Below are 57671 nucleotides of genomic sequence, written 5' to 3'. Positions count from 1 at the left end.
AGTTAAATTTAGTTTAACATTAGTATGTTCAGCTGTATTAGCAGCGTGTTCATCTGGTGGCGGTAGCAGCGATAACTCTGCTGCAAAACAACAGCAAGCAGCTGCACAACAAGCGGCAGCGGCGAAAGCAGCAGCGGATAAAGCGGCGGCAGAAGCAGCAGCGAAAACTGCAGCAGAAAAAGCAGCGGCTGAAAAAGCGGCAGCAGCTGCAGCAGCTAAAGAAGCTCAAGTAAAAGCGGTTGAAGAAGTTGGTCATAAATTCGTTCAAAAAAATGCATCAAACTTGAGTGTAAGTGCTAAAGGTAACATCAAAAACAATCACCAATCATCAAAAGTAGCAGCAATGGAAGTTCAACTTGATCCAAGCCTTGACACTGTTGTTGTAGCTATCCCTGTTGATGCAAAAGGTCAGTATATCACTGGTCAAAAACAAGCCTATGTTGAAGACTACGATTTCCGTGGTAACACTTCAAACAAAACTGGTACTTACACCTTAGCTCACATCTATAAAGATGAGAAAGGAACTAAGAACGGCGATGTTCGTGCACCTCGCACCCCAGCTGGTCAAGATACTAAAATGGCTGATATGGGTAAAAAAGAAGGTTTAGCGTACGTTTATCAAGACGGTCGTAGAAACTATACCCCTTATGCAGGTAAAAGTGCTGTTGAAGAAGAAGCTCAATTCAGCAGACGCACTGATGCTGTGTTAGCAGGTAAAAACGAAAAAGGCGAAGCGAGTGTAACCGAAGTTTACGGTCATAGAACTTTCGTTGCTGGTAACTCAGAAACTGGTGCAGGCGATAAAACTGGTAATGTCGCAATCAACAACGCACCATTTACTACTTTAAAAGATACTAAACAAAATACGCGTGCTTATGAAGATGGACAACTTACTCGCGTTCAATACGGTCGTGTAACTACTAACTTAGATGGCGTAACTAAAAACGCATTAGAAAATGGTTACAAAGATGGTAAAGATCTTGTAAACGGTACTAAAGTTGTTGATTACGGTAGCTATGGTAAAGCTGGTACAGAAAACCACTACTTCTATCGTGGTGTTGATGATACCAAATACCGTGAAAACTTAGCTTCTGAGCTTGCAAATGTGTATGCAACTGGTGGTGCGAACAAAACTCCAGCGGGTAGTTTACAATATCAAGGTCACGCCGTTACTTATGGTTTAAACCACGAGTTTAACAGCGGTGCAGGTATCCCGAATGCGATTGGTTACAGCCAAGCTCTTGTTTCTGGTACACACGTTGCTGCAAACATCGATCTTAAAACCAAAGACGTAACTGGTAACCTTTACGATGTATGGAACACAGGTGTTTCTACTGGTAAAACTTTAAAAACTAACCAGTTAGCAACATTTGCTGGTAAGTTAGAAAACGATGGTAGCATTAAAGGTGATGCAACCCGTACTGACTTAGGTGCAAACAACGTAAATAAAGATGGTACACTTGATGCGAACCTCTTTGGTAACAAAGCTCAAGAGTTAGGTGGTGCGTTAAAAGGTAAAAATAACGAAGCTCAAACTTGGGGTGCGGTATTTGGTGCTAAAGTACAAAACGCGGAATATAACTACGTTGCTCCAAAACCAGTAGCACCAGCAGTTACTCCAGCTACTCCAGCAGCTAAACCTGCTGCACCAAAACCAGTTGAACCAGGTCTTGGCGAAAGTACTGACCAACTTGATACTAACTCTGCAATCAAAAACTAATTTAATTCTTTGATTGAATGTTTTTAATTTAACAGTCCACCTCTGGTGGACTGTTTTATTAGGAATCAATAAAAATCCCTATTAGACAAATTATTCTATGAAAAAATCCCTGTTATCCTTATTTATTTTTTCTTATTTTGCTTCCTATGCAGGGGCAAATGAAAATAATAATGTGGGGCGAGATCCCTCACAAACGGATGTAAACACTTCTTCATTGGTTACCGAAAAAGAAGTGCAAGAACATTCATTAAGAACGCAAACAATGTCTGTTGAAAAGAGCGAGGCAGATCAGCCCCAAGTGGCTCGTTTTACTGGCAAAGAATTGCGTGAAAATCCAGAAATTCTGGAAAAATTATTTGTTCAATCTCTTATTTCGCCGAATAAAAACGTTTTACCCACCTATATTCAACTTTATCAACAAGTGCCAACTGCCGATTTATCTTTAATTGAATGGGGCGAAGCGATTTTATTAAGAGAGAAGAATTTAAATGAATCTGTGGCAGCTTATCGTACATTAAGTTCCAAATTCCCGAATAACGATTATATTCGTTTCCAACTTGCTGAAACCCTATTCTATAACCAAGAATTTGAAGCCGCCAAAGGGCAGTTTGAGCGTTTAAGAGCTTCAAATGGGGTGAGTGAGGGCGATGTGAAAGTGTTTGATAACTTTATTGAGGCAATCGATCGTAAAGAAGATTGGAATTTCTCATTTGGTTCAACTTTCTTAAATGATAAAAACCTCGCCAACTCAGCCAAACAAGGCACAACAGCTACCTTGCCAAATGGGGCAACGGTAACCTACAACACCCCGCGTCAATCAGGGCAGGGAATCTCTGCTTGGGTGGGGGCGGATAAGCGTTGGGGCTTATCTGGCGGTAAATATCTTAACTTTGAAACAAGCCTTTCCAGTAAATACTATTGGGATAACAAAAGCTACAATGATGTGAATGCTCATTTAGGTTTGGGCTTGGGTTATTCTGATGCTCGCAAAAACATTCAATTTACCCCTTATGTGCAAAAACGTTGGTATGCGGGCGGTTTGAATGCAAGCAAGGCACTCAAACAGTATAACGATACTTACGGGGCGAGTTTATCGGCGAATTATTGGCTTACGCAAGGGGTAAGATATTCGTTCTACTATAACTTTGGCTTTGATAAATATAATCGTGCGGTTAATAAACAGTATGAGGGTATCAGCCACGCTTTGACGAATTCGATAATGTATTTCCCAAGCAGCACCCAGTATTGGTCGTTGGCGTTAGATCTTTCTACTAAAAATGCGAAAGATAAAACCAATGCTTATGATCGTGTTGGCACACGTTTAACTTGGGGGCAAGAATGGCCGTTAGGGCTTTCAACGTCCACCACCTTGGGCGTGGCAAAACGTAACTACAAAGAAGCCTCTTTCTTTGGTAAAAAGCAGAAAAATACCGAATACTCGGCATCACTTTCGCTGTGGCATAAAGAGTTACATTTCGCTGGTTTTACCCCGAAAATTACGTTTAGTTATTCTAAGGTAGATAGCAACATTCCAATCTACTCTTACGATAAGAACCAAATTTTCTTTGATGTCAGCAAATCATTCTAAATATAAGGCGACCAAATGGTCGCCTTTGTTTTTGCCTGTGATTAAGCGTAATACATCTCAAATTCCACTGGGTGTGGGGTCATATTGAGGCGTTCGACTTCTTTGCGTTTGATGCCGATGTAAGCGTCAATGAACTCTTTGCTGAATACGCCACCTTTGGTGAGGAAGTCGTAATCGGCTTCGAGGGCATCGAGGGCTTCGCCGAGCGAGCTTGCCACCGCTGGAATATCTTTCAACTCTTCTGGCGGTAGGTCGTAGAGGTTTTTATCCATTGCATCGCCAGGGTGGATTTTATTGATCACGCCGTCTAAGCCCGCCATTAACAGGGCGGCAAATGCGAGGTATGGGTTCGCCAATGGATCTGGGAAACGCGCTTCAACACGGGTCGCTTTCGGGCTGGTTACCGCAGGGATACGGATTGATGCCGAGCGGTTACTTGCCGAGTAAGCGAGTAATACTGGGGCTTCAAACCCAGGTACTAAGCGTTTGTATGAGTTGGTGCTTGGGTTGGTGAACGCATTGAGGGCTTTGGCGTGTTTGATGATACCGCCGATATAGTAGAGGGCGGTTTCCGACAAGCCTGCGTATTTGTCGCCCATAAACACGTTTTTGCCGTCTTTGCTTAACGACATATTACAGTGCATTCCCGAGCCGTTGTCGCCTGCGAATGGTTTTGGCATAAAGCAGGCGGTTTTGCCGTGTTCGACCGCCACATTTTGCACCACATATTTGTAGATTTGGGTTTCATCCGCTTTCAAAGTTAAGGTGTTGAAACGGGTCGCGATTTCGTTTTGCCCTGCGGTCGCTACTTCGTGGTGGTGGGCTTCGATCACTAAGCCCATTTCTTCCAAAATTAAGCACATTTCAGAACGAATATCGTGGGCGGAATCCAACGGGGCTACCGCACAGTAACCGCCTTTTTTAAGTGGACGGTAAGCGTTATTGCCGTCTTCATATTTGCGGTTGGTGTTCCAAGCGGCTTCTTGATCGTCAATTTTGTACGACACATTGTTCATTTCGGTGCTGAAACGCACATCGTCAAATAAGAAAAATTCTGGCTCTGGCCCGAATAGCACGCTGTCGGCAATGCCTGTGGATTTGAGGTAATTTTCCGCACGAATGGCGATTGAGCGAGGATCACGGTCGTAGCTTTGCATTGTGTTTGGATCATAGATGCTACAACGAAGGGTCAGGGTAGGAATACGAGCGAAGGGATCAACGGCGGCGGTTTCAGGGATTGGCATTAACAACATATCGGCTTTGTTAATCGCACGCCAGCCCTCAACAGACGAGCCGTCAAACATCTTGCCCTCTTCAAAAAGATCTTCCAAATCATCTTCAATCAGGCTCACAGGCAACGACACGCCGTGCTCTTTGCCCTTGATGTCGGTAAATTTCAACATCACAAATTTAATTTCGTTTTCACGAATGAGTTCAGCTACTCTTTTGATCGCCATTTTTAAATCCTTATGGGTAAATAGAAGTGGAAAGCGGTTGGATTTTCACAAATTTTGCGAAAGCAGAAAGATACTAAAATTTCCCCGATTTTGAAAGTGGCGAGGGGGATAATTTGCATAAATTTTCAGAAGTGATCCCCCGCCATTTTACGTTAAGGGTTTCGTCAATTTCACGTTACAGGACGCCAGCGAGGGTCCCTACGCAAGGACACGATTTTCGCGTCCCAAAACAAGCGGTCAGATTATCAAAAATTTTCGCCAATCCCACCGCTTGTAAATTGTTATTTCAAACTCCCCACCATATCCTCTGGGCGTACCCATTCATCGAATTGCTCGGCGGTGAGTAAGCCGAGGTTGATTGCTTCTTCTTTAAGGGTTGTGCCGTTTTTGTGGGCGGTTTTGGCGATTTTGGCGGCGTTGTCGTAGCCGATGTGGGTGTTTAATGCAGTAACCAACATTAACGACTGATCGAGCTGTTGCTTGATGCGTGGGAAGTTTGGTTCGATACCCACCGCACAATGCTCGTCAAAGGATACGCACGCATCGCCTAATAATTGTGCGGATTGCAAGAAGTTCGCCGCCATTACAGGCTTGAACACGTTGAGTTGGAAATGTCCCTGCGTGCCAGCGAAAGAAATAGTGGTGTCGTTGCCTAGCACTTGGGCACACACCATCGTTAAGGCTTCGCATTGGGTTGGGTTCACTTTGCCTGGCATAATGGACGAACCTGGTTCGTTTTCAGGGATTAAAATCTCGCCGATGCCTGAACGAGGACCAGAGGCTAATAGGCGAATATCATTGGCGATTTTGTAGAGCGACACCGCAAGCTGTTTCAACGCCCCGTGGGTTTCCACAATCGCATCGTGGGTGGCTAACGCCTCAAATTTGTTTTGGGCGGTAACGAACGGCAAGCCCGTGAATTTGGCGATGTAATCCGCCACTTTCACATCGTAGCCTTTTGGCGTGTTCAAGCCTGTTCCCACCGCCGTGCCACCTAGGGCAAGTTCCGCAAGGTGCGGTAAGGTGTTTTCAAGGGCTTTGATCCCGAATGAAAGTTGAGCCGCATAGGCGGAAAACTCTTGTCCGAGCGTGAGCGGGGTTGCGTCCATTAAGTGCGTACGCCCGATTTTCACCACATCAGTAAAGGCGGCAGCTTTGTCCGCTAAGGTTTTTTGCAAACGCTTCACGCACGGCAGGGTGTGTTCCACCACTTTTTTGTATGCCGCGATGTGCATTGCGGTTGGGTAAGTGTCGTTGGAAGATTGGGATTTATTCACATCATCATTCGGGTGGATAATGCTTTTCTCGCCCAATTTTCCGCCGTTGAGAACGTGCGCACGGTTTGAAATCACTTCGTTCAGGTTCATATTCGATTGCGTTCCCGAACCCGTCTGCCAAATCACAAGCGGAAATTCATCGTCTAATTTGTGGTCAAGAATTTCATCGCAGGCTTGGGCGATCAAATCTCTTTTTTCCGCAGGCAGCACGCCTAAATCGTGGTTGGCGTATGCCGCCGCTTTTTTCAGATAGGCAAAAGCCTCAATGATTTCCGCTGGCATTGAGGCTTCTGGACCGATTTTAAAATTGTTGCGTGAGCGTTCCGTTTGTGCCGCCCAATAACGGTTTGCTGGCACTTGCACTTCGCCCATTGTGTCTTTTTCGATACGATATTCCATAGTGTGTTCCTTCTATTTTCGGGTGGAAAGATAGGCGTTAGCATAGCGAGAATTGCCCCGTTCGGCTACGCCAAAATTTCGATTTTATGATATGGATCACAAAAAATCCCCTTTGAGAAAAATCATCAAAGGGGATCGTTTTTATAGCACGTCTAATAATTCAACTTCAAAAATCAAGGTGGCAAATGGTGGGATTGACGCACCTGCACCACGCTCGCCGTAAGCTAAATTGTGTGGAATGGTCAAACGCCATTTTGAGCCGACTGGCATCATTGTGAGGGCTTCCGTCCAGCCTGCGATCACACCGCTCACTGGAAATTCCGCTGGCGTGCCACGTTTCACTGAGCTGTCGAATACCGTGCCGTCAATCAATGAACCCGTGTAATGCACACGCACTTTGTCTTGTTTGGTTGGAATTTTGCCGTTGCCTTCGCTTAGAATTTCATATTGCAAACCGCTTGCGGTTTCTTTCACGCTGGCGTGTTTTTTGTTTTCCGCTAAGAACGCTTTGCCTTCTTCTTCTAACGCTTTAAAGGCTTCCATTTGAGCCGCTTCGGCACGTTGTTGTAATTCTTGTAATGCTTTTGACACGAGGTTAATGTCGATTGCAGGTGGGTTTTGGTTTAACACGTCCACGATACCGCGTGCCACTGCTTCTGGCTCAACGTCCATTCCGCTTGCTAAAAGTTGCTGACCGATTTGTAAACCGATGCCGTAACCGCCTTGTGCTTCTACGCTTTCGAGGGCGACTGCGTTGAAATCTAATGCCATTTGATCTTCCTTCTAAATCATTGAGTAAAAAATTGAGTACCTATAATGGGGGCGAAATTCCCCAACGCAAGGGGAATATACAAACAAGCGGTGGGATTGTTGAAAATTTAACGCAATCCCACCGCTTGTTGCTTAGAATGTGATGTAAGGGGCGATTTTTTCAGCGGTTGCTTTGCCGATTCCTTTCACGTTTGAAAGTTCTTCTGCACTTTTGATTGTGCCAACTTTTTTACGATATTTGATGATCGCTTTCGCTTTTGCCGCACCGATGCCGTCTAGGGCTTTTAACTCTTTGGCGTTCGCCGTGTTGATATTGATTTTGCCGTTTACATTTGCTTTTTCAGCCGATTTTTTCGCAGTGTCAGTCGCTTTTTGTTCAGCGGCTTTGTTGAGAATTTCTTTGGCGGTTGGGGCAGCAACTGGGGCGGTTTGAGCCGCTTGGGTGGCTGGGGCAACTTGTTTCGCCACTTCGGTTTTGGCTTTTTCTACGGTTGCTACGGCGGTGTTCGCCACATCTGTTACCGATTGCGTTTCCGCCAACGCTACGCCAGAGATTGCCATTGTGATTGCAAGGGTGAGAGATTTTAATGCTTTCATTTTTGATCCTCTTATTGAGTAAAGTTAAACAGCACAACGGTTTGCTTTCCGTTGAAATTGATTTTGAGAACGATTTTAACAGAATTAGTTCATTTTTCCTTGCAAAATAATCAACGGGCGTTTGTGAATGGGGCTATTCTTCGGTACAATCCGAACACATTTTTAACAAAGGATTTCCTATGAAAAAGCACATTCTCTTACTTTTAATTGCCACCCTTGGTTTAACTGCGTGCGGCGTGAAAGGACCTCTCTACTTCCCTGAAAAAGCCCCGCAAAATCAACAGCAACAATAACATTCCCTCCCCCGTTTACGGGGGAGGGCGAGGGAGGGGGGAAATCAATCGTAGCCCCCCTCCTAACCTCCCCCCGCAAGCGGGGGGAGAGATTTTATTACAAGCGGTCAGATTTTTAAAAATTTCACAAACACAACAGGTTTAAAATGGATCATTTTCACTATCAAAATCAAAAACTTATGGCGGAAGATGTGGCGATTGCCGACATCATCGCCGAACACGGCACGCCAGCTTATATTTACTCACGAGCCACCCTCGAACGCCATTGGCACGCCTTCGACAACGCCTTTGGCTCGCACCCTCACTTAATCTGCTTTGCGGTCAAATCCAACTCAAACATTGCCTTGCTCAACCTAATGGCGAGATTGGGATCGGGCTTCGACATCGTCTCACAAGGCGAGTTGGAACGCGTTTTAGCCGCAGGGGGCGAGGCGAGCAAAGTGGTCTTTTCGGGCGTAGCGAAATCCCACACCGAAATTGCCCGAGCGTTGGAAGTGGGCGTGCGTTGCTTTAATGTGGAATCGATCCCCGAACTGCACCGCATTAACCAAGTGGCAGGCGAAATGGGCAAAATCGCCCCAATCTCGTTGCGTGTCAATCCAGACGTGGACGCCAAAACCCACCCTTACATTTCCACGGGCTTGAAAGAGAACAAATTCGGCGTGAGCGTTAATCAAGCGAGGGAAGTTTACCGCCTCGCCCAAACCTTGCCGAACGTGAAAATCACAGGAATGGATTGCCACATCGGCTCGCAACTGACTGAATTACAACCCTTTTTGGACGCCACCGAGCGTGTCCTCGTGCTAATGGAACAGCTCAAACAAGACGGCATTGAGCTGCACCACCTCGACCTCGGCGGCGGCTTGGGCGTGCCTTACAACGGCGAAACCCCACCGCACCCAACGGAATATGTGCAAGCCTTGATCGACAAGCTCAAAGCCTATCCAAATCTCGAAATCATTTTAGAGCCAGGGCGTGCGATCACCGCCAACGCAGGGATTTTGGTAACCAAAGTGGAATATCTGAAACAGAACGAAGATCGCCGTTTTGCGATTGTCGATACGGGAATGAACGATATGATCCGCCCTGCCTTGTATCAAGCCTATATGCAAATTATCGAGGTAGATCAATCACTTAACCGAGAAAAAGCGGTTTATGATGTGGTCGGGCCGATCTGCGAAACGTCCGATTTCCTCGGTAAACAGCGTGAACTGGCGATTGCCGAGGGCGATTTAATCGCAATGCGTTCCGCAGGGGCTTACGGGGCGACAATGGCGTCCACCTACAACTCACGCCCTCGTGCGGTTGAAATTATGGTGGACGGCAACCAAGCCCACCTGATCAAAGCCCGCGAAACCTTCGCCGATTTGTGGCGGTTAGAGAGGGTTTTGCCATAATAATATGGGATACAAGGGGTGAGATAACCGAAATTTTCGGGAATCTTACCCCTTGTTTTAAACTAAGCTCGTTCAATCCCAAACGCCATCACTTCTTCAATCCGCTCTGCATTAAGGGCTATCATTAGTAGGCGATCCACGCCTAAGGCGACGCCAGAGCAGTTGGGTATGCCTGCGTTGAGGGCGGCGAGGAAGCGGGTGTCGAGGGGTTGGGGCGGTAAGCCGAGGGCTTCTCGTTGCACATTGTCTTGTTCGAAACGGCGGATTTGCTCTTTGGCGTCGCTCAATTCGTGGAAGCCATTGGCGAGTTCTAAGCCTTTATAATAGAACTCAAATCGTTCCGCCACCCGATGATCTTCCGAGCTGATTTGTGCCAATGCTGCTTGGGTCGCTGGGAAGTGATAGACGGCGGTCGGGCGTTCTTTGCCGATTTCCCGTTCCACCACTTCGCTAAACAAAAATTGTAGCAGGGTGTCTCGATTTTCCTCATCATCACATTGCAAACCGTGCTTGCGAGCCTTTTCGACCAACTGGGCTTTGGTCGCCGAGAGCGGATCAAGCCCCACATAGGTTTGGAACACATATTGATAGCTGAACGATTCCGCAGGTTCACATTCCAAAATTTGCTGTAACAAGTCGTCCACCTCGTTGATGAGGCGATACATATCAAAATGGGGGCGATACCATTCCAACATTGTAAATTCAGGGTTGTGGCGACTGCCTGCCTCTTCGTTGCGGAACACTTTGCAGAGCTGAAAAATCGCCCCACTGCCCGCCGCCAGTAGCCGTTTCATATGATATTCAGGGCTGGTCATCAAATGTAGCCGTTTGGCTTGGTTGGCGAACGGCGACAAAAATTCGGTGTGAAACGTGGAAAGATGAATATCCGTTACGGAAAACTCGCTCAATACGGGCGTTTCCACCTCTAACACGCCACGATCGGTGAAAAATTGGCGAATATCCGCCATTATCGCCGCACGTTCAAGTAAAGTTTGAATCGAAGCGGTTGGTTGCCATTCGATATTTTCTAGGGGTAAATTTTGCATAGGATCTGTCCGCTTGTAAGGGAAATGGGCGGTATTGTAGCGAGATAGCCTTATTTAAGAAATAAAAAATAGATTGGCAAGCGGTCAGAACCTGCCAAATTTTTTCAAAAAATGAAGAAAATCTGACCGCTTGTTTGTTGGGTGAAATTCGTTAGTTTTTCATTTCATTGCGTAACTTTTCTGTAACATTTTTCAACATCGATCACCTTTCATTTTCATTTGTTTTATTCAAATAAGAGTTATTCTCACTAAGTAAAATCGGGTTTGAACCGTTTTTTGAGGTAGATCACAAATTTAAAATTTTTATGTTAATAAAATGTAAAATGGGGTTACCTTTTGAGCGGTTTAGTGGCAGAATACGCTCACATTTGAATGAATCCTTAATATGTTGGAGTGCATTATGCAAACGGTTAATTTTGATGTTGCCATTATTGGGGCAGGTGGTGGCGGTCTGCGTGCGGCGATTGCAGCGGCAGAGGCGAACCCGAATTTAAAAATTGCGTTGATCTCGAAAGTGTATCCGATGCGTAGCCATACGGTGGCGGCAGAGGGTGGTTCGGCAGCGGTGATTAAAGATACAGACTCTTTCGATAACCACTTTAACGACACCGTGGGCGGTGGCGACTGGCTTTGTGAGCAAGATGTGGTGGAGTATTTCGTTGAGAAATCGCCTGTTGAGATGACCCAACTTGAACGTTGGGGCTGTCCGTGGAGTCGCCGTGAAGATGGCGAAGTGAACGTTCGCCGTTTCGGTGGGATGAAAATTGAGCGGACTTGGTTCGCTGCCGATAAAACAGGTTTCCACATTTTACATACCCTGTTCCAAACTTCGATTAAATACCCAAATATCGTCCGTTTTGACGAGCATTTTGTGCTTGATATTTTAACCGACAACGGCGAAGCTCGCGGTTGTGTGGCGATGAATATGATGGAAGGCACGTTGGTGCAAATCAATGCCAATGCGGTGGTTATCGCTACGGGCGGTGGTTGTCGTACTTATCGTTTCAACACCAATGGCGGTATTGTAACGGGTGACGGTTTATCAATGGCGTATCGCCACGGCGTTGCGTTGCGTGATATGGAATTTGTGCAATACCACCCAACAGGCTTGCCGAATACAGGGATTTTGATGACCGAAGGTTGTCGTGGCGAGGGTGGTATCCTCGTGAATAAAGACGGCTATCGTTACTTGCAAGATTACGGCTTAGGGCCAGAAACCCCAATCGGTAAACCAGAAAACAAATATATGGAACTTGGCCCTCGCGACAAAGTTTCCCAAGCATTCTGGCAAGAGTGGCGTAAAGGCAACACCCTCAAAACCGCCAAAGGCGTGGACGTGGTTCACTTAGATTTACGTCATTTAGGCGAAAAATACTTGCTCGAACGTTTGCCGTTCATCTGTGAATTGGCGAAAGCCTACGAGGGCGTTGATCCAGCCAAAGAGCCGATCCCAGTGCGTCCTGTGGTTCACTACACAATGGGTGGTATTGAAGTGGATATTAACGCAGAAACCTCAATCAAAGGCTTATTTGCGGTGGGTGAATGTGCTTCATCAGGCTTGCACGGTGCGAACCGTTTAGGTTCTAACTCACTCGCGGAATTAGTGGTATTCGGTAAAGTGGCGGGCGAAAATGCGGCAAAACGTGCCTCAGAAGCGACCGCTCGCAACCAAGCGGCGATTGACGCCCAAGCCAAAGATGTAGTGGATCGTTTATACGCATTAGCTCGCCAAGAGGGCGAAGAATCTTGGTCTGAAATTCGTAACCAAATGGGCGACTCAATGGAAGAAGGCTGTGGTATCTACCGTACCCAAGAGAGTATGGAGAAAAACGTGGCGAAAATTGAGGAACTCAAAGAGCGTTACAAACGTATCAAAGTGAAAGATACATCAAGCGTGTTCAACACCGATTTACTCTACAAAATCGAGCTTGGCTTTATCCTTGATGTGGCACAATCTATCGCTTGCTCGGCGGTGGAACGTAAAGAATCTCGTGGAGCTCACCAACGCTTAGACTACACCGAGCGTGATGATGTGAACTACTTGAAACACACCCAAGCGTTCTACAATCCAAACGGCACACCAACCATCAAATATAGCGATGTGAAGATCACCAAATCACAACCTGCGAAACGTGTGTATGGTGCGGAAGGTGCAGCCCAAGATAAAGCGAAAAAGGAGCAATAAGATGTCAAATTTAACCAAAATGACGATTGAAGTGCTACGCTACAACCCAGAGCAAGATAGCGAGCCACATTTAGATAAATATGAAGTGCCTTACGACAGCCAAACCTCGCTACTTGACGCACTCGGCTACATCAAAGACGAATTAGAGCCAGAACTCTCTTACCGTTGGTCGTGCCGTATGGCGATCTGCGGTTCGTGCGGTATGATGGTAAACGGCAAGCCAAAATTGGCGTGCAAAACGTTCTTGCGTGATTACAGCGGTCATATGCGAATCGAACCGCTTGCGAACTTCCCGATTGAGCGTGATTTGGTGGTCGATCTCAGCCACTTCATCGAAAGTTTAGAAGCGATCAAGCCATATATCATCGACAACAAAGCCCCAGAGGGCGAGCGTACCAAACAAACCCCTGCACAATTAGAGAAATATCGCACTTTCTCAATGTGTATCAACTGCGGACTTTGTTACGCCGCTTGTCCACAATTCGGCTTAAACCCTGAATTTGTTGGGCCTGCTGCCTTGACCCTTGCACACCGTTACAACCTTGATAACCGTGATAACGGCAAGGCTCAACGGATGCAAATTATTAACAGCAAAAACGGCGTATGGAGCTGTACGTTCGTGGGTTACTGCTCAGCCGTTTGTCCGAAACACGTTAATCCAGCGTCTGCGGTAAACCAAGGCAAACTTGAAAGTGCCAAAGATTATGTGATCTCAATGCTTAAACCAAAAGGTTAGGGGGAACAATGTCAGTACAAACAAAACGCAAAGCCTATGTGCGTGAAATGAAAGCGACTTGGTGGAAAAACCTCGATTTCTACAAAATGTATATGGTGCGTGAAGCCACCTGTTTAGCCAACGTCTGGTTCTGTATGGTGTTGCTTTACGGCGTAATCAGCCTCGGCAAAGGGGATTTGCAAGATTTCATTCACTTCTTGCAAAATCCATTGGTGGTCGTGCTAAACATCGCTTCAATCGGGGCAATGCTCTATCACGCCGCCACCTTGTTCACAATGACACCAGAAGTAATGACTTTCATCGTCAAAAACGAACGCCTTAACCCAAATATCTTACGCAACGCATTATGGGGCGTAACAGGCGTAGTCAGCTTACTCGCGGTAATTTTGGTTTACATCTAAGGGGAAATAAAATGAACAAACAAGATCTCAAACGCTCAAACGAACCACCTGTCTGGTTAATGTTTAGTGCAGGCGGAATGATTAGTGCCATTACGTTCCCTGTTTTGATTTTCATCGTAGGTATCTTACTGCCGTTTGGCTTAATTCCGTGGGAAGGCGTGGGTAACATCGCTCACTTCGCCCAATCGTGGTTCGGCAAATTAGTGCTACTCGCGGTAATGATCTTCCCAATGTGGGCTGGAATGCACCGCGTCCACCACGGCTTGCACGACATCAAAGTCCACGTTCCATTTAGTGGCATTATCTGCATTGGATTATCCACTTTATACAGCTTAGTGGCGTTGATTGCAGTGATTAAGCTCTAATAACATTCATCAACCCCTCTAAAAAGCCACGCATTGTCGTGGCTTTTTCTTATCTATTTTTAGTGAAAAAGCATCATTGGAAATTTTCAAAAATCCTACCCCTTGTTATTCCGTTTAGAAGAAAATCATCTATCAAATACCAAATAAGAAATGATCTCATTCGCAATTTCTGCTATTTTCCACATTTTATTTGTGAGATAAAAAGGAGAGAGAATGAAATTACAACAGATCATTCGTCAGCACCAGCTCGGGTTGCTGTTTCAACAGGGAATGTTTGGCTTAGAGAAAGAGAGCCAACGCATTGATTTAAATGGCAAAATTGTTAAAACCCCACACCCTAAATGTTTTGGCAGTCGCCGTTACCACCCTTATATTCAAACGGATTTCGCGGAAAGTCAGTTGGAATTGATCACGCCGCCGAATGCCAAATTGGAAGATAGCTACCGTTGGCTGTCGGCAATTCACGAGGTAGTGTGGCGGTCGTTGCCTGACGATGAAAGCCTTTTCTCGTTGAGTATGCCTGCGGGCTTGCCTGATGAAAGCGAAATTCAAGAGGCTCGCCTCGGCCCAACTGAAATTGCCTATCGCGAGCATCTTTCTCGCACCTACGGCAAAATGAAGCAGATGGTCAGCGGCATTCATTACAATTTCCAACTTAGCCCTGATTTCATCAAAGCGGTGCTGCCGTTGCAGTCAGAACACGCCTCGTTGCGTGAGTTGCAAAATGCGATCTATATGAAACTCGCCACCAATTTCCTGCGTTATCAATGGATTTTGGTCTATTTGCTCGCCGCCTCGCCCACCGTTGAGCCTGCTTATTTTGGCGGAAACGCACCCCTTGCAACAGGGCAGTTTGTGCGTAGTTTGCGGTCTAGCCGTTATGGTTACGTCAATGATCCAAAGGTAAAAGTGAATCACGACAGCCTCGCCGATTATGTGCAGAGCCTTGAACAGTTGGTGGCGGACGGCTTGCTGATCGCCGAGAAAGAGTACTATTCCAACGTGCGTTTGCGTGGGGCGAAAAAGGTGCGAACCTTGCTGGAACAGGGCGTGCAATATGCCGAGTTCCGTCTGTTCGACCTCAACCCGTTCTCGCCTTACGGCATTACCCTTGATGATGCGAAATTCGTCCATTTGTTCCTGTTGCTGATGCTTTGGCTTGATGAAACCGCAGGGCAAGCGGAAGTGGATTTGGGGCGTGAGCGTCTGTATCAGGTGGCGTTGGAAAATCCGCTAGAACCGACCGCTTACCAAGCCGAGGGCGAGCAAATTTTGCGTGAATTATTGGCGATGTGTGAAGCATTGCAGATTGGTGAGGCGGAACGAGCCTTAGTCGAACAAAAATTAGCTCAGTTTAGTCGTCCAAACCTTACAATCGCAGGGCGATTAGTAGAAATTTTGAAAGAAACCGATTACCAAACGTTCGGCACGCAACTCGCCCAACGCTACAAAGCCCAAGCCTTTGAGCGTTTTTATGCCTTGTCGGCGTTCGACAATATGGAACTTTCCACCCAAGCCTTGCTGTTTGATTTGATTCAGCAGGGGATTTCGGTCGAATTATTGGACGAAAACGATCAATTCCTCGCCCTCAAATTGGGGGATCATCTCGAATATGTCAAAAACGGCAATATGACCAGCCACGATCAATATATCTCGCCGTTGATTATGGAAAATAAAGTCGTTACCAAAAAAGTGCTGGCGAAAGCAGGCTTTAACGTGCCGAAAAGTGTCGAATTTACCGACCTCGACACGGCGGTGGCACACTATCCTCTGTTTGAGGGCAAGGCGATCGTGATTAAGCCTAAATCGACCAACTTTGGGCTGGGGATCACCATTTTCCAGCAGGGCGTAACCAACCGAGATGACTTCCGCCAAGCGGTCGAAATTGCGTTCCGTGAAGACAAAGAAGTGATGGTGGAAGATTATTTGGTCGGCACCGAATACCGCTTTTTCGTGCTGGGCGATCAGACCCTCGCCGTGTTATTACGCGTGCCTGCCAATGTGGTGGGGGACGGCGTAAAAACCGTGCGAGAACTGGTCGAGCAGAAAAACAGCGACCCATTGCGAGGGGACGGCAGCCGCAGTCCGCTCAAAAAAATCGCATTGGGCGAGATCGAGTTATTGCAACTCAAAGAACAGGGCTTCACCCCCGACAGCGTGCCAGCCGCAGGGCAAACCGTGCAGCTACGAGCCAATTCCAACATCAGCACGGGCGGCGACTCGATTGATATGACCGACCAAATGCACGACAACTACAAACAGCTTGCGGTCGGTATCGCTCACGCAATGGGGGCGAAAGTGTGTGGGGTGGATATGATCATTCCTGATCTCACCCAACCAGCCAGAGCCGATCTCAGCTCGTGGGGCGTAATTGAGGCGAATTTCAACCCGATGATGATGATGCACATCTTCCCTTACCAAGGCAAATCCCGCCGCCTCACAAAGAACGTGATCGAAATGCTCTTCCCTGAGCTTGCTGATTTGAACAAGGGGTAGGATTTTAGGAAATTTCGTTAATTTCAAACGGAAAGGACGCCAGCGTGGCGTCCCTAGCGTAGGGTCGCAATGCTTGCGACCCAAACCAAACGCAAGGGGTAAAATTTTTGCAGGATCTCACCGCTTGTTTCAGCAAATTTCCATTGTTTAAACCTCTTATCAAGGCTAAAATTCCGCCCAATACCCTCGCATTCCAATTTGGGGCGAGGGCTTTATTTTGTAGGGAATTTCAATGTTAAAACAAGTTTCAGACAGCCTGCTCGTGCCGAGTGGGTTGCAGTTATCCCACCTTTCGCAGGTGTTGGATCGCTTTTCGGATCGGGAAATCGACTACGCCGATCTCTATTTTCAACTGAGTCAAGACGAAAGCTGGTCGCTCGAAGATAGCATTATCAAAGAGGGCGGTTTTTATATCGACCGCGGTTTTGGCGTGCGTGCGGTGTCGGGCGAGAAAACGGGCTTCGCCTATGCGGATCAAATTACCCTCGCCCAGCTCGAACAGTGTGCAATGGCGGCGAGGGGAATCAGCCAAACAAGCGGTCGGTTGTTGGTAAAAAATTTCAAGGAAACCACCGCTTGCAAGCGTTACGCTTCGATCAATCCCCTTGATACGATTAGCCGTGAGCAAAAGGTCGAGCTGTTGCATTTGGTGGATCGAGTGGCACGTGCCGAAGATCCGCGTGTGATTCAGGTCAATGCCAATTTATCGGCGATTTACGAAGAGATGTTGGTGGCGGCAACGGACGGCACTTTGGCGGCGGATATCCGCCCGTTGGTGCGGTTGTCGGTGTCGGTGCTGGTTGAGCAAAACGGCAAGCGTGAGCGTGGCTCGGCAGGGGCGGGCGGACGCTTCGGGCTAAATTGGTATTTTGAGCCGAATGCGAACGGCGAGCAGCGTGCGGTTTACCTCGCCAAAGAGGCGGTGCGTCAGGCGATTGTCAATTTGGGGGCGATTGCCGCCCCTGCTGGCTCAATGCCGATTGTGCTTGGGGCTGGCTGGCCGGGCATTTTGTTGCACGAGGCGGTCGGGCACGGCTTAGAGGGGGATTTCAACCGCAAAGAATCTTCCCTGTTCACGGGCAAAATCGGCGAGTTGGTAACCTCGCCGCTCTGCACCATTGTCGATGACGGCACGCTGCAAGATAAGCGAGGCTCGATTACGGTGGACGATGAGGGCGTGCCTTCGCAACGTAACGTCTTGATTGAAAACGGGATTTTGAAAGGCTATCTGCAAGATAAACTGAACGCTCGCTTAATGGGCGTTGCCCCAACGGGCAACGGTCGTCGCGAATCTTACGCCCATTTGCCAATGCCTCGAATGACCAACACCTACCTGACCGAGGGCAAACACGAGTTTGACGAGATGATCGAGTCGGTCGAATTTGGCTTATACGCCCCCCATTTCAGTGGCGGACAGGTGGACATCACCTCGGGCAAATTCGTGTTCTCAACCGCCGAAGCCTACTTGATCGAAAAGGGCAAAATCACTAAGCCCGTTACGGGGGCAACCCTGATTGGCAGCGGCATCGAAGCAATGCAACAGGTCTCAATGGTCGGTAAACAGACCGAAATCGACCCTGGTATCGGCACTTGTGGCAAAGAGGGGCAATCCGTGCCAGTCGGCGTGGGGCAGCCAACTGTGAAGCTCGATAAAATCACTGTCGGTGGGCGTGGGTAATTTCCTAAAAAGAAAGTCAGCTTAAACGCTGACTTTCCGTTAATTATGGTCTTTTACCTGCTTTAATTTTTTTCTTCGTTGCTTGTTTAGTGGCATTTGCGGAAGGGCATTTCACTTTTTTAGCTTTCATTTCCTCAAAATCACCTGTAATGTTATAGCATTCACCCGCTTTCGACTTATTTAAAACGCTAAGTGCAGGGGCTTCAACATATACCCAAAGTTCACCTTTATTGGTTGAAAAAACCGCTGAATCACCAGAACCCTCGTCAATTTCTGCTTGCAATTTCTTTACTTGTGCTTTGGTAAAGGTGGTAATTTTGTAAATTTCTGCGTTAGCGGCAGAAAATACCCCCATTGCTAAGAGTGCAATAATCATTTTTTTCATAAGATGATCTCATTTTGATGAATAAACAATGTCATTATTATTACACGGGCTTAACTATGTTACAATCCACGCACAGTTGCGATTTCTTCCAACTAACAAGCGGTAAGTTTTAAGCAAAAACTTACCGCTTGTCGATTGATAAAATCGTGCAATGTTAAAGCGTTAAACAAAAATTTTATAAATAAAGGAAACATTATGGCGTGGGTACAAATTCGTTTAAACAGTACGGATAAACAAGCAGAACAAATCAGTGATTTTTTAGAAGAGATCGGGGCGGTGTCGGTTACTTTTATGGATAGCCAAGACACGCCGATTTTTGAGCCGTTACCGGGGGAAACGCGTCTTTGGGGCAATACGGACGTGGTAGCGTTGTTTGATGCGGAAACGGATATGCAACAAATTGTGGCGAACTTGCAGGCAAGCGGTGTGATCTCGCCCGATTTTGCTTATAAAATTGAACAAATTGAAGATAAAGATTGGGAACGGGAATGGATGGATAATTTCCACCCAATGCAATTCGGTAAGCGTTTGTGGATCTGCCCGAGCTGGCGTGAAGTGCCTGATCCGAATGCGGTGAATGTGATGCTCGACCCTGGCTTGGCGTTCGGCACGGGAACGCACCCAACCACCGCCCTCTGTTTGGCGTGGCTGGATAGCCTTGATTTACAAGGCAAAACCGTGATTGACTTCGGCTGCGGTTCAGGCATTCTCGCGATTGCGGCACTTAAATTAGGGGCGGAAGCGGCTATTGGGATCGACATCGATCCACAAGCCATTTTAGCCAGCAAAAACAACGCCGAAGCCAATGGTGTAGCGGATCGTTTACAGCTTTTCCTCGCCAAAGATCAACCGCAAAATCTGCAAGCGGACGTGGTGGTGGCAAACATTCTCGCAGGTCCACTCAAAGAGCTTGCCCCACAAATCATCACGCTAGTTAAACCACAGGGCGATCTCGGCTTGTCAGGCATTCTCGCCACCCAAGCGGAAAGCGTGTGCGAAGCCTATCAATCGGCGTTCAAGCTCGATCCTGTGGTCGAAAAAGAGGAATGGTGTCGGATTACGGGTGTGAAAATTTAGCTTTGATTTCTTAATGGGGACGAAAAAGTAGGAAATTTTTGGAAATCTTACCCCTTGCAATAAAATGCCCTTATCGAAAGATAAGGGCATTTTGGATTAGCGATTAAGCCATTCCATATAGGCTTTCGTGCCTTCTGCAACGGTTTTGAACGGTTCGTTGTAACCTGCTTGGCGAAGTTGGGTGAGATCTGCTTGGGTAAAGGTTTGGTAGCGAGATTTCAAATGCTCTGGGAATGGGATCGTCTCGATTTCGCCTTTTTGGTGGTAAGCGATTACCGCTTCGGCAACGGCTCGGAATGATTCCGCATTGCCCGTGCCAAGGTTAAAAATGCCCGACACGCCATTTTGCCACGCCCACAAATTCACTTTCGCCACATCTTCCACATAGACGAAATCACGCAAGAAAGTTTCCGAACCTTGGAACAGTTTCGGATTTTCGCCTTTGAGGATCTGCGTATTCAAATGGAACGCCACACTTGCCATTGAGCCTTTGTGCTGCTCACGCGGGCCATAGACATTGAAGTATTTGAAGCCGCACACCGGCGATTGTGCCTCGGGCAAAATTTTACGCACATATTCATCAAACAAGAATTTGGAATAGCCGTACACATTGAGTGGCGACTCAAATTCACGTTTTTCGATAAAATTGTCGGAACGACCGCCGTAGGTCGCCGCACTTGACGCGTAGAAGAACGGAATTTGGCGGTCGAGGCAGAAATGTAACAACTCTTTTGAGTATTCGTAGTTGTTTTGCATCATATATTTGCCGTCCCACTCGGTGGTCGCCGAACACGCCCCCTCGTGGAACACCACATCAATCTCACCAAAGTCGTCCCCAGCGATAATGGACGCAATAAAATCCTCTTTGTCGCAATAATCGGCGATGTCCAAATCCACCAAATTGATGAATTTCTCGCCGTTTTTGAGGTTATCCACCACCAAAATATCGGTTCGTCCCATCGCATTCAACGCCTTGATAATGTTACTGCCAATAAAGCCCGCACCACCTGTTACGATAATCATATACTGTCCTTTCGTGTGAAAAAATTGAGGGAATTATACCCCTACAAGGGGAGGCTTTGCAGAAAATTTTGCAGATCGCACCGCTTGTGTTCAAAAATTCTCGTAGAGACAAAAAGAAAAGTGAGTTTAAATTGGGTGTTTAAACTCACTTTGATAATTATTGTGGCTGACGCATTAGTGTTTTCGCTGGGCTCTTTTCGTTATTGAAATATCGAAAATATTCATCACTGAGGCAGCTATCGTCATTAATTTTATCTAGAATAAAATCAGTAACACGATCTTGGATCTTTTTAGGGTATTGTTGATTGAATGTATAGATTTGAGCATATGTCATCAATGCTGCTCTTTCATCACAAGTGCCGTTTTTGATCGTAAATTTAGGGGTAATAAAATCAACAGTTGTCTTTTTACCTAACATTTTTGTGATCTCTTTGGATAATCCATTACCTGCTGCTTTCATTTCAGCGGTTGTGATTGCTAATGCAGAAGATGAAGTGAATACCATTGAAGCTGCAAAAATTGCGGGTAATAGTTTTTTAAACATAGTTTAACTCCTTACATTGTTAGTTTGGTTTGTACTTTTTTAGGACTGGGGTTGATGGTTGAGACTTTTGAGCTTCTAATTCATTTCTAAGCTCTTTTAGTTTATTTATAAGCTCTTTTATTTCATCATCACTACAACATCCCTTGTCTAAGCAATTTTTTACTTTATTGAGAAGAGTAACGTCAGAAATGTTCCCTTCTCCTATGCTTTCAAGAAGCTTACGCAATTCTTCAAGTTGAGCCATTGTTTTCTCCTATATGACTGTGGTTGATAAAAAATGCACCGAGATTGTACAAAAAAAAAACAATTCGTCATCAAGAATTTTATGGGTAAAGAAACGTAAATTTTGCGATTGAGGGGGAAATCGTGGGTTGGGGATAAATGGCAAGGGGTAAGATTTTAGAGAAAATCCCACCCCTTGCAATGATATGTTGAACAGAAAAATCAGCTTATAGCCACCCTTTCCGTTTGAAATAGAGATACGGCGTGGCGGCGGCGCAGATCATCATTCCAATTGCCATTGGGTAGCCGAATTTCCAATTCAGTTCGGGCATTACTTGGAAGTTCATTCCGTAGGTGGACGCCACGAGGGTGGCGGGTAGGAACATTACCGACACCACCGAGAAGAATTTCATAATGCGGTTCTGTTCAATGTTGATCAAACCCATTGCCGCTTGCATTAGGAAATTGACCTTTTGGAACAGCGATTCATTATGGGGTTGTAGGGATTCGATGTCTCGCATAATATCCCGTGCCTGTTCGAGCTGGTTGGCGGGCAAGCGGGTTTTTCGCAGTAAAAAACTCAACGCCCGTTGGGTGTCCATTAGGCACAAACGTACTTTGGAACTGGCGTCTTCAAGTTCGGTCAAGCGAGAGAGGGCGTCATCATAATTGCGGTTATCTTCCTGCTTGCCGTCTAGCACCACGCGGCTCAATTTTTCTAAATCGGAATAGACGGTTTCAATCACGTCCGCCAACTGTTCGATTTTGGTTTCAAACAGGTCGAGCAACAATTCGTAAGCGTTGCAATCCACCAATTTTTCGCGGCGAGATCGCATTCGATATAGGCGGAACGCGGGCAAATCACGCTCTCGCAGGGTGAACAAACGCCCGTCTCGAATGGAAACGCCACGGTGGCGATGTCGGCGTAATCTTCATCGTCCAAACAGTAGAAAAACGAGTGCAGGTGCAATCCGTCTTCATCTTCAAAAAAGCGCGCGGACGCTTCCAAATCCTCTAATTCGTGTTCTTCGGCGAAGGTTTGATCTAAACGGCGTTCCAGCACCGAGCGTTCGTCATCGGTGGGATCGAGCAGGTCGATCCAAATCGCATCATTTAATTTGTTTGGGTTGTTTTCATCAACACTGATTAGGCGTGCGTTGTCGAGTGCAAAGGCACGGATCATTTCATACTCCTACAAAATGGTATGAGGTGATGAACATTGAAATGGAACAAAAGATACTTAGAATGGCATTACCGACTCTATGTCGGCATCGAGGGATTTGGACAAGGGGGAAATTAACAAGCTGATAAGTATCGACTGTGGCTGTCCAAAATGCGTAATCCTCAATAAAAAATAGTGTGCGAATGGTACAGATTTAGGGCGTTTTCGTCAAGACAAGCGGTTAGATCCTGCAAAATTTTTGCGAGATCTGACCGCTTGTAAAAGGCTTACCAAATCTTAATCCGTTCGCCCTCAGGCTTGTACATTTTATCGCCTGCTTTGGTGCTGAAACTTTGGTGGAAGCCGTCAATGTTTAGCACGGGGGCGTAGGCACGGTATTCGCCAGGGGCGTGCGGGTCGCTTTTGACTTGGTGGGTGAGGGCTTGCACGGTGGCTTTGGTTCGCCACGATCTCGCCCAGCTCATAAAGAAGCGTTGGTCGGCGGTGAGACCGTCTAAATTCGGGCTTGCCCCTTGTTCTTTTTCGTACAATTTCAACGCATCGTAGGCGATGCTCAATCCACCCAAATCGGCGATATTTTCGCCGAGGGTAAAGCGTCCGTTCACGAACACTTTCGGTGCAACCTCAAATTTGTCGAATTGTGCGACTAACTTGTCGGCTAATGCCTCGAACTTGCGGCGATCTTCTTTTGTCCACCAATCGGTCAGATTGCCCTCGCCGTCAAATTTTGAACCGCTATCGTCAAAGCCGTGGGTAATTTCGTGTCCGATAATCGCCCCAATCGCCCCAAAATTGACCGCAGGATCGGCGTTCATCGCATAGAGTGGGGCTTGCAAAATCCCCGCAGGGAACACAATGCGGTTCATCAACGGGCTGTACGAGGCATTGACCACTTGCGGCAACATTCCCCATTCGTTCAAATCCACGGGCTTGCCGATTTTGTCGAGGCCTTGCTGATATTCCCACGCGGAAATCGCTTGCATATTGGCGTAGAGCGAACCACCCTCGCTCGGGGTTTTGAGGGAAAGCTGGCTGTAATCTTTCCATTTGTTCGGATAGCCCACTTCCACGATGAATTTGTCGAGCTTGGCTTTGGCTTTCTGCTTGGTTTCCGCCGACATCCAATCGAGCTGCTCGATCCGCTGATGATAGGCTTTCACGAGGTAGCTCGCCATTTCGAGCAGATCTTTTTTGGCTTGGGCTGGGAAGAATTTCGCCACATAAAATTGAGCAAATTCCTGCCCCAAACGGTTATTGACGGTGCTTAACGCCCGTTTTTCCATTGCCCGTTGCTGTTTTTGCCCCACGAGGGTTTTGCCGAAAAAGTCGAAATGGGCTTGATCGAAGGTTTTATTCAGCAACGGGGCAGCCCCAGAAATGGTGCGGAATTGCAGATAATCCTTAATCACGGCAAGTTTTTGCGGATTGATCAAGCGGTCAAATTGTTGGAAATAATTCGGTTCCCACACAATCACTTCGTCTGTTTTTACTCCCACCGCTTGCAGGAATTGGGCGAGGCTAATGTTTTTGCTGACATTCGCTAACGCATTGATTTTCATCGGATTATAGCGTTTTTGAATATCACGGCTCTGCTCGTTGGTAAACAGAGTTTGAGCGATTTCTTTCTCATACGCCACAATCCCTTTGGCTTTTTGTTTGGCGTTTTTTATCCCTGCAAGATCGAGCATTTTCGCCACATAATCTTGATATTTCTGCAACGTTTGGCGATTTTCTGGGGTATTTTTCTGATAATAATCATTCCCCAACACCAAATCCACATTGCTGATATAAATCCCATTTTGGCGAGAATTTTTGAGGTGGGCGAACACCGACCAACCAAACAATGCCTCGTTGCCTTTCTGCGTTTCGGCAATCAAATAGCGTTCCAAATCCGCCATTGTTTGGATCGCCTCAATCTGAGCGAGATCGGCTTTGATCGGCGAAATGCCCAATTTTTCACGCTGATCCAAATCCATATAGCTCTGATAGAGGGCTTTGATCCGTTGGGCTTTCGGATCATCGGCAAATTTTGGCTCGGAAATCACCGCTTGTAACAGCTCAATCGAACGTTTATCGTTCAGCTCGCCCAGCTCGGCAAGCGTCCCCCACGAACTGCGATCACTCGGAATCTGTGCCGCTGCCAGCCATTTCCCGTTCACATAACGATAAAAATCCTGCTGCGGTGCCACATTCTGATCCACGCCCTCAACCAGCGTGCTTTGATAAGATTTCGTACAACCCATTAAAGCAGTCGCAACTGCTAACAGACTGAAAATTAAAGGTTTTTTCATTGTTGTTCCTCTTTTCTGTTCCTCTTTTGGGATCAAGGATAGATAGCCCTCTCTCTGCAAAAATACTGAACGTATTTTTGCTGTCTCTCTCCCATAAATGGGAGAGAGGAAATTAGCATTAAATTTTCCGAACAAATCCCCTCGCCCGCTTGCGGGAGAGGGAGGAGAAAATCCGTAGGATTTTCGGAGGGAGAGGGTAAAATTTCCTCTCCTTGCAAAGCTAAATCCGTTCCTCAATCAACGCCACCAACGCTTGAATATGGTCGGGGTTGGCGTTGAGGGCAGGGATATAGCGGTAGCTTTCGCCCTCTGCGTTTTCAAAGTTTTCACGGTTTTCTTTGGCGATTTCCTCAATGGTTTCCAAGCAATCTGCGGCGAAACCAGGGCAAATCACCGCCACTTTTTTCACGCCTTTTTGTGGGAAGTTTTCAAGGGTTTCGTCCGTGTAAGGCTGCAACCATTCTTCATCGCCAAAGCGAGATTGGAAACTCACTAACCACTGTTCCTCACGCAAGCCGAGCTGTTGTGCCACAAGGCGAGCGGTTTCTCGGCAGTGGTCGGCGTAGAAATCCCCCTCGGTTTCGTAGCGTTTTGGAATGCCGTGGAATGAAAAGAGCAGTAATTCATCATCCGCCAGTTTAACGCTGTTCGCTAACGCTTTGATATATAAAGGATTATCGTAATAGTTGTGGATAAATTCAAAGGGTACTAACCGTTTTTGATATTTCAAGCCACGGGCGAAAGCGTCAAAAATCGAGGCAGTGGTGGTGCTACTATATTGTGGATAAAGAGGTAGTACGATAATTTTATCCACACCTTGCGAAATTAAACGATCCACCGCACTTTCTACGCTCGGGTTGCCGTAGCTCATTCCCAACTCAACGATAACCTCTTGATTTTTCTCAGAAAAATAGGCTTGCACAGCTTGTTGTTGCTGGCGAGAAATGGCGAGTAGCGGCGATCCCTCTTTCGTCCAAATCGATTGGTAGAGATTTGCCACTTTCGGCGAACGTTTCGGCAACACCATAAAATTGAGGATAAATTGCCATTTCCATTTGGGCAGATCGATGACACGATGATCGCTCAAAAACTGGCGAAGATAACGTTTAACCGCTGGGGTGGTTGGCTCGTCAGGGGTGCCGAGGTTGGCGAGTAGCACGCCGATTTTGTTGGTTTTCATTGTCTATCCTTGTGTAAAAAAAGCGGAAATCTGACCGCTTGTTTAAGATTTTGGTGTGATCAGCCGCACCGTCAAACGCGAAATGGCACAGAGATCGCCTTGTGGATTACGTTGTTCAATCTGCCAAAGTTGTTGATCTCGCCCCAAATGCAAGGGGGTCGCTCTGGCGGTGGCGAAACCTTGTTTGATTGCTTTAATGTGGCTGATATTTAGCTCAATCCCGACGGGAATTTGCTCGCCCTCGCAACTTAAAAATGCCGCTGCCGAGCCGAGGGTTTCTGCTAGCGTCGCCGAAATACCGCCGTGCAACAGCCCAAAGGGTTGAGTGGTGCGGTTATCCACAGGCACGGTCGCTTCTAAATAGTTATCCCCAATTTGGGTAAATTCAATCCCCAAATGTGCCACTGCCGAGTGCTGGCAAAATTCATTGAGTTCGGCAAGGGTTAAATTTTTGTGCCACATTATGTTCATCATCAAAAGGTCAAAAATGGTGTTATTGTAGAGCGGTTGAACGGCTTTGTCTTTCGGTTTTAGCTATTTTTGTGATGTGGATCGACAAATGGATTTTTGGTGCTTAATTCTCAATGGGGTTTGGCGTACAATCGTTTGCATTTTTATGGTTAATGCAATAAGCATTTTGTGCCATTTAGAGAGTGCAGAATTGAGGGGGTAAAATGGCGATTAAGTATCGCCCCAAAGTCGGTGAAATACTGGAATGTGATTTTGGGCGATGGCAAGAAATTGATGGAAAATCTGACTATGATAGAAATTTAGAGCCTGAAATGAGAAAGCGTAGAATGGTTGTTGTTTTGAATGGCGATATTGACGGAAAAAGTGCGATTGTCGCCCCGATTTCCTCGACCAAAGGATATGGGCGGTTAGCAACTTTTCACGTTTATTTATCGCCTGATTTGATTCCAGAAACCTATTTTTACGATGTGCGTGAACGTTGGGTAAAACGGAACATACCTGTTGTGTCAGTGTTGAGAGATTGTTTAACATTTTGAATAACGGTAAGCGAGTGGATGTCCGCTTACCGAGTGAAATTGTTACTGAAATTCAAAAGGCGATTTTGGTTTCGGTAAGCGGTAAACGTATTATTGATGAGTATGAGAAAAAAATTAAACAGCTTGAAAATCGTTAGTTGTGGCTATATAATGAACACGTTCGGCTTAGACCGCTTATGTTTTTTTCGGCTTAGACCGCAAGTAAAAGGGTATCAGAAATGATACCCTTTTCGTTTTTATCGCTTAGTAGCAAGCGGTACGATTCAGAAATTTCCCGAAATCGTACCGCTTGTTATTAGTTAAGGCACTGCAAAATCACTTGCACGGGGTGTTTGAGGGGCTGGTGTGCCATTCGTTTGACTTGGCTGCGGCAGGAATAGCCCGTGGCGAGGCAGCGGTCGAGTGGTTTGTCGGCGAGTTTGACTTGCCACGATTGGGCGTAGATTGCTTTCGACATTTCGATGTGCTGGGTTTCGTGTCCGAATGTGCCAGCCATTCCGCAGCAGCCGATGTTTTCGCTGGTCAGCCGTTCGCCGAAGTGGGCGAAAATGGTTTGCCACGCTTTGCCGCTGTTCGGCAGGGCGGTGCTTTCGGTGCAGTGGGCGAATAAGTGCCACGCCTCGCCTTGCAAGGGGTGGGATTCTGGCGAATTTCGATAATCCGCTAATTTGCCCGCTTCAATTTGGGCGAGTAGCCATTCGTGGGCGAGTTGCACCACAAAATCCCCCCGTTTTTGTTGCAAAATGTGGGCGTATTCGTCTCGATAGAGCAACACGAGGGCGGGATCGACCCCCACCAATGGCACGCCGAGTTGGGCGACACGGTTGAGGAAATCCGCTTGATGTTGGGCTGTTTTGGCGAAAGGGTGCAAAAAGCCTTTGATATGTTGGGCTTTGCCGCTCGGTTTGAATGGCAACACAATCGGTTTGAAGCCCAATTTTTGGCAGAGTTGCACGAAGTCGGCGACTACTTTCGCATCATAAAATGAGGTGAAGGGATCTTGCACGATGAACACCATTTTGCCAAATTCTTCGCAGAACTGACCGCTTGCAAAGCGTTGTTCGAGGCTTTCAAGGCTTTCGCCCTGATAGCCGATTTCGACTAATTGTTGCTGTAAATTCGGCACGGAAAGGGCAGGCAGATCGGTCATTCCAATCGTGCGTTGAGCCACTTTTTCGGCGATTGGGTTCGCACTGAAAAAGTTGAAAAAGCGTGGGGCTTTGGCGAGGATTGGGGCGACAAATTCCAAGTTCGACACCACATAATCTTTCAGCGGTCGTAGATAACGTTGATGATAGAGGGCGTTGAATTGGGCACGGAAAGTCGGCACGTCAATTTTAATCGGGCATTGGCTGGCACAGGCTTTGCACGCAAGGCAGGTGTCCATTGCCGCTTTCACTTCGTGGGAAAAATCATATTCTCGCTTTTTCGCCACTGAATGGCGGATTTTCGCCACAAAATCCGTTAATTTCAGCGATTTTCGTTCATTTTTAAACAGCAAATCCTCAGGCGACACATTCTGTTCCGCCAGCAGGCGTAGCCATTCACGGATCAAGGTCGCTCGCCCTTTCGGGGAAAATAGGCGGTTGCCGCTCACTTTCATTGACGGACACATCGCACTATGCACGTCGAAATTAAAGCATAAACCGTTGCCGTTACAGCTCATTGCCCCTTTAAATTCGTCTCGCACTACCAGCGGAATTTGGCGATCGAAATCGGCTCGCATCGTCGAATCAATTGGGTAGAGTTGAGCGTTTGGATCGTCCAACGGGGTGCAGATTTTGCCCGGGTTGAGCCGATTTTGCGGATCGAACAGTTGCTTGATGTAGCGAAGCTCTCGCCACAAGGTTTCGCCGAAAAAGCGTTCGCCGTAGCCCGACCGCATTCCCTTGCCGTGTTCGCCCCAAATCAAACCGCCATATTTTGCCGTGAGTTCCACCACCTGATCGGAAATGGCTTTAAAGGTTTTGACCTGCTCGCGGTCGCACAAATCCAACGCAGGGCGGACGTGTAGCACCCCTGCATCAACGTGTCCGAACATTCCATATTTCAAGCCGTGATCGTCTAGCAGTTGGCGGAACTCGCTGATGTAATCGGCGAGGTTTTCGGGTGGCACGCAAGTGTCTTCCACGAACGGAATTGGCTTCGCCCAGCCTTTGGCGTTGCCGAGTAGCCCCACCGCTTTTTTCCGCATTGCATAGATTTTTTCAATCGAAGCGAGATCATTGCAAATTTGATAGCCGATCAGACCGCTTGTTGGGTCTTGGATTTTTTCGTCTAGCATTGCACAAAGAGCCGCGACCTGCTGAGCGTTCAATTCCGCATCGTTTGAGGCATATTCGACAATGTTAATCCCTAAAATCGGATTGTCGGGATCTTCCTGCAATAAATCAGACACCGAGTGCCAAATAATATCTTGCTTGGCGAGGTTTAGCACCGCCGAATCCACCGTTTCCACCGAGAGAGCCTTGGCTTGCAACATCAACGGGGCAGCTCGCAGGGCAGCATCAAAAGAATTGTATTTGATATTGATCAGGGTGCGACACTGCGGAATCGGCAACAGATTGAGTTTCGCCTCGCAAATAAAGGCGAGCGAGCCTTCCGATCCCGTCAAAAGGCGAGTGAGGTTAAATTCGCTTTCATCATTATTAAACACATTTTTGAGATCGTAGCCCGTCAGAAAGCGGTTGAGTTGCGGCAACTCGGCAAGCACGGTTGGGCGAATGGTTTGGCAGCGTTCAAACAGGGTTTGATGAAGCTGTTTGGCAAAGGGCGAGAGGTTGAGCCGATCCAAATTGGCAGAAAATTCGGCACAACCGACCGCTTGTGTGTCCAACACTTCGCCATTCATTAGCACCGCTTTCACGCCCAAAACGTGATCCGACGTTTTGCCATATTTGAGCGAACCTTGCCCCGAGGCGTCCGTGTTAATCATACCGCCGAGGGTGGCACGGTTGCTGGTGGAAAGATCGGGCGAGAAAAACAGCCCGTGCGGTTTGAGATATTGATTGAGCTGATCCTTGACCACGCCCGCCTGCACCCGCACCCAGCGTTCTTCTATATTGAGTTCTAAAATTTGGTTTAGGTGGCGAGAGAGATCGACAATGATATTGTGGTTGAGGGATTGCCCGTTCGTGCCTGTGCCACCGCCCCGCGGGGTAAAGGTGAGGGATTGATAGGGCGACTGCTGGGCGAGGCGAGTGATAATCACCACATCAGCGACCGATTTCGGAAATAAAATCGCCTGCGGTAGTTGCTGATAAACGCTGTTATCGGTGGCGAGGGAAAGCCGATCCGCATAGGAAGAAGCGATATCACCCTCAAAATGTTGAGTGCGTAACGCCTGTAAAAAGTCGGCAACGGTTGGGTTAAGTAGAGGTGTTTGCGAGAGTTGTGGAAGCATTTTTATTTTCTCTAAGATGGAAGTGTGTTGATATTATCAACATTTGCGAAGAAGAAAAGAGAAAATGCAAAAAAGGATAAAAATGCTGAAAAAGACAGTGTTTTGTTCAATAAATATACTAAATTATACAAAAACTTACACTTTTCTGTGAATTTGGGCTTGATTTTACAAAATAAATTCGCATAATAAGCACCATTCTTGCTTGTCGAACCAGAGAACAAGAATACGTTACAAGCTAATACAATAAAAGTTTAGGAAAGTTCAACTTTTTTGAAATTTTTTTGTGGCTTAAAATTGACTTCTTTCTTCTCTATCAAAAGAGATGAAGCAACTTTAACTTTTTTTCGATCAAACTAAAAGGATCACTCAGATGAAAAAATCAGTAATTGCATTAGCAGTATCAGGTTTAGCATTAGCTTCTGTTGCACAAGCTGCACCACAAGCAAACACCACTTACGTGGGTGCGAAAGCAGGTTGGGCATCATTCCACGATGGCATCGAGCAATTAGATGCTAAAAAAGGTGGTAAATTCGGTATCAACAAAAACTCTGTAACTTACGGTGTTTTTGGTGGTTACCAAGTAACTAACAACTTAGCAGTTGAAGCAGGTTACGACTACTACGGTCGTGTACGTGGTACAGCTAAATTCGCAGGTTCTAACACCGACAAACGTGTATTCAAACACGTTGCACACGGTGCTAACATCGCATTAAAAGCGAACTACCCAATCATCGCTGGTTTAGACACTTACGGTAAAGTAGGTATCGCATTAGTTCGTAACGACTACTATGTTCAAAACTCAGTAGCTAAGAAAGATCGTACAAAAGATCACCGTTTCCAAACTTCATTATTGTTAGGTGCGGGTGTTGAGTACGCTCTTACTGATAACTTAGGTGCTCGTGTTGAATACCAATGGTTAAACAACGCAGGTAAAGCAGGTGCTCCAGTATTAGCAAAAATGGGTGCTAAAGACTACCGTCCTGACATCAGCTCTGTAAGCGCTGGTTTAACATACCGTTTCGGTCAAACTGCTGCACCAGTAGCTGAGCCAGAAGTTGTAACTAAAAACTTCGCATTCAGCTCAGACGTATTATTCGCATTTGGTAAATCAAACTTAAAACCAGCTGCGGCACAAGCATTAGATGCAGCTCACACCGAAATCAACAACTTAGGTTTAGCTAACCCAGCTATCCAAGTTAACGGTTACACAGACCGTATCGGTAAAGATGCACCAAACTTAAAACTTTCACAACGTCGTGCTGAGACCGTTGCTAACTATATGGTTTCAAAAGGTGTGAACCCAGCTAACATCACAGCAGTAGGTTACGGTAAAGCTAACCCAGTAACTGGCAACACTTGTGATGCAGTTAAAGGTCGTAAAGCACTTATCGCTTGCTTAGCACCAGACCGTCGTGTTGAAGTTCAAGTACAAGGTTCAAAAGAAGTTTCTATGTAATAGAAATTTCCGTTAGGAACTAAAAATAAAGCCCACTTCGGTGGGCTTTATTATTTGGTACAAAAGTAAAATTTTTAAAAAACGTACCGCTTACTTTAATAAATCTTTCAAACTTGATTTCATTTTTGCGACTTGATCAAGATAAAGTTGCTTTTTCTCAATTTCATCAACTAAATAGTTAATCGTTTCCGATAAAGTCAAATTCAGATTTTTAGAATATTTCGATAAACGTAACCAACTGGCATATTCCAAATCAATGGATTTCTTTTTGGTAGATTGTTTTTCCGCATTAAAAAAGCGTTTGCGTCTCGCTCGAATTGATTGACGCATTTTCTTTTTTTGTTCTGGGGTCATTTCTGACTTAATCCATTGCTCAATTTCTTCGGGCGAATTTTGTAAGGTCGCAAGTAGTTGAATTTTTAAATCAATTAAACTTTGTTCCGTGTGTTTGGTAATATTCTCGCCCTCACGATGTTTTTTTAGCAGATATTTCCATTTCCAAGTGGCTTCTTGAATATCTAATTTTTGGTATCGCATTTATCCTCCATAATTTTTAAGCAGTATAGCGGAAATCACGTTATAATAAATCAAATTTTTATTTGAGGAAATTTTGTGAATTTATCCCCACTTCGCTGGCAACAACTTTCGGCTAATTATTCATTTTCAGAAGCATATCAACAGGTTGATTTTTTTGATTTTCAAACCGCTTGTAAGCAGGCATTCCAACAAATTCAAAATGCCCCGTTTGGCTCGTTACTGATTGTTAAAAGTGAGATTTTACCTGAATATTTGAATGAAATTGAGGCTTATTTTAATCAGCTTCAAAATCCTACCCTTTTAAAAACAGAATATAACAAAGCCTCATTATTTGGGCAGACGATTTTTATTCCTGAACAAAATAGAATTGAAACCATTGAGGGCATTGTTCAACAAGCGGATCAAAAAGTTTTAATTTTAAGTATCAATTCGCTTTTGGCAGATATTTCTCTTTGGGATAAATTAAAACAAGCCTTATTATTTGGCGAATATCAGCCTTATTGTGCCAATCCAATTCCGCAAATTTTAGCACCAATAAAAAGCCAATTTAAGCTAATTTTATTAGGTAGTCGAGATGAAATTGCGACTTTATTTAATTATGATGATACTCTCTATCAATTTGGACAATATACGGAAGTTGATACTTATTTAACCTTAGATCAAGAGAATATCCAACAATGGATCAATTATCTTCAAACGTCGGCAAATAAATGGATCAATAAAACCTTTGATAAAAAGGATCTCTCTCAATTTTTGCAAGCCTATATTCGTGAAAGTGAACGGCAAGATTTGATTTCAATTTGCCCGACATTATTACGCAAACATTTAATTGGCATACAAGAAATTTTAAAAAATCCTACCGCTTGCAATGTGATTTCTAGTTATTTTGCTTATTTAGAAAATCAATCGGCAAAATTAAATCAATTTAATTTGCAAGATATGCTCAAACAGCAAATTTATATTGAAACCGATGAAGAAGAAATCGGGCAAATTAACGGCTTATCGGTGGTGGAATTTGACGGCGTGCCTTACGCTTTCGGTGAACCGCTACGTATTAGCTGCAACGTGCAATATGGTGATGGCGAAATTGTCGATATTGAGCGAAAAGTGGAATTGGGCGGCAATTTACATTCCAAAGGGATTTTGCTCGCCCAATCCTGTTTGGCTGATTTGTTGGAATTTCCAACCCAACTGCCCTTTTCCGCCACCGTTGCCTTTGAGCAATCCTACGGCGACATTGATGGCGACAGTTCCTCATTGGCGATTTTCTGCGTGCTGGTGAGTGCCTTGGCAAAATTGCCGTTACCGCAGGGCATTGCTGTAACAGGGGCGATTGACCAATTTGGCAACGTGTTGAGTGTGGGTGGAGTGAACCAAAAAATCGAGGGCTTTTTCAATCTCTGCCAAGCTCGCGGGCTAACGGGCAAGCAGGGCGTACTGATTCCGCAGGCGTGCATTGCACATTTGAGCCTAAAATCGGAATTGGTTGAGGCGGTTAAGCAAGGGCAATTTAGTATTTGGGCGATCAGCGATGTGTTTGAGGCGACAGAATTACTGCTCAACACACCATTTTATCCAGAGGAACAGAGCGATAAGCCTGCTCTGTTTGATTTGATTCATCAGAATATTGAGCAGGGGCAAGAGCGTGATGCAAGCGGTACGATGCTGGCAAAATTCTGGCAACAAGCGAGCCGACTGATCCGACCAAATAGCTAACACTTGTTCGCTGAATTAAAAGCCTGTACTATCGCACTCATTCCACAAGTGCTGATATTACAGGCTTTTTTATTATTTTTTAGGATTAAATCAATGAACAACTGTACACCAAACATCAAATCTAGCTACACCTACGAAGACTTATTAGCCTCTGGGCGTGGCGAGTTATTTGGTGCAGAAGGCCCACAATTACCTGCCCCAACAATGCTAATGATGGATCGCATAACAAAAATGGATCAAGCGGCGGGGTTATTTGAAAAAGGGTACATCGAGGCGGAATTGGATATTCACCCCGATTTGCCGTTTTTCGGTTGCCATTTTATCGGCGACCCCGTAATGCCTGGTTGCTTAGGGCTTGATGCGATGTGGCAGTTGGTTGGTTTCTACCTCGGCTGGATTGGCGGTAAAGGCAAAGGGCGTGCCTTAGGTGTAGGTGAAGTCAAATTTACGGGGCAAATTTTGCCAACAGCGAAAAAAGTAACTTACCGTATTCATATGAAACGCGTGATTAACCGCAAATTGGTAATGGGAATGGCAGACGGCGAAGTGGAAGTGGACGGCCGTGTGATCTACACCGCAACGGATTTGAAAGTCGGTCTGTTCCAAGATACCACCGCATTCTAAATTATTTTTGTGATCCCGATCGACAAATTGATTTTTGTTGATTTACAAATTTGCTAAAAAACATAGTATTTCCTCACGGGGGAAATACTATGTTTCGTGCATTCAGTCTTATTGAATCAATTACTACGCTCACACTTTTTGTGATAGCGTTCTATTTTATTTCCCCCTCTCTTTTTCAATTTTCCGACAAAATTAAACTCAATAATGAAATTGAGCAAATAAAATCTTTTGTGTATCAAATTCAAAGCCAAGCACGTTATACCAAACAGAATTATTCTCTTTCTATTTCACAACCTGTCTCACAGAAATTTTGCCTGATTGCGGTAAAAAAAGAGAGCAGTAAACAAATTCCTTGCGATTGTTTTAATTTATCTTCTTGTACTGCGAAAGAATATCAAACTTATTATAGCCAAAATAGTAATGTTATTTTGAGAAATCGTAGCCTTTACCCAAGAGTATTTATGAATATTGATGGTGTGAGTGCAAAATTAGAATCGAAATGTATCAATATGCGATTAAATGATGAAAGTGAAATTTTACAATTTGATCAAAATGGGGTGATTTATGTTATGCCAAAAGCGAAACGCAGTAGTTGTAGAGAATAAATTTCACGCATTTAGTTTAATTGAGATATTGATCTCACTCTCGTTAGCTACAATCATTTTATTTTCTATTTCAAAATTATATAGTGATTTTTATGCTAGTCAGAAAAAACAATCAGAATTATTGATGTTGCAACGAGAGAGTTTTCAACTTTTAACTTACTTAAAACAACATATTCAGCATATTGGTTATCAAGGATCTTTTCGAGAAAATAGTAATTATCCTTTATTCCAAAATCAATCTAAGAATTATGCCTTAGTGAATCCAAGTTGTTTAATTTTCTTTTATGATGTGAATAGAGACGGTTGCATTGGAAATCGAGCAAAAACGCAAAGTTGTATGATTGGTATTTTAAATAACACCAAAGAGATCAATAAAGAAATTTTTGGTTTTAAATTAGAAAATCAAGCATTGTATATTTACGAAGATAATAGCGTCCAACAATGTACTTTAAATATATGCAAACAGTTATTAACGACTTGCAATAAAGGAAAATGGAGAAAAATTGATAATAATGATTATCTGATTACCCAGCTTAATTTTATTTGGCTAAAATTCGAGAAAATAATGAAAATCGAAATGGAATTAATCTCTAAGCAACAGCCCGAAATTCGTTATCAAGGGGTAGGATACAGTTATTTATTAAATGCAGGTGATCAAGATGAAACAGTATCGGGGAAGTAGCTTAGTGGTTGCCTTAATGGTATTAAGTGGCATTTTGCTATTCATCTTTACTAATAAAGATAATCTCATTCGACAAGAAAGATTAACCCAGTCTTATTACCAAAATTACTTACAAAATAAGTTAAAAATAGTTGAGCTGTCAGATAAAAATAAATTAGATGAACATTGCCAAAAATCTAAAATAGAAAAAGGAATGATAAAGTTAGAAAAGTTAAACTACTTTTTTGCTTGCCACAGTTTATTTTTAAATCTTAGAGAGGTAAGGAAAAAATATATTCAAACTGATGATTTGAGCAAGTTGATTCATCTTGAAGTAGCGAAAAAAGATCTTTATCACATCAATACATTAGCAGAATTGCCAGAGAGTAGTTTAGCTGATCCTAAAATTGTGATTACAAATAATAAAATTAACGAACGTTTAGCACGAGATTTTTTCGGTATTATCATAACAGATTATCCATTTAATATCACAGGTAGAAGAATATATGGCACGCTTTATTCTAACTATCATAATTCAGATCGAAATTTAACCTATAAAAAAGAAGTGATTGAAAATTTACAAAATAAATATTGGCATTATCAACCTTACTCACGGAATTTATTGGGCGATGATTAAATGGATTAAAGCAGAAAACACCCTGTCAATTATGATAGCAGTAATGATTTCCAGCATATTATTGTTGGTTTATTCACAATGGCAAGGGCGACAAAATCAGGCTCAAATGCAGGCTTTTCAGCGGCTAGAAGCAATGCAAATTGCCGAAAATCAACTCGCCCTGAAAATGACAAAATTGCCTTGCGAAGCGGAAATTAACCAAAACGAACTGCGGTTTAGAGTTCGTTGTGAGTCAAATCGCATTCAGGTGGAATATCCCTTGGGTGTTTTTGAACTCACCACAAAAAATTTCTAGGATCGACCCGCTTGCGATTGAATTTTCGCAGTAATTCATAGACAATCTACCGTCAAAGCGAGGATTTTCTATGTTTACAGTCTATTATTCCAATCAATTAGCCCACCATAAAGATAAATTAGTCGAATTGTTGCAACATTTCCCCAATGCCGACCCGTTCAGCCAAGAAACGGTTTTGGTGCAAAGTGTCGGAATGGAACAATGGCTAAGAAAGGAAATTGCCCAGAGCGTTGGCATTTCCGCAAGCATAGAATTTCCGTTCCCTACCAGTTTTGTGTGGCAACAATATCGTGTGCTTTTTCCCGATTTGCCCAAAGAGAATATTTTTAGCCGTGCCACAATGGCTTGGCGGTTAATGCGGTTAATTCCAAAATATCTTTCCCACCCCGATTTTTCAGCATTAAATCATTATTTAAAAGAGAATAATGATCAGGTGAAACTTTATTTATTAGCAAATAAAGTGGCAGATTTATTCGATCAGTATTTAGTTTACCGCCCAGATTGGCTGATGGCTTGGGAACATAATGATTTTGAAAAAATACTCGGCGAATTTAAAAATATCAATAAAGAAGATTTATTATCTTCTATTAAATGGCAAGCGATTTTATGGAATGAAATTGTCAATGAAACAAAATTAAATAAAGAAGAAAGCAAGTTTAATGCTTCACACCGCGCCTATTTAAAAGATCGTTATTTTGAAAAGTTAGATAGTCTAACTCTATTAGAAAAAAATAAATTACCGCAACGAATTTTTATTTTTGGTATTTCAACGCTACCTTTATCGCAACTGGAAGTATTAGGTAAATTAAGTGAGCATATTGATATTCATCTCTTTTTTACTAGCCCGAGCGGATTAGACTGGTGGAACGATAAAGAAGCCTTGGTTTATGAAAAACTAGCCTTACGGGAAAAAATTTCCTTTGAAGAATTAAAACAAGCGGTCGAATTTTCAGGAAATCCGTTACTTTCAATGTGGGGCAAACAAGGGGGCAGTTTTTTTGCTCAATTAGTTGAACAATATGAAGTGGAAGAGCTTGAATTTGGACAATTTGCGGAAGAAGAAACTTTATTAGCACAATTAAAAGGCAGTTTTGCTGATTTAGAGCCTTCACCAACTTTTTCAGTATCAGAAAATGATCATTCAATCCAAATTCACGCTTGCCATAGCGAAATGCGTGAAGTGGAAGTTTTGCATAATAAATTATTACAATTATTTGAGCAAAATCCTGAATTATCGCCAAAAGATATTATCGTAATGTCCACGGATATTGAAAAATATGCCCCTTATATTAGTGCGGTATTTTCTCGTTATAAAAATGAAGAATATCAATCATCTTCACGTTATATTCCTTTTACGATTTCAGATCAGCGAGTTCGTTTAATTGATCCTATTTTATCTAGTTTTTTACAACTGTTTTCCTTTAAAGAAAATCAATTTACCGCAGAAAATATTTTAGCTTTATTATCTGTTCAAGCTATTCAAGATAAATTAAATCTCAATCAAGAAAAATTTGAAATGATTAAATCTTGGGTTAGTTCCGTTGGTATTCGGGCTGGGTTAAATATTGATAATCAAACGTGGCAAAATTATAATGCGTGGGAAAATGGCTTAGACCGCTTATTATTAGGGCAAAGTTTAAGTGAAGATGAAGGAATTTGGCAAAATAGTGTCGCCTTTAATCAAAGCTATGGATTAACGGCGGAATTATCGGGCGTTTTAAGTTATTTTGTTGAACAATTAAGTGAGTGGCGAGCTTATTTAATCGAATCGCATAATGCACAAGAATGGCAATCTACATTAAAAGCGTTTATTGATAAACTATATAGCGAAAGAGATGATTATGCCGAAACGATTTTAAATTTAAAACAAACGATTGACAAAGCATTTGGTTATATTGAGGAAGTTAATTTTATCGAAAAATTAACCAGTGAAGTGATTGAGAATTTATTAACGGAAGCATTAGATATTCAGTCAAATCATCTTAATTTCTTAGCAGGGAAAGTGAATTTTTGCACCTTGTTACCAATGCGTGCTATTCCTTTTAAAGTAGTTTGTTTACTCGGTATGAATGAACAGGATTTCCCGCGTCAGCAGCGAACAAATAGTTTTGATTTAATGCAATATTCCTATCGAAAAGGCGATCGTTCAAAACGAGATGATGATCGTTATCTTTTCTTAGAGGCCTTGCTTTCGGCTCAACAGATTTTCTATGTGAGTTATATTGGTAATTCTTTAAAAGATAATAAAGAAAAATTACCGTCAGTTTTATTATCGCAATTACAAGATTTTATTATTGAGCATTTGGCAGATAAATCTGATTTTGAAAGAATTTTTACTCGCCATTCAATGACGATATTCAGTCAAGATAATTTTAGAGATAATCATATTTATCAACAAACTGGAACGGGGAAATATATCTCTTTTGATAAAGAGTGGATTTCACTTAATCAAGAGGTGGGATCGGATAAAATTTTTTCAATGCCGATTGAACTGAAAGAAGAAAATATCCCTCACACGATTTCTTTGCAAGATTTAATCAGTTTTTTACAAAATCCGATTAAACATTTCTTTAATCATCGTTTAGGTATTTATTTCTATAATGAAGATCAAGGTTGGCAAGAGACGGAAAACTTTGAGCTTTCTAATTTGGAACAATATACGTTGCTGGATAAATTATTGGTAACGGATCAAGAAGAAATTTTACTTGAACAGGAAAAGAGAAAGGGGAATTTACTTTCAGCGGCATTTTCTTCTTTTGTCGAACAAGAGTTATCCAGCACAATTAAACCAATTAAAAAAGGATTGGCGACTTATTTAAAACGAGATGCCGCTTTATTTGAGGTTGATTTGGGGATTGATGTAAATGGATTAAACTTTAATTTAAATGGTAACATTCCTAATTTATTTGATAACGAAATTGTACAATGGCGAGTGGGTAAATTAAGGGATAAGGATGTTATTCAGTCTTGGGTTTATTATCTGGCAATGGTTATCGCTACCTCTGAAAATAGTGAAGAAATAATGTCATTTAAATTCTATTATAGAGATAAGGATAAATTAGCTTATTTAACATTTAATCCTATTTCAAAAAATGATGCAGCAACAATGTTGGCTCAATATATTGCGGAATATCTGTATAGCCAGAAACATTTAAGCATTATTATTTATGATAAATTACGGGAATACTTTGCTGAATTACCTACGGAACTTGAACTAGCTAACTATTGTCAATCTTATTTATTAGATGCTCAATGTGCTCACAATGATGGTGCTTATATTCAGCGAGTTTTAGATCAAGATGTAAATCATCTTGATTATCTCACAATTCACGACCGTACCCTTGTGTGGTTTGAAAAAATGGTGCAATCCGTCGTAATTACAGAGGTAGAATAATGAAACGTTCAATCATCAGCCAAGCGATTTCTTACGCATTATGTTCGATTTTCGCGGTGGGAATTTCAAATGCAGTGTTAGCAGAAAATAATAAAAATCCGACCGCTAGTATCGAAAATTCACAACAAAATCCACAAGGGTTTTCGTTAATTAAACAAGTTATCAATAAAAGCCCAAATGATAAAGCGATTTATCAAGGGATTAAATTAAATAACGGAATGACCGTATTATTGATTTCCGATGAAAAAGCGAATAAATCGTTAATGTCGTTGGCTTTGCCGATTGGTTCAATGGAAGATCCCGAAAATCAACAAGGTTTGGCTCATTATTTAGAGCATATGATCTTAATGGGATCGAAAAAATATCCAGAAACGAACAGTTTAGATCAATTTTTAAGTAAAAATGGTGGTTATAATAATGCGTCCACCAGTTCAATGCGAACGGCTTATTTTTTTGAAGTCAATAATAATGCCTTTGATGAAGCGGTTGAGCGTTTTGGTGATACCATTGCTCAACCCTTATTATTAGAAACGAATGCAAAAAAAGAAGTCAATGCAGTTAATGCGGAAATGGTGCGAGCCAAATCAAGCGACGGACATTTATTGTATAGCGTGAGTTTGGCAAATATAAATCCTGAACATCCAATGGCAAAATTTACCGTAGGGAATAATCAAACCTTATCGGATAAAGCAGAGAGTAAATTACAAACGGCATTAGAAAATTTTTATAATAAATATTATTCAGCGAATTTAATGACGGCGGTGTTATATTCTAATCAGCCGATTGAAAAGTTAGCTAAATTAGCCGAAAAAAATTTAGGCAAGGTTGAAAATAAAAATATTCAAGCCCCAACGGTTAATCTGCCTTTATATCGTGAACAAGATAAAGGGGTTATTTTAGAATATAAACCAATTAAGCCATTAAAATTACTCTCAATTTCCTTTGATATGCCAAATGATGAAGATAAGTTTTTAAATAAATCGGGGGAATATCTTGCCTATGTGTTTAATAATAATACGGACGGCACGCTATCCGATTATTTAATCAAGCAAGGATTATCCGATAGTGGAATTTCCGCTTCATCAACGGCGAACGTTAGCCGTAACCGTGGCGAATTTAGCATTAGTGTAGTCTTAACCGATAAGGGTTTAGCTGAAAAAGATAAAGTGATTTCGCTGATTTTCCAACAGATTGAGCAAGTTAAAAAAGCAGGGATTCAGCAAAGTTATTTTGATGAAGCCAAAGAGAGCTTGAAGCAAGAATTTCAACATTTACAAGTGGAAAAAAATGGCGATTATATTGAAAGTCTTGCGGAAAAAATGCTTTATTATCCGTTGGAACACCTTTTAGATTCTGATTATTTAACGGAATCAATGGATAAAAAGGCGATTGAGCAAAAACTTTCTGAAATGACCCTTGATAATGCAGTAATTACGCTGGTCAGCGAGAAAGCAAAAACTGATCAAAAAACTAAACATTTTGAGGCGGGTTATTCTCGTACTAAAATTAGCGAACAGCAGAAAAAAGCGTGGTTGGATTTTAGCCAAAACCCAGAAATTAAATTACCTGCATTAAATCCTTATTTTGCGACTGATTTTTCTGTGATTAAAAATGAAGAAAAACGGACTCAACCGAAATTGATTGAGCAAAATCAAGGCACTGAAATTTATGCAATGTTGAGCCAATATTTTGCCGAAGATCCAAAAACAGAAACTCTTTTTGTTTTTTCGATTAGTCCTCGTTCAGATGAATTAAAATTAGGCATAAGTGCCTTAATTTTAAATTATATGAATGAACTCGCCCAAGCCAAAATCAGTTTTCAATCTGCGGTGGCGAATATGGGAATTAAATTTTCACTCTTCCCCGATGGTTTAAAAATTGGGGCGAGTGGTTATACCCAACATCTCGGCAAGTTAATTCAAGATAGTTTAATCCAATTTAGCCAATTTAAATTAGAGGAAAATAATCTTGTTCAAGCCAAACAACGCTTATTTGAATTATTGGATAAGCAGAAAAAAGAGCAGAGTTTAAATCAAGCTAATCAAGTATTTAAAGAGTTTGATAATTATCCTTATTTTAGCGAAGAAAAAGTAAGAAAAGCGATTGAACAAATAACCCTTGCGGATATTCAACAATTTCGGGAACGTGTTTTAACTCAAATAACAGGGGTTAAAGTGCTTTCGGTGGGGAATTTATCTGACCAACAAGTGATTGATTTAACTCAACAAATTGAAAAAGTGGTTAAAAATGATCAAACGGCGATTTTGCCAAAGCGTTATTTAGATATTAACCAAAGCAATCGCAAATTAAATTATATTAAAAATGTACCGCACGAAGATAATGCGTTGGTGGTTAATTTAATGGCGAAAGGCTATGAAGAATTTGCAGGAATGGCACAGGCAAGATTGTTGCGAGATATGCTCGGGCGTTGGTATTTTGACGATCTTCGCACCCAAAAACAGCTCGGCTATGTGGTTTATGCCACCAATGCGATGATCGGCAAAACCGCAGGGCTAAAATTTGCGGTGCAAAGCCCGAATGCGACACCAGCGGCGATTATGGCGGAAAATCAACGTTTTTGGGCGGAATCTCTCGCTAAATTACAAGCACTTTCCGAGCCTGAATTTGAGCAATATAAAGCGAGTTTGCTCGAAAAATTGCAACGCAAGCCTGAATCCCTTGCCGAAGAATTTGAAGATTACCTCGCTGATTTTGGCGAAAAAAATGTGAAATTCGACCGCTTGCAAAAGCTGATTGAACAACTCAAAAACTTAACCAAAGCCGAGCTGATTAAGTTTTATCAAGAAACGGTGATCGACCAGCAAGGCTTGGTTTTTATCAGCCAAGCCTTAGGCACAAAAACTAAACCAGAAGATGCGGCTAAGCTCGCCAACTTTGAACAAGTAAACGACATCAGCACCTTGCAAAAACAGTTTGAGTTGAAAGAAGATTAACGATTTAAGCCAAGTTAATATAATTTTTCGTTATATAAACTTGGCTTTTGTTATTTACTCACGCACCAATAAAGGGTAATCTTGCCCGCAATTTGCAACCTTTCTTTAACAGAGGCAATATGAAATTAACCAAATTAACTTTGATTGCAACGGCACTCGTTGGATCAACCGTGGCACAAGCCGCCGATAAAACTTTTATTAACTGCGTTAGCCGTTCGCCGAGTGGGTTTAGTCCTGCATTGGTGATGGACGGTATTTCTTACAATGCGAGTTCGCAACAGGTGTATAACCGTCTTGTGGAATTTAAACGTGGCTCAACCGAGATCGAGCCAGCGTTGGCAGAGAGTTGGGAAGTGAGCGAAGACGGTTTAACTTACACGTTCAAACTGCGTAAAGGCGTGAAATTCCATTCCAATAAAGTGTTCAACCCGAGCCGTGATTTTAATGCGGACGATGTAGTGTTCTCGTTCAACCGCCAATTCGACCCAAATCACCCTTACCACAAGGTGTCTAACGCCACCTATCCTTATTTCAAAGCGATGAAATTCCCTGATTTGTTGAAATCGGTGGAAAAAGTGGACGACTACACGGTCAAAATCACCCTTAATAAGAAAGATGCGACTTTCCTTTCCAGCTTAGGAATGGATTTCATCTCAATTTATTCAGCGGAATATGCGGATAAAATGTTGCAAGCGGGCAAGCCTGAAACCATCGACACCGACCCAATCGGCACAGGTCCGTTCGTGTTTGCTGGTTATCAGCTTGATCAGCGTAGCCGCTATTTGGCGAACAAAGATTATTGGAAAGGCAAAGCGGATATTGATCGCCTCGTGTTTGAAATTGTGCCAGATGCGACCACCCGTTACGCTAAATTACAAGCGGGTAGTTGCGATTTAATTGATTTCCCGAATGCGACCGACATCGCCAAAATGAAAACCGATCCGAAAGTGAACTTGCTTTCACAAGAGGGCTTGAACATCGCTTATGTGGCGTTCAACACTGAAAAAGCCCCGTTTGACAATGTGAAAGTGCGTCAAGCCTTGAACTATGCGGTGGATAAAAAAGCGATCATCGACATCGTTTATCAAGGGGCTGGCGTAGCGGCGAAAAATCCGCTGCCACCAACGATTTGGGGTTACAACAACGCAATCAAAGACGATGAATATAACCCAGAAAAAGCGAAGCAATTACTCGCCGAAGCAGGCTACCCGAACGGTTTTGAAACGGAACTTTGGGTGCAACCTGTGGTGCGAGCCTCTAACCCGAACCCACGCCGTATGTCGGAAATTATCCAAAGCGACTGGGAAAAAATCGGCGTGAAAGCGAAATTGGTAACTTACGAATGGGGCGACTACATCAAACGCACCAAAGCAGGCGAACTCACCGCAGGGACTTACGGCTGGTCGGGCGATAACGGCGACCCAGACAACTTCCTCTCGCCACTGTTCGGTTCCGCCAACATCGGCAACAGCAACTACGCCCGTTTCAAAAACGCCGAACTTGATGCCTTACTCGACAAAGCGATCGGTTTATCCGACAAAGGCGAACGTGCGAAACTCTACGAACAAGCCCAAGTCTTGTTAAAAGAGCAAGCCCCGTGGATCAACGTGGCACACTCAATCAACTTCGCCCCAACCAGCAAGCGAGTGATTGACTACAAACAAAGCCCGTTTGGTTACACCTACCTCTACGGCACTAAATTAGCCGACTAACCCTTACAAGCGGTCAGATTTTCCGAAATTTCGCGAAATCTGACCGCTTGTTTTTTTGATCTAAAAGGAGATTTAATGAAAAATGTACTCTCAATTCAATCCCATGTTGTCTATGGCTACGCAGGCAACAAAGCCGCCACGTTCCCGATGCAGTTGCTCGGCGTGGACGTTTGGGCGTTGAACACTGTTCAATTTTCCAACCATACTCAATATGGCAAATGGAAAGGAATGGTGATTCCGCCTGCTCAAATCGGAGAAATCGCCCAAGGGATTGCCGAGATTGAGGCGTTGCACGAGTGCGATGCGGTGTTATCGGGCTACATCGGTGCCGCCGAGCAAGGGGCGGAAATTTTGGCGGCGGTCGAGAAAATCAAAGCCCTCAACCCAAATGCGATCTATTTTTGCGACCCCGTAATGGGACACCCCGACAAGGGCTGTATCGTGGCGGACGGCGTGGCGGAATTTCTGCGAGATCACGCAATGGCGAAAGCCGACATCATCGCCCCGAATTTGGTGGAATTACGAGAGCTGACGGGCTTACCCGTGGAAAATTTTGAACAAGCCCTCGTCGCAATCAAATTTATCCGCGACAAAGGGGCGAAACGGGTGCTGGTTAAACATTTGAGCAAAGTCGGCAAAGATCCGAGCCAGTTTGAAATGATCCTCGCCAATGCCGAGGGCATTTTCCACATCAGCCGCCCACTGCACCACTTCGCCGCCAAAGATCCCGTGGGTGTGGGCGACTTAACAAGCGGTCTGTTTCTCGCCAATTTACTCAACGGCAAAACCGACCTCGAAGCCTTTGAACACACCGCCAACGCCGTCAATGATGTAATGAGCGTTACCGCCGAAAGTGGCAAATACGAATTGCAAATCATCAAAGCAAGGCATTTGATTGTTGAGCCGAAAAGCCAATATCGTGCGATAAAAATTGCCTAATAAAAAACGGTCAGATTTTTTCAAATCTGACCGCTTGTTTATTGAAAATTATTTATTCAATAAGAAAATCGTGGTATCCACATAACGTTTGATGAAATCATCGTTATCTTTTGAATCCGAGAAACCTTCCATATTGAGTTTATATTTGTCGTTTACGAAGAACGTTGGCACGGAATCCACTTTGAAATCTTCCGCTAATTTTTCTTGTTTATTGACTAAACCGTTTACTGCAAAGCTGTTGATGCCGCCGTCAAATTGTTCGGCAGTAATGCCGTTTTTGAGGAACACCGCACGAATGTCGTCCATTGATTGGAATGTATTTTTTTGCGCCCCTTCAAACAGGTCGGTTTTCACTTTGTCTTCCACGCCTAACGCCATTGCTAACGCCCACGCACGGGTTAAGTTTTCCGACTGTCTGCCCGCAAAATTCACGTGATATTGCACTAATTTCGCATCTTTTGGTAACGCCGCTTTGATTTTACTTGGGATTTTATATTGCATTTCAAAATTGTAGCAATGAGGGCAGTAGAATGAGAAAAATTCCACCACTTCTTTTTGTGCTGACGGGGCTTGGCGGATTTCGAGGTATTCTTTACCTGCGGTTGGATCTGCCGCCACGGCTGTTGTGTTGAATGCAAGTAAGCCAGATAATGCCACGAGGGTCATTTTAAAGGTCTTTTTCATAGGGTTTCCTGTTGAGAATGAAATAAAAAATCTGCGTGCGAAAAGCACGCCGTTTTGACAACATCAATCTTTTAAAATTCCGCGAGCTTTTAATAAAGCGGTTTTAAAATCATCTTCATAATCTTTTTTAATGCCAGGGATTGGCTCGAATTTATCCGCATTTCGCATTTTGAGCTGATAAATCAACACCTCATCACGCAGGGCAGGGTAATCATCGGGCTTGCCCACTTCCACCGAAAGCTGTTGCAGAATATCGATCAAATGCAAATCGGGGTTTTGTCGCCAATGATCGCCGAGTAATTCCAACAACTCTTCTAAACGTTTACATTTCATTTTTAATCCTTAAATTGCTTGTTGCAAAACGGGGGGAATTATATACTTTCAGCCCTCTTTTTACCACTTAGGGGATAAAATGAAACCGCAAATTTCTGCCGTAATTTTAGCAGGCGGACTGGCTCGCCGAATGAATGGGGTTGAGAAAGGTTTGCAACTTTTACAGGGAAAACCGTTAATTTCGCATCTTTTAGCACGACTTTCGCCACAAATCGACACCATTTGGCTTAATATCAACCGCTCGCTGGCGGATTATCAAGCCCAGTTTCCCGATTTGCCGTTTTATTCTGATCACTTGCCTAATTTTCAGGGGGCATTGAGCGGAATGTTGTCCGCTTTTGAACAGATCGACAGCGATCTGATTTTGTTCGTCCCTTGCGATGCCCCTTTTGTGCCACACAATCTCGCCGCCAAATTGCACACCGCTTTGCGGATCAACCAAGCCCAGATTGCCTACGCCCACGATGGTGAGCGTCCGCACCCCACTTGTGCCATTTTGCACCGTGCCGTTATGCCAGCGTTACAAAATTACCTCGCCCAAGGCGAACGCCGTTTACTGCATTTTTTCCAATCGCAAAAGAGTGTGGCGGTTGATTTTTCCGAGCAAGCCACCGCTTTCCAAAATTTCAACACCCTTGCCGATCTCGCTACGCCACGCCTGCCGAGTGCGATTCCGACCCTTGCGATTACGGGATACAGCGGCACGGGCAAAACCACGTTGTTGGAAAAGCTGATCCCCGAATTAACCGCCTGCAACTTGCGAGTGGGGCTGATTAAACATTCGCACCATAATGTTGAGGTGGATAAAGCGGGCAAAGATAGCCACCGCCTGCGTTTGGCGGGGGCGAACCCTACGATGATCGTCTGCGATCAGCGTTGGGCGTTGATGTGCGAAACCTCGCAAGCGGTCGGATTTTCAGACATATTAGCCCAGTTCGATCCGCAACAGGTGGATCTGATTTTGGTTGAGGGTTTTAAACACGAACCGATCCCGAAGATCCAACTGCACCGCCGAGATCTGGATCGCCCACTGCCCGAGCAGGATCAATGGACGGTCGCCTACGCCACCGATTATCCGATCAAGTGTGATCTGCCTTGTCTCGATCTCAACCAAATCCCGCAAATTGCCGACTTTATCCTGCAATATCGCTGCAAAATTTAGCAAAATCATACCCCTTGCGAGCCGACAAAGGTTTTCCGCCAATCATTCGGGCTGACGCGGTAGCGGGCTTTGAAATGTTGGCGGAAGCTAACCGCTGTTTGAAAGCCGACTTGCTCGCTGATTTGCTCAATGGATAATGAGGTATTTTCTAATAATAGCAGGCTGTTTTGTAGGCGAAGTTGAATAATCCACTGGGTCAGGCTCGTGCCAGTTGCCTTTTGGAAATGGCGGGTAAAGGTACGGCGGCTCATTGCCAACTCTGTGGCAAGCTCATCAATGCGGTAGCAAGCGGTCGGATTTTGCTGAATTTTTGCCAGTAGTTGATTGATTTGCTGATCCTTGCTGGCGGTCGGCAAGGGATGATCGATAAATTGAGCCTGTCCGCCCTCTCGGTGGGGCGGCACGACCATCATTCGGGCGATTTTATTCGCAATGCGACTGCCGCAAAATTGCCGCACGATATACAAACAGCAATCCAAACTTGCCGCCGTGCCAGCCGAGGTAATCAGCCGATCATCATCAACATAATGGACGGCGGCATCATTATGGGCAAAGAAGACGTGCCGAGAATGGTGAAAACCGCCCCGAACGCCAAAGTGGTGGTGGTGCATATGGACGCCGTAAACCACGCCACCGTTACCAGCGATGAAATGCGTCAGCTCGTGAAAGAGCAAGGCTTACAAAACCAAGTCGCTGTGCCGAGAGAGGGGGAAATCTTAAAATACTAATCTCGTAAGCGGTGGGATTTGTAAAAATTTTGACGGATCGTACCGCTTGTTTTGTTAGGGATTTAACTGATCCAAAATTGCACAATCGGCATTTTCATCGCCGGCACAGCGGTCGTACCAGTTTTGTAGTTTTTGTCGCATTGCGTCAAGTTGGGCGATTTTTTCGGTGAGAAATTGCAAATGCTCGTGGGTCAATTGCTTGACTTCACGGCATTGGCTATTAGATGGATTATCCCATAATAATAGCAAGGTTTTTATATGGGCGATAGAAAAACCAACCTCTCTGGCGTGATGAATAAATTTCAGCCGTTCCACATCGTTTTTGTCGTAATCCCGATAGCCTGCCTCGGTTCTTGCTACTTTGGGCAATAATTGATGTTTTTCATAATCTCGAATTTGCTTGGCGGAAAGCCCTGTTAAATCCGTTACTTGTTTTATTTTCATTTTTTTATTTTGCCTACTTGACCTTTACCTTGGGTAAAGGATTATCCTAAAAACGCTGGTGCAATCCAAGCCAGCTTTTTATTCACAAACAGAGGAATTAACAATGAAAGTTCATCAATGTACCTGCACACCTTGTTGCGAAAATTGCCGTTGCACCCCAGAACAATGCTTCTGTAAAGAAACACCTTGTTGCGAAAACTGCCGTTGTACCGCAGAAAAATGCTGTAAACAGGCAGAATAATCAAATAAAACAGGCACTCGGTTGAGTGCCTTTTTTGAGAGAAAAATTATTTTTTCAACCATTTTTCCATTTGTTTAATTTCAGGATCTTGGGCTTTGATGATCGCTTCCGCCAATTTCCGCATTTCAGGATCTTTGCCATATTTAAGCTGAATTTCCGCCATTTTAATCGCCCCTAAATGGTGCGGAATCATCGAGCGAGCAAAGGCTCGGTCGGGGTCGTTGTCTTTCACGCCGTCCATCATCATTTGGTGCAATTCGTTCATTGATTGCAGATATTCACGGGTGAAATCCGCCTCTTCGGCAGACATCGCCGCCATATTGTGCGACATTCCGTTCATATTATGTTCAGCGTTATTGCTCTGATTGGCGTAAGCAAGTGAGCTAACCGCAACAGACAACGCCAAAACAAGGGTTTTTGTGCATTTCATAAGTGTTTCCTCAAATGTGTGTGAATCAATGCGAGCGTTAGGATAAACCCTCACCTTGGGTTCAAGTCAAGTAAAAATTTGGGCGAGTTGTACCTCTTTTGGGTTTAATGTGAATGATCCGATTTGATATGTTGATACCCTTTCTTAGTCCGTTGCACAAAATTCGGCACGCCTTGAATGTGCAGGCGTTGGGCGAGGGCTTGTCCTTCGGCGATTCGCTGTTCCGCTTGTTGGCGGATTGTCGAATTTTGCAATAATCCCACCGCTTGCGGTAAGCCGTTTGCCGTCAAAATCTCAGCGAGAACGTCTAGGTTGGTGTTGTCTTTGCCGTCCACATAGCGAGCGATTTGGAAAGCAGAAAGCATTGCTAATTCTCGCTCTGGGGCAACTTCTCGCACTGCCGTGAGGGCGACCACCAGATTGAACGAATCAAAATCGGTCGCTTGGTTGAGGATATTTTGGCGGTAGCTTTCGCTGAAAATCTGCCCCGTGAGTTGGGCGATCCGCTGATCATTCGCCCACGCATATTCGGCAAATTGAGTGTCCATTTTCCGCCCAGAATGGGGAAAATAACCCCGTTGGCACAAGCTCAACTTCGGCAGTTTCCGCCAAACGTTGCACCTCTTGGCTCGCCCCATAGTACCAGCCACAAAGGGGATCGAAAAGATAAAGGATTTTTTCCATTTTTTATTTTCTCTGCTGTGATAATTAAGCCCTCGCCCACTTGTGGGAGAGGGACAGATTTTTCTTCGTTGAGAAGAAAAATCAAGGAGAGGGAAAAATTTGCGGAAATCTGACCGCTTGCGGTTTCCCTCTCTCTGCGAAAAATTGCCTGACGCAATTTTTTCGCTGTCTCTCTCCCATAAATGGGCGAGAGCTTTTTGACTGTGAACGAAGATTATTAAGTAGTCAAATTACCACTTCATCTCGCCCTTATTCACTTTGGCACTTAATTCTAAGTTGCCTTTGTCGGCGAGGTTTGGATAGGCTTTGTCCATTGTGGCAATTACTTGGTCGCTGTTTTTGCCTTGTTCGAGGGCTTTTTCAAACTTTTTCAGGTAAGTTTGGGTAAATTCGATACTTTTCGGATCGGTGCTAGTGTCGGAAGAATGCCCTGCGATCACTTTGGTTGGTTTCAAGGCTTTCATTTCGTCTAACTGGGCGATCCACGCCTCACGCTCGGCTTTGGTTTGGCTGTCGGCGGTCCAAACGTGCATATTGTTGTAAACGCTCACGTTGCCCGTGATGGTTTTGAGGGACGGAATCCACACATAAGGACGGTTGGCGAGGGTGCCTTGCGTGCCGCGAATTTCCACTTTTTCGCCGTCCACTGTGAGAGTATTATCTTTCAACACCTCTGGAATGATCGGGGTTTTCGGTGCGTTCGCCCCCATTTGCGGCACCCACACTTCTAATTTATTCGCTAATTTCGCCTTGATTTCGTCCACCACCGCTTGGGTTGAAACCACTTTCGCATTTGGGAAGAACTGTTTGAGGGTTTCCGCCCCGAAGTAGTAATCAGGATCGGCGTTGCTAATCAAAATGGTGGTTAATTCTTTGTTGCTGTCTAACACGTTCGCTACGATGCGTAATGCGTCCGCTTTGGTAAAGCCCGTGTCGATCACCATTGCTTCTTTGTCGCCCGTAACGAGGGTTGAGCTAACGCTAAAACCTTGCGGCTCGGCTTGGAAAACTTTGAGGTTTAATTCCGCATTTGCCATTGCTGAGGTGGCGAGGGCGAGGCTTAATAAGGTTGCTTTGAATTTCATTTTGAGTTCCTTTTGTTGGTTGAATGTTTGTTTTGATGGTGTGCATTATAACGCAACAATTCCCCGAATAAATAGGCTATAATGCACAAGACTGTTGCATAAAAGGAAATAATAAATGGATAAACTCACCTCAATTAACGTCTTTTTAACGCTGGCGGAACTGGGCAGCTACACGGCGACCGCCGATAAATTGGATATGTCGCGGGCGATGGTTTCTCGCCATATCGACCAAATGGAAGAGTGGCTCAATGCTCGGCTGTTCCAACGCACCACGCGGGTGGTGAAAATTACCGAAGCGGGCGAACAAGCGGTACGATATTGCCAACAAATTACCGATTTGGTGCAGGAAGTTGAGCAGGAAGTGTCGGCACAATCGGGCGAGTTGGTTGGCGTGCTGCGGCTGGCTTCGAGCATTTCGTTCGGGGCGAACATTTTGAGCGAGGCGATCAATGAATTTCAGCAACTTCACCCCAAACTCAAAATCCACCTTAATTTGGGCGATCAAGCGATCAACCTGATCGAAAATAGAATAGATTTGGCGATCCGCATTACCAACAATCCTGATCCGTCCCTCGTGGCTCGAAAATTGTCTCGTTGCCGATCCCTACTGGTCGCTACCCCCGACTACCTCGCCCAACACGGCATTCCCACCACATTGGACGAACTTCGCTCGCACCGCTGTTTGGCACACGCCAACGTAAACCGCACCGAATGGTACTTCCGCCAAGGCGAGCAACAGCAGACGGTTGAACTCGACAACGCCTTTACCGCCAACGACGCCCTCGCCCTCTGTAATATCGCCCTCGCCAGTGGCGGCATCGCAATGTTGCCCCGTTATATGGTCAATCCCCACCTCGAAAGCGGACGCTTGCAAGCCGTCCTCACCGACTGGGATCTCCCCGAATACACCCTCTACGCCCTCTACCCCTCACGCCATAAATTGCCGTTAATGGTTAGAACTTTTTTGGATTTCCTCGTGGAACAATTTGCCGAAAAAGGGTGGTAGTAAGCGGTCAGATTTTGAGAAATTTTCGCAAATTGTGATATTCATCACGCTTTTGAAAATCAAAAAAGCCGATAATGTTCGCCAATTTTAGGTTTAAGAGGAAAACAAAATGGTAACGGTTTCCGCATTGGGTGCAGTGGTCGCTTTGTCGGTGGCGATTGGGCTGATTTTGAAGAAAGTGCCGCCAGCGTATGGAATGTTGATTGGGGCGTTGAGTGGTGGTTTGATTGGAGGGGCGGATCTGTCGCAAACGGTTAGTTTGATGATTGGTGGCGCACAAGGGATTACCACCGCCGTAATGCGAATTTTAGCCGCTGGGGTGTTGGCTGGGGTACTGATTGAATCGGGGGCGGCGAATACGATTGCCGAGACGATTGTCAAGAAACTCGGCGAAACCCGTGCCTTGTTGGCGTTGGTGCTTTCTACGCTCATTTTGACGGCGGTCGGCGTGTTTATTGATGTGGCGGTGATTACCGTGTCGCCGATTGCCCTTGCGTTGGCGAAGCGAGGGGGATTGTCCAAACCTGCCATTTTGTTGGCGATGGTGGGGGGCGGAAAGGCTGGCAATTTGATCTCGCCGAACCCGAATGCGATTGCGGCTTCGGACGCTTTCCAACTTCCGCTCACGTCGGTAATGGCGGCAGGCATTATTCCTGCCCTGTTCGGTTTGGTCTTTACATATTTTCTGGCAAAACGCTTGATCCACAAAGGCTCGCAAGTGCAAGAGGGCGAGGTTTTTGCAAAAAATAATGAAAATCTACCCGCTTGCTGGGCGGCACTTTCTGCCCCGTTATTTGCGATTTTGCTACTTGCCTTGCGACCGATTGCAGGGATCAAAATCGATCCGCTAATTGCGTTACCGCTCGGGGGCTTGGTCGGGGAGTTGGCGATGGGCAAAATTTTGCAGATTAACCGCTTTGCCACTTCGGGCTTGCTTAAAATGTCGCCAGTCGCAATTATGTTGCTCGGCACGGGGGCGTTGGCAGGGATTATCGGCAATTCGGGCTTGAAAGATGTGCTGATTGAAAGCCTGACCGCCTCGGGCTTGCCCTCTTACTTATTAGCCCCGATTTCGGGGGTTTTGATGTCGTTCGCCACCGCGTCCACCACCGCAGGGACGGTGGTCGCCTCGAATGTATTTAGTGCGACCTTAACCGAATTGGGCGTGTCGGCGTTGGCAGGGGCGGCGATGATCCACGCAGGGGCAACGGTAGGCGACCATATGCCGCACGGTTCATTCTTCCACGCCACGGGCGGTTGCGTAAATATGGACATCAAAGAACGGTTGAAGTTGATCCCCTATGAAACGGCGGTCGGCTTAGTGATGACCATTGTTTCCACCTTGATTTTTGGCGTATTCAAATTGTTCTAGGAGGGCAAAATGAAGATTGTGATTGCACCCGATTCATTCAAAGAGAGCTTGACCGCCCTTGAAGTGGCGGAGGCGATTGAAACGGGCTTCAAGCGGGTATTTCCCGATGAAATTTATCAAAAAGTACCAATGGCGGACGGCGGCGAAGGCTCGGTGCAATCCTTGATTGATGCGACCGCTGGCTTGCTAGTTGAAGTGGAAGTTACCGCCCCACTCGGCGACAAAACGCAGGCATTTTTGGGGATTTCTGGCGATAAACAGACCGCTTTCATCGAAATGGCGGCGGCTTCGGGCTTGCATTTAGTGCCGTTTTCGCAACGAAATCCGCTCAAAACCACCAGCTACGGCACGGGCGAGCTGATCAAAAAGGCCCTCGATTTGGGCGTGAGCAAAATTCTGCTCGGCATTGGCGGTAGTGCCACCAATGACGGTGGCGTGGGAATGTTGCAGGCGTTGGGCGTGTCGTTTCGCAACTCGCAACAGCAAGAAATCGGCTTCGGTGGCGAGCGGTTGGCGGAGATCGCAGCGATCTCATTAGAGAACTTAGATCCGCGTTTGGCAAAAGTGCAGTTTGAAGTAGCGTGCGATGTGAATAATCCTCTTTGTGGCGAGCGTGGAGCGGCGGCGGTGTTCGGGCCGCAAAAAGGGGCAACCCCCGAAATGGTGCAACAGCTCGATCAGGCATTGGCACATTTTGCCAAGGTGGCGGCACAGCAACTTGGCGTAGAAATTGCCGATCACGCAGGGGCTGGGGCGGCTGGCGGAATGGGTGGTGGCTTGCTACTCTTGCCAAATGTACAACTCAAAGCAGGGGTGCAAATTATCATTGAAGCCACCCAATTAGCCGAGCAGATTAAGGACGCGGATTTAGTAATCACAGGCGAGGGGCGAATGGACGCTCAATCCATCGCAGGCAAAACCCCGATCGGCGTAGCGAAAACCGCCAAACAATTCGGCAAACCCGTGATTGCGATTGTCGGCTGCCTGCGAGAGGATTATTCCGTGGTCTATCAACACGGCATTGATGCGGTTTTTCCCATCATTTGCCAACTTAACAACCTTGAAGACACCTTAAAACAAGGCAAACAAAATTTGATTTCCACCGCCGAAAATGTGGCGAGGTTGATCAAATTGAAAATCTAGCCCATACAAGCGGTGAGATCACCGCTTTTTTCCTCAATTTACCCCACCCCAACCTCAAAAAAGCTTGGGGTTTTTCTTGCAAAAAATCCCCCTAAACCCACCGCTTACCGCCCCCACCCTTGCCCTAGCATAAATGGTTGTGCAAAAAAAAAACAATATATAATTAAAAAATGTTCGATTTATTTTTTGATTTTTGGAGAAAATATGGCTAATTCAATAAGGCGTGTGCGATTTGTAACCACCATTGACTTCCTTGATGGCATTGATATTTGGCGATCAGTTTTAGATAAAGCTGGATATCGAGTTAGTAAAGACTTAGGAAAAGGGCGTTATCAGTTGCTCATGGATATTGTTTTTAGGGAAAACGAGAACGGCTATAAATACATCTACTTGATAGAAGAAGAGATGTTTTTACATTTAAAACCAGCAGAAAAACCTGATGCACTTGTGAGGATTGGAGATGTTTCAATCAAATTTGTGATAGACGATTTTTTGCGTAGTGGAGAGAAATTTGAAGAATCGCTTAACTACTTTGTAAGACCAATTATTACTGATAAGGAATAAACCAATGAAAAAATATTTACTTTCAACACTCACCACTTTGCTTTTCGCTCAAACGGCTTTTGCCGAAGTTGATCCAGCACTTTTAGCAAAAGCAAAACTTGAATATGCGGGTGCTCAATATCAGGTTGCAGAACAATATTGTCTCGATGGAAATTATAAAGAAGGGTTATATTGGCTGGAACAGTTAACAAAACAAGGAAATGTCCCCATTGTGACAGAATATGAGTATTTTGGGGAGAAGAAAACGTATGAGGTAACTTCTTATGCTGGCTCTTGGGCAACAGGGGAATTGGCTAAGGCATATTATTCTGGAACCTGTTTAGGAAGTAAACAGCTATTTACCCCAAATTATGTAAAAGCGATAGAGTGGTTTGAGCGTGATGGGAATAAATTTCGTATAGCGGAAATATATTGGCGTGGAGGCTATGGTGTTAAACAAGATGGACGGAAAGCAATAAGCATTTATATGGATCTATCGGGTTTTAATAAAGGTGGTCAGAGGTGGTATATGGGGCATAACGATGCTCGTTACCGTATGGCACAAGTCTATTACTTCGGATTGTTTGGTTATTCACAAAACGATCAACTTGCCTATGAATTTGTAAGTAGTGCGTGGAATGATGTCGGTAACTTTTTTGTTTCTGCTAATAGTGTTGATGCTGGCATACTGAAAGCCCATATGGATTTTGAGAAAAGAGGACAAGGTAAAAAATGGGAAGGCTTAGAGTTAATGGAAAAAATCTGTGAGAAATACAAAAAGAAAAAAGCCTGTGATTGGGTGGAGGATATGAAAGCTGACCGCCCATTGCGAAAAGCACCATTGTAAGCATTACATTCAACCAAAACTGGCGAAACCCGCCAGTTTTTTTACATTAAGGAACATCAAATGAAAATAAGCATATTCGGGCTGATGTTATGACTAATATTGGGGCAAATGGCGTGGGCAAGTGGCGAGCATTTTCGCAATATGCCCAACGATCGGCTGATTTATTATGCAGAGCAAGGCAATGTGGAGGCTCAACTGCACCTCGCCGCCCGCTATGATGAGGGATTTGGCATTGAGCAAAGTTTTGAACAATCGGCAAAATGGTATCGCAAAGCCGCCGAACAAAACTCAGCGGAAGCCCAATTTGCCCTGAGCGTGATGTATGACGAGGGGCTAGGCGTACCAAAAGATGCCAAACAAGCGGTGTTTTGGCTAGAAAAAGCCGCCAAGTTGGGACACTCTTTCGCCCAACATAGTTTAGGGAGTCGTTACTACCTTGGCGATAATGTGCCGAAAGATATTTGGAAAACGTGGCGTTATTGGCACCAAGCCGCTAAACAAAATGAAGCGAAAGCCCAGTTTGGATTAGGCTCGCTTTATAGCGGCATTCTGGTGAAAGACTTGCCCAAAGCCAAATACTTCTTTGGCATTGCCTGCAAAAATGGCGAAACCAAAGCCTGTGATGCTTATCAAAAATTAAAAGCAGAGGGCGTGAAATAAATTTGGCAAAAAAACGGCGAAACCTGACCGCTTGTTATGCGTTTTGCTTTAATTTTAT

55 protein-coding genes and 1 pseudogene (1 of these 56 running past the window's edge) are annotated in these 57671 nt (G+C 44.5%); 32 read left to right on the top strand and 24 right to left on the bottom strand.

What is annotated here, in order from left to right; all coding sequences use genetic code 11:
- Both B0187_RS08760 and B0187_RS08755 read left to right on the top strand, forming a co-directional pair.
- Positions 1–1720: the 3' portion of a transferrin-binding protein-like solute binding protein gene (locus B0187_RS08760; RefSeq protein WP_078237491.1), read on the top strand. 17 nt of this gene lie to the left of the window's left edge; the window shows 1720 of its 1737 coding nt (coding positions 18–1737); the start codon falls outside the window, past its left edge; the stop codon is at positions 1718–1720.
- 97 nt (positions 1721–1817) lie between these two features.
- On the top strand, positions 1818–3308 hold the full coding sequence (locus B0187_RS08755; RefSeq protein ID WP_078237490.1) for a porin family protein: 1491 nt from the start codon (positions 1818–1820) through the stop codon (positions 3306–3308).
- Between the two features lie 41 nt (positions 3309–3349).
- Here the strand turns inward: B0187_RS08755 and glnA are convergent, their stop codons facing one another.
- From glnA to B0187_RS08735, 4 genes are all read right to left on the bottom strand, one after another.
- Positions 3350–4765: a type I glutamate--ammonia ligase gene (glnA, locus tag B0187_RS08750; protein ID WP_078237489.1), complete on the bottom strand. Its 1416-nt coding sequence runs from the start codon at positions 4763–4765 to the stop codon at positions 3350–3352.
- 281 nt (positions 4766–5046) lie between these two features.
- Complete coding sequence (gene fumC, locus B0187_RS08745; RefSeq protein ID WP_078237488.1) at positions 5047–6441, bottom strand: class II fumarate hydratase; 1395 nt, start codon at positions 6439–6441, stop codon at positions 5047–5049.
- Between the two features lie 141 nt (positions 6442–6582).
- Positions 6583–7212 (bottom strand): BamJ family beta-barrel-assembly machinery protein, encoded by a 630-nt coding sequence (gene bamJ, locus B0187_RS08740; RefSeq protein WP_078237487.1) that lies wholly within the window; start codon positions 7210–7212, stop codon positions 6583–6585.
- Between the two features lie 132 nt (positions 7213–7344).
- Positions 7345–7809, bottom strand: coding sequence for a ComEA family DNA-binding protein (locus B0187_RS08735; protein ID WP_078237486.1), 465 nt, complete (start codon positions 7807–7809; stop codon positions 7345–7347).
- A 179-nt stretch (positions 7810–7988) separates the two neighbouring features.
- On the opposite strand from B0187_RS08735, the gene lptM reads away from it, so the two are divergent.
- Together lptM and lysA are read left to right on the top strand one after the other, a co-directional pair.
- Positions 7989–8102 (top strand): LPS translocon maturation chaperone LptM, encoded by a 114-nt coding sequence (lptM, locus tag B0187_RS08730; RefSeq protein ID WP_078237485.1) that lies wholly within the window; start codon positions 7989–7991, stop codon positions 8100–8102.
- Between the two features lie 146 nt (positions 8103–8248).
- Positions 8249–9499: a diaminopimelate decarboxylase gene (gene lysA, locus B0187_RS08725; protein WP_078237484.1), complete on the top strand. Its 1251-nt coding sequence runs from the start codon at positions 8249–8251 to the stop codon at positions 9497–9499.
- Between the two features lie 62 nt (positions 9500–9561).
- Here lysA and epmA read toward each other — a convergent pair whose 3' ends face one another.
- Complete coding sequence (gene epmA, locus B0187_RS08720; protein WP_078237483.1) at positions 9562–10545, bottom strand: elongation factor P--(R)-beta-lysine ligase; 984 nt, start codon at positions 10543–10545, stop codon at positions 9562–9564.
- Positions 10546–10945: 400 nt separating this feature from the next.
- Between epmA and frdA the strand changes: the two genes are divergently transcribed.
- The 6 genes from frdA to tldD all read left to right on the top strand — a co-directional run bounded on the left by frdA (position 10946) and on the right by tldD (position 18406).
- Entirely contained in the window at positions 10946–12730 is a 1785-nt protein-coding gene (frdA, locus tag B0187_RS08715) for a fumarate reductase (quinol) flavoprotein subunit (RefSeq protein WP_078237482.1), read from the top strand.
- Position 12731: 1 nt separating this feature from the next.
- Positions 12732–13466, top strand: coding sequence for a succinate dehydrogenase/fumarate reductase iron-sulfur subunit (locus B0187_RS08710; RefSeq protein WP_078237481.1), 735 nt, complete (start codon positions 12732–12734; stop codon positions 13464–13466).
- An 8-nt stretch (positions 13467–13474) separates the two neighbouring features.
- Positions 13475–13867 (top strand): fumarate reductase subunit FrdC, encoded by a 393-nt coding sequence (frdC, locus tag B0187_RS08705; RefSeq protein ID WP_078237480.1) that lies wholly within the window; start codon positions 13475–13477, stop codon positions 13865–13867.
- An 11-nt stretch (positions 13868–13878) separates the two neighbouring features.
- The gene (gene frdD, locus B0187_RS08700; RefSeq protein WP_078237479.1) at positions 13879–14232 is read left to right on the top strand and encodes a fumarate reductase subunit FrdD; all 354 of its coding nucleotides are present in this window, start codon (positions 13879–13881) and stop codon (positions 14230–14232) included.
- A gap of 213 nt (positions 14233–14445) precedes the next feature.
- Complete coding sequence (gene gshAB, locus B0187_RS08695) at positions 14446–16728, top strand: bifunctional glutamate--cysteine ligase GshA/glutathione synthetase GshB (protein WP_078237478.1); 2283 nt, start codon at positions 14446–14448, stop codon at positions 16726–16728.
- A 232-nt stretch (positions 16729–16960) separates the two neighbouring features.
- Complete coding sequence (gene tldD, locus B0187_RS08690) at positions 16961–18406, top strand: metalloprotease TldD (RefSeq protein ID WP_078237477.1); 1446 nt, start codon at positions 16961–16963, stop codon at positions 18404–18406.
- 43 nt (positions 18407–18449) lie between these two features.
- Here tldD and B0187_RS08685 read toward each other — a convergent pair whose 3' ends face one another.
- Positions 18450–18791 carry a hypothetical protein gene (locus B0187_RS08685; RefSeq protein WP_078237476.1) on the bottom strand — a complete coding sequence of 114 codons (342 nt, stop codon included), beginning with the start codon at positions 18789–18791 and terminating at the stop codon, positions 18450–18452.
- Positions 18792–18986: 195 nt separating this feature from the next.
- Here B0187_RS08685 and prmA point away from each other — a divergent pair, with 195 nt between their 5' ends.
- A complete protein-coding gene (gene prmA / locus B0187_RS08680; protein WP_078237475.1) occupies positions 18987–19868 on the top strand; it encodes a 50S ribosomal protein L11 methyltransferase in 882 nt (293 codons plus the stop codon).
- Between the two features lie 96 nt (positions 19869–19964).
- On the opposite strand, the gene rfaD is transcribed toward prmA, so the two are convergent.
- The 7 genes and pseudogenes from rfaD to B0187_RS08645 form a co-directional block, all read right to left on the bottom strand.
- A complete protein-coding gene (rfaD, locus tag B0187_RS08675) occupies positions 19965–20891 on the bottom strand; it encodes an ADP-glyceromanno-heptose 6-epimerase (protein WP_078237474.1) in 927 nt (308 codons plus the stop codon).
- 157 nt (positions 20892–21048) lie between these two features.
- Entirely contained in the window at positions 21049–21435 is a 387-nt protein-coding gene (locus tag B0187_RS08670; protein ID WP_078237473.1) for a hypothetical protein, read from the bottom strand.
- A 19-nt stretch (positions 21436–21454) separates the two neighbouring features.
- Positions 21455–21679, bottom strand: coding sequence for a hypothetical protein (locus B0187_RS08665; RefSeq protein ID WP_078237472.1), 225 nt, complete (start codon positions 21677–21679; stop codon positions 21455–21457).
- Positions 21680–21884: 205 nt separating this feature from the next.
- Positions 21885–22840 (bottom strand): annotated as a pseudogene (corA, locus tag B0187_RS08660) (magnesium/cobalt transporter CorA).
- A 266-nt stretch (positions 22841–23106) separates the two neighbouring features.
- The gene (locus B0187_RS08655) at positions 23107–25131 is read right to left on the bottom strand and encodes a M13 family metallopeptidase (protein WP_078237471.1); all 2025 of its coding nucleotides are present in this window, start codon (positions 25129–25131) and stop codon (positions 23107–23109) included.
- 220 nt (positions 25132–25351) lie between these two features.
- A complete protein-coding gene (gene hemH, locus B0187_RS08650; protein WP_078237470.1) occupies positions 25352–26311 on the bottom strand; it encodes a ferrochelatase in 960 nt (319 codons plus the stop codon).
- A 42-nt stretch (positions 26312–26353) separates the two neighbouring features.
- The gene (locus tag B0187_RS08645) at positions 26354–26782 is read right to left on the bottom strand and encodes a hotdog fold thioesterase (RefSeq protein WP_078237469.1); all 429 of its coding nucleotides are present in this window, start codon (positions 26780–26782) and stop codon (positions 26354–26356) included.
- A 203-nt stretch (positions 26783–26985) separates the two neighbouring features.
- Here B0187_RS08645 and B0187_RS08640 point away from each other — a divergent pair, with 203 nt between their 5' ends.
- Entirely contained in the window at positions 26986–27318 is a 333-nt protein-coding gene (locus B0187_RS08640) for a type II toxin-antitoxin system PemK/MazF family toxin (protein ID WP_078237468.1), read from the top strand.
- A gap of 14 nt (positions 27319–27332) precedes the next feature.
- Positions 27333–27455, top strand: a complete 123-nt coding sequence (locus B0187_RS10445) for a hypothetical protein (RefSeq protein ID WP_281247609.1) — start codon at positions 27333–27335, stop codon at positions 27453–27455.
- A 158-nt stretch (positions 27456–27613) separates the two neighbouring features.
- On the opposite strand, the gene ydiJ is transcribed toward B0187_RS10445, so the two are convergent.
- Complete coding sequence (gene ydiJ, locus B0187_RS08635; RefSeq protein WP_078237467.1) at positions 27614–30721, bottom strand: D-2-hydroxyglutarate dehydrogenase YdiJ; 3108 nt, start codon at positions 30719–30721, stop codon at positions 27614–27616.
- Positions 30722–31091: 370 nt separating this feature from the next.
- Here ydiJ and ompA point away from each other — a divergent pair, with 370 nt between their 5' ends.
- Positions 31092–32177: a porin OmpA gene (ompA, locus tag B0187_RS08630; RefSeq protein WP_078237466.1), complete on the top strand. Its 1086-nt coding sequence runs from the start codon at positions 31092–31094 to the stop codon at positions 32175–32177.
- Between the two features lie 90 nt (positions 32178–32267).
- Here ompA and matP read toward each other — a convergent pair whose 3' ends face one another.
- A complete protein-coding gene (gene matP / locus B0187_RS08625; RefSeq protein WP_078237465.1) occupies positions 32268–32714 on the bottom strand; it encodes a macrodomain Ter protein MatP in 447 nt (148 codons plus the stop codon).
- 75 nt (positions 32715–32789) lie between these two features.
- On the opposite strand from matP, the gene B0187_RS08620 reads away from it, so the two are divergent.
- The 10 genes from B0187_RS08620 (at position 32790) to pdxY (ending at position 46251) form a co-directional block, all read left to right on the top strand.
- On the top strand, positions 32790–34430 hold the full coding sequence (locus B0187_RS08620; protein ID WP_078237464.1) for a S16 family serine protease: 1641 nt from the start codon (positions 32790–32792) through the stop codon (positions 34428–34430).
- Positions 34431–34523: 93 nt separating this feature from the next.
- Complete coding sequence (gene fabA / locus B0187_RS08615; RefSeq protein WP_078237463.1) at positions 34524–35054, top strand: bifunctional 3-hydroxydecanoyl-ACP dehydratase/trans-2-decenoyl-ACP isomerase; 531 nt, start codon at positions 34524–34526, stop codon at positions 35052–35054.
- A gap of 89 nt (positions 35055–35143) precedes the next feature.
- Positions 35144–35659, top strand: coding sequence for a pilus assembly FimT family protein (locus B0187_RS08610; protein ID WP_078237462.1), 516 nt, complete (start codon positions 35144–35146; stop codon positions 35657–35659).
- Positions 35619–36341: a hypothetical protein gene (locus B0187_RS08605; RefSeq protein WP_078237461.1), complete on the top strand. Its 723-nt coding sequence runs from the start codon at positions 35619–35621 to the stop codon at positions 36339–36341. Before B0187_RS08610 ends, B0187_RS08605 begins: the two co-directional genes overlap by 41 nt.
- Positions 36319–36957, top strand: coding sequence for a DUF2572 family protein (locus B0187_RS08600; protein WP_078237460.1), 639 nt, complete (start codon positions 36319–36321; stop codon positions 36955–36957). The genes B0187_RS08605 and B0187_RS08600 overlap by 23 nt, the downstream gene beginning before the upstream one ends.
- Positions 36950–37252 carry a DUF5374 domain-containing protein gene (locus B0187_RS08595; RefSeq protein ID WP_078237459.1) on the top strand — a complete coding sequence of 101 codons (303 nt, stop codon included), beginning with the start codon at positions 36950–36952 and terminating at the stop codon, positions 37250–37252. The genes B0187_RS08600 and B0187_RS08595 overlap by 8 nt, the downstream gene beginning before the upstream one ends.
- 70 nt (positions 37253–37322) lie before the next feature.
- Positions 37323–40646: an exodeoxyribonuclease V subunit gamma gene (recC, locus tag B0187_RS08590; RefSeq protein ID WP_078237458.1), complete on the top strand. Its 3324-nt coding sequence runs from the start codon at positions 37323–37325 to the stop codon at positions 40644–40646.
- The gene (gene ptrA / locus B0187_RS08585; protein ID WP_078237457.1) at positions 40646–43600 is read left to right on the top strand and encodes a pitrilysin; all 2955 of its coding nucleotides are present in this window, start codon (positions 40646–40648) and stop codon (positions 43598–43600) included. The genes recC and ptrA overlap by 1 nt, the downstream gene beginning before the upstream one ends.
- 119 nt (positions 43601–43719) lie before the next feature.
- Positions 43720–45312: an ABC transporter substrate-binding protein gene (locus B0187_RS08580; RefSeq protein WP_078237456.1), complete on the top strand. Its 1593-nt coding sequence runs from the start codon at positions 43720–43722 to the stop codon at positions 45310–45312.
- Between the two features lie 75 nt (positions 45313–45387).
- Entirely contained in the window at positions 45388–46251 is an 864-nt protein-coding gene (gene pdxY, locus B0187_RS08575) for a pyridoxal kinase PdxY (RefSeq protein WP_078237455.1), read from the top strand.
- A gap of 48 nt (positions 46252–46299) precedes the next feature.
- Here pdxY and dsbA read toward each other — a convergent pair whose 3' ends face one another.
- The gene (gene dsbA / locus B0187_RS08570; protein WP_078237454.1) at positions 46300–46935 is read right to left on the bottom strand and encodes a thiol:disulfide interchange protein DsbA; all 636 of its coding nucleotides are present in this window, start codon (positions 46933–46935) and stop codon (positions 46300–46302) included.
- 63 nt (positions 46936–46998) lie between these two features.
- A complete protein-coding gene (locus B0187_RS08565; protein WP_078237453.1) occupies positions 46999–47268 on the bottom strand; it encodes a YihD family protein in 270 nt (89 codons plus the stop codon).
- A 79-nt stretch (positions 47269–47347) separates the two neighbouring features.
- Here B0187_RS08565 and mobA point away from each other — a divergent pair, with 79 nt between their 5' ends.
- Positions 47348–48430, top strand: a complete 1083-nt coding sequence (mobA, locus tag B0187_RS08560; protein WP_078237452.1) for a molybdenum cofactor guanylyltransferase MobA — start codon at positions 47348–47350, stop codon at positions 48428–48430.
- A gap of 5 nt (positions 48431–48435) precedes the next feature.
- Here the strand turns inward: mobA and B0187_RS08555 are convergent, their stop codons facing one another.
- Entirely contained in the window at positions 48436–48843 is a 408-nt protein-coding gene (locus B0187_RS08555) for a helix-turn-helix domain-containing protein (RefSeq protein WP_245797026.1), read from the bottom strand.
- On the opposite strand from B0187_RS08555, the gene B0187_RS10385 reads away from it, so the two are divergent.
- The gene (locus B0187_RS10385; protein WP_245797025.1) at positions 48802–49158 is read left to right on the top strand and encodes a hypothetical protein; all 357 of its coding nucleotides are present in this window, start codon (positions 48802–48804) and stop codon (positions 49156–49158) included. The genes B0187_RS08555 and B0187_RS10385 overlap by 42 nt on opposite strands.
- A 54-nt stretch (positions 49159–49212) precedes the next feature.
- Here B0187_RS10385 and B0187_RS08550 read toward each other — a convergent pair whose 3' ends face one another.
- The 6 genes from B0187_RS08550 to B0187_RS08535 all read right to left on the bottom strand — a co-directional run bounded on the left by B0187_RS08550 (position 49213) and on the right by B0187_RS08535 (position 52042).
- Entirely contained in the window at positions 49213–49602 is a 390-nt protein-coding gene (locus B0187_RS08550) for a MerR family DNA-binding protein (protein WP_078237451.1), read from the bottom strand.
- Between the two features lie 114 nt (positions 49603–49716).
- Positions 49717–49860, bottom strand: a complete 144-nt coding sequence (locus tag B0187_RS10275) for a hypothetical protein (RefSeq protein ID WP_158078235.1) — start codon at positions 49858–49860, stop codon at positions 49717–49719.
- Positions 49861–49889: 29 nt separating this feature from the next.
- Entirely contained in the window at positions 49890–50273 is a 384-nt protein-coding gene (gene copM / locus B0187_RS08545; RefSeq protein ID WP_078237450.1) for a CopM family metallochaperone, read from the bottom strand.
- Between the two features lie 104 nt (positions 50274–50377).
- The gene (locus tag B0187_RS08540; RefSeq protein ID WP_078237449.1) at positions 50378–50821 is read right to left on the bottom strand and encodes a hypothetical protein; all 444 of its coding nucleotides are present in this window, start codon (positions 50819–50821) and stop codon (positions 50378–50380) included.
- A complete protein-coding gene (locus B0187_RS10270) occupies positions 50784–50957 on the bottom strand; it encodes a hypothetical protein (protein WP_158078234.1) in 174 nt (57 codons plus the stop codon). The genes B0187_RS08540 and B0187_RS10270 overlap by 38 nt, the downstream gene beginning before the upstream one ends.
- 230 nt (positions 50958–51187) lie before the next feature.
- Entirely contained in the window at positions 51188–52042 is an 855-nt protein-coding gene (locus B0187_RS08535; RefSeq protein WP_078237448.1) for an MBL fold metallo-hydrolase, read from the bottom strand.
- Positions 52043–52157: 115 nt separating this feature from the next.
- Between B0187_RS08535 and B0187_RS08530 the strand changes: the two genes are divergently transcribed.
- The 6 genes from B0187_RS08530 to B0187_RS08505 all read left to right on the top strand — a co-directional run bounded on the left by B0187_RS08530 (position 52158) and on the right by B0187_RS08505 (position 57613).
- Positions 52158–53048 (top strand): LysR family transcriptional regulator, encoded by an 891-nt coding sequence (locus B0187_RS08530; RefSeq protein ID WP_078237447.1) that lies wholly within the window; start codon positions 52158–52160, stop codon positions 53046–53048.
- Between the two features lie 109 nt (positions 53049–53157).
- Complete coding sequence (locus B0187_RS08525; protein ID WP_078237446.1) at positions 53158–54420, top strand: GntP family permease; 1263 nt, start codon at positions 53158–53160, stop codon at positions 54418–54420.
- A gap of 9 nt (positions 54421–54429) precedes the next feature.
- A complete protein-coding gene (locus B0187_RS08520) occupies positions 54430–55563 on the top strand; it encodes a glycerate kinase (protein ID WP_078237445.1) in 1134 nt (377 codons plus the stop codon).
- A gap of 12 nt (positions 55564–55575) precedes the next feature.
- Positions 55576–56127 carry a hypothetical protein gene (locus tag B0187_RS08515; RefSeq protein WP_158078233.1) on the top strand — a complete coding sequence of 184 codons (552 nt, stop codon included), beginning with the start codon at positions 55576–55578 and terminating at the stop codon, positions 56125–56127.
- Positions 56128–56131: 4 nt separating this feature from the next.
- A complete protein-coding gene (locus B0187_RS08510) occupies positions 56132–56953 on the top strand; it encodes an SEL1-like repeat protein (protein ID WP_078237443.1) in 822 nt (273 codons plus the stop codon).
- A gap of 108 nt (positions 56954–57061) precedes the next feature.
- Positions 57062–57613, top strand: coding sequence for a tetratricopeptide repeat protein (locus tag B0187_RS08505; RefSeq protein ID WP_078237442.1), 552 nt, complete (start codon positions 57062–57064; stop codon positions 57611–57613).
- Positions 57614–57671: the final 58 nt, after the last annotated feature.

This window comes from Haemophilus paracuniculus (genome assembly GCF_002015115.1).
GTDB lineage: Bacteria > Pseudomonadota > Gammaproteobacteria > Enterobacterales > Pasteurellaceae > Haemophilus_E > Haemophilus_E paracuniculus.
This window is presented reverse-complemented; position numbering and strand designations above follow the sequence as displayed.

What these genes read in the sequence shown, in the direction of transcription:
- B0187_RS08755 (WP_078237490.1), top strand. Translation starts at nt 1,818, where the DNA reads ATGAAAAAATCCCTGTTATCCTTATTTATTTTTTCTTATTTTGCTTCC.
- glnA (WP_078237489.1), bottom strand. Translation starts at nt 4,765, where the DNA reads ATGGCGATCAAAAGAGTAGCTGAACTCATTCGTGAAAACGAAATTAAA.
- fumC (WP_078237488.1), bottom strand. Translation starts at nt 6,441, where the DNA reads ATGGAATATCGTATCGAAAAAGACACAATGGGCGAAGTGCAAGTGCCA.
- bamJ (WP_078237487.1), bottom strand. Translation starts at nt 7,212, where the DNA reads ATGGCATTAGATTTCAACGCAGTCGCCCTCGAAAGCGTAGAAGCACAA.
- B0187_RS08735 (WP_078237486.1), bottom strand. Translation starts at nt 7,809, where the DNA reads ATGAAAGCATTAAAATCTCTCACCCTTGCAATCACAATGGCAATCTCT.
- lptM (WP_078237485.1), top strand. Translation starts at nt 7,989, where the DNA reads ATGAAAAAGCACATTCTCTTACTTTTAATTGCCACCCTTGGTTTAACT.
- lysA (WP_078237484.1), top strand. Translation starts at nt 8,249, where the DNA reads ATGGATCATTTTCACTATCAAAATCAAAAACTTATGGCGGAAGATGTG.
- epmA (WP_078237483.1), bottom strand. Translation starts at nt 10,545, where the DNA reads ATGCAAAATTTACCCCTAGAAAATATCGAATGGCAACCAACCGCTTCG.
- frdA (WP_078237482.1), top strand. Translation starts at nt 10,946, where the DNA reads ATGCAAACGGTTAATTTTGATGTTGCCATTATTGGGGCAGGTGGTGGC.
- B0187_RS08710 (WP_078237481.1), top strand. Translation starts at nt 12,732, where the DNA reads ATGTCAAATTTAACCAAAATGACGATTGAAGTGCTACGCTACAACCCA.
- frdC (WP_078237480.1), top strand. Translation starts at nt 13,475, where the DNA reads ATGTCAGTACAAACAAAACGCAAAGCCTATGTGCGTGAAATGAAAGCG.
- frdD (WP_078237479.1), top strand. Translation starts at nt 13,879, where the DNA reads ATGAACAAACAAGATCTCAAACGCTCAAACGAACCACCTGTCTGGTTA.
- gshAB (WP_078237478.1), top strand. Translation starts at nt 14,446, where the DNA reads ATGAAATTACAACAGATCATTCGTCAGCACCAGCTCGGGTTGCTGTTT.
- tldD (WP_078237477.1), top strand. Translation starts at nt 16,961, where the DNA reads ATGTTAAAACAAGTTTCAGACAGCCTGCTCGTGCCGAGTGGGTTGCAG.
- B0187_RS08685 (WP_078237476.1), bottom strand. Translation starts at nt 18,791, where the DNA reads ATGAAAAAAATGATTATTGCACTCTTAGCAATGGGGGTATTTTCTGCC.
- prmA (WP_078237475.1), top strand. Translation starts at nt 18,987, where the DNA reads ATGGCGTGGGTACAAATTCGTTTAAACAGTACGGATAAACAAGCAGAA.
- rfaD (WP_078237474.1), bottom strand. Translation starts at nt 20,891, where the DNA reads ATGATTATCGTAACAGGTGGTGCGGGCTTTATTGGCAGTAACATTATC.
- B0187_RS08670 (WP_078237473.1), bottom strand. Translation starts at nt 21,435, where the DNA reads ATGTTTAAAAAACTATTACCCGCAATTTTTGCAGCTTCAATGGTATTC.
- B0187_RS08665 (WP_078237472.1), bottom strand. Translation starts at nt 21,679, where the DNA reads ATGGCTCAACTTGAAGAATTGCGTAAGCTTCTTGAAAGCATAGGAGAA.
- B0187_RS08655 (WP_078237471.1), bottom strand. Translation starts at nt 25,131, where the DNA reads ATGAAAAAACCTTTAATTTTCAGTCTGTTAGCAGTTGCGACTGCTTTA.
- hemH (WP_078237470.1), bottom strand. Translation starts at nt 26,311, where the DNA reads ATGAAAACCAACAAAATCGGCGTGCTACTCGCCAACCTCGGCACCCCT.
- B0187_RS08645 (WP_078237469.1), bottom strand. Translation starts at nt 26,782, where the DNA reads ATGAACATAATGTGGCACAAAAATTTAACCCTTGCCGAACTCAATGAA.
- B0187_RS08640 (WP_078237468.1), top strand. Translation starts at nt 26,986, where the DNA reads ATGGCGATTAAGTATCGCCCCAAAGTCGGTGAAATACTGGAATGTGAT.
- ydiJ (WP_078237467.1), bottom strand. Translation starts at nt 30,721, where the DNA reads ATGCTTCCACAACTCTCGCAAACACCTCTACTTAACCCAACCGTTGCC.
- ompA (WP_078237466.1), top strand. Translation starts at nt 31,092, where the DNA reads ATGAAAAAATCAGTAATTGCATTAGCAGTATCAGGTTTAGCATTAGCT.
- matP (WP_078237465.1), bottom strand. Translation starts at nt 32,714, where the DNA reads ATGCGATACCAAAAATTAGATATTCAAGAAGCCACTTGGAAATGGAAA.
- fabA (WP_078237463.1), top strand. Translation starts at nt 34,524, where the DNA reads ATGAACAACTGTACACCAAACATCAAATCTAGCTACACCTACGAAGAC.
- B0187_RS08610 (WP_078237462.1), top strand. Translation starts at nt 35,144, where the DNA reads ATGTTTCGTGCATTCAGTCTTATTGAATCAATTACTACGCTCACACTT.
- B0187_RS08605 (WP_078237461.1), top strand. Translation starts at nt 35,619, where the DNA reads ATGTTATGCCAAAAGCGAAACGCAGTAGTTGTAGAGAATAAATTTCAC.
- B0187_RS08600 (WP_078237460.1), top strand. Translation starts at nt 36,319, where the DNA reads ATGAAACAGTATCGGGGAAGTAGCTTAGTGGTTGCCTTAATGGTATTA.
- B0187_RS08595 (WP_078237459.1), top strand. Translation starts at nt 36,950, where the DNA reads ATGATTAAATGGATTAAAGCAGAAAACACCCTGTCAATTATGATAGCA.
- recC (WP_078237458.1), top strand. Translation starts at nt 37,323, where the DNA reads ATGTTTACAGTCTATTATTCCAATCAATTAGCCCACCATAAAGATAAA.
- ptrA (WP_078237457.1), top strand. Translation starts at nt 40,646, where the DNA reads ATGAAACGTTCAATCATCAGCCAAGCGATTTCTTACGCATTATGTTCG.
- B0187_RS08580 (WP_078237456.1), top strand. Translation starts at nt 43,720, where the DNA reads ATGAAATTAACCAAATTAACTTTGATTGCAACGGCACTCGTTGGATCA.
- pdxY (WP_078237455.1), top strand. Translation starts at nt 45,388, where the DNA reads ATGAAAAATGTACTCTCAATTCAATCCCATGTTGTCTATGGCTACGCA.
- dsbA (WP_078237454.1), bottom strand. Translation starts at nt 46,935, where the DNA reads ATGAAAAAGACCTTTAAAATGACCCTCGTGGCATTATCTGGCTTACTT.
- B0187_RS08565 (WP_078237453.1), bottom strand. Translation starts at nt 47,268, where the DNA reads ATGAAATGTAAACGTTTAGAAGAGTTGTTGGAATTACTCGGCGATCAT.
- mobA (WP_078237452.1), top strand. Translation starts at nt 47,348, where the DNA reads ATGAAACCGCAAATTTCTGCCGTAATTTTAGCAGGCGGACTGGCTCGC.
- B0187_RS08555 (WP_245797026.1), bottom strand. Translation starts at nt 48,843, where the DNA reads ATGATGGTCGTGCCGCCCCACCGAGAGGGCGGACAGGCTCAATTTATC.
- B0187_RS08550 (WP_078237451.1), bottom strand. Translation starts at nt 49,602, where the DNA reads ATGAAAATAAAACAAGTAACGGATTTAACAGGGCTTTCCGCCAAGCAA.
- copM (WP_078237450.1), bottom strand. Translation starts at nt 50,273, where the DNA reads ATGAAATGCACAAAAACCCTTGTTTTGGCGTTGTCTGTTGCGGTTAGC.
- B0187_RS08540 (WP_078237449.1), bottom strand. Translation starts at nt 50,821, where the DNA reads ATGGACACTCAATTTGCCGAATATGCGTGGGCGAATGATCAGCGGATC.
- B0187_RS10270 (WP_158078234.1), bottom strand. Translation starts at nt 50,957, where the DNA reads ATGGAAAAAATCCTTTATCTTTTCGATCCCCTTTGTGGCTGGTACTAT.
- B0187_RS08535 (WP_078237448.1), bottom strand. Translation starts at nt 52,042, where the DNA reads ATGAAATTCAAAGCAACCTTATTAAGCCTCGCCCTCGCCACCTCAGCA.
- B0187_RS08530 (WP_078237447.1), top strand. Translation starts at nt 52,158, where the DNA reads ATGGATAAACTCACCTCAATTAACGTCTTTTTAACGCTGGCGGAACTG.
- B0187_RS08525 (WP_078237446.1), top strand. Translation starts at nt 53,158, where the DNA reads ATGGTAACGGTTTCCGCATTGGGTGCAGTGGTCGCTTTGTCGGTGGCG.
- B0187_RS08520 (WP_078237445.1), top strand. Translation starts at nt 54,430, where the DNA reads ATGAAGATTGTGATTGCACCCGATTCATTCAAAGAGAGCTTGACCGCC.
- B0187_RS08510 (WP_078237443.1), top strand. Translation starts at nt 56,132, where the DNA reads ATGAAAAAATATTTACTTTCAACACTCACCACTTTGCTTTTCGCTCAA.
- B0187_RS08505 (WP_078237442.1), top strand. Translation starts at nt 57,062, where the DNA reads ATGGCGTGGGCAAGTGGCGAGCATTTTCGCAATATGCCCAACGATCGG.